The organism is Pseudomonas sp. B6002 (genome assembly GCF_013385985.1).
Taxonomy (GTDB): domain Bacteria; phylum Pseudomonadota; class Gammaproteobacteria; order Pseudomonadales; family Pseudomonadaceae; genus Aquipseudomonas.
On record NZ_JACAOY010000001.1, the window covers coordinates 43,202 to 100,872 of the forward strand.

A 57,671-nucleotide genomic window follows, 5' to 3' on the forward strand; every position below is an offset into this window, starting at 1 on the left:
AGCGGGCGGGGGTGTTGAGTTGTTGTTGCAGGTTCTGCACCTGGCTTTGCAAGGTGGTGATGTTGCGCGTGGTCTGGATGCGGAACACGTCAAACTCCTTGTTGGTCGGCGCGTCGCTGTTGCCCGGCTGGTTGTCCTGGGCACTCTTCAACACCACAAGGTCCTGTTCGAGGCGGGCGATGGCCGCGCTCGGGTTGCCCTGCTTCTTCAGGGCGGCCACGTCGGCGGACAAGTCCTTGATCTCGGTATCACGCTTGCCCGCATCACCTTGCGCGGCTTTCAGCGTCGCTACGGCATCGGTCAGGGCCTGGACCTGCCCTTGCAGCTTGGCGTTGGCGTTCGACAGATCGGTGGTGCTGGCGGTCATCTGCGCCAGGCGCTGGTCCAGCACGGTGGCCTGGCCGGCGACGCCGACCTGCTGCTTGCCCTGTTCCAGCAACTGGCTTTCCAACTGTTTGATCTGCAACTTGAGGGCTTCACTGCCATTGTTCACGCTGGCTTCGCTGGCCACCACCTTGCCGGAAATATCCTGCAGGCGCCCCGCCGCTTCTTCGCTGATGCGCGCGAAACTTTCCTGGGTGGCGACCAGTTGCTGGCCCATCAGAGAGATCTGCTGGAAGCTCCACCAGGCGAGGCCGGCGAAGGCGATCAGCAGAGCGCCGACCAGCGCCCACAGCGGGCCGGTGCTGGCACTCTTGACCTTGACCACCGGCGTCGTGCGCGAACGCACGGAGGTGGCGGGAGTCGGCTCGAAATCATCATCGTCCCCGTGGTCTGCCCGCAGGCTGGGAACATTGTCGAAATCGTCGTTAGCATCGTTACGCATGTATCAACCCTGAATCGGTGAGATGGCTGCCTGGAAAGCCGAGCGACCGGAGTATAAACCGCGCCCGCGCCGCACTGGTCGACCTGAAACCTCGAATTCGGTTCCCGATGTGTTGCCTGATGTGAGCTTACTTGAGCCCAGGATCCTGGGCTTTCCACCAACTGCAGAACTCGTCGAGGGCGGTCCACAGGCTGACCTTGGGCTCGTAGTCCAGATAATGCCTCGCCCGGCTGATGTCGAGGGTGAAATCTTTGTTCATCACCTGCATGCCCAAGCGTGATAACGCCGGCTCCGGACGCCCCGGCCACATCGCGCAGAACGCTTCGTTCAACGCCGCCACACTGTAGGCCAGGCCGTAGGACCGATATCGGGTGACCTGTGGCATGTCCATCTGGCGCATCACGTAGTTCACTACATCCCACACCGGCACCGGCGTGCCATTGCTGATGTTGTAGGCCTTGCCCAAGGCCGAGCCCGTGGCCAGCAAACTGCTGAGCAGCGCCTCGTTCAGGTTGTGCACGCTGGTGAAGTCGACCTTGTTCAAGCCGTCGCCGACGATGGCCAGGCGATTCTTGCGCTGCATCTTCAGCAGGCGCGGGAAAATGCTCATGTCCCCGGCGCCGGTGACAAAGCGCGGGCGCAGGGCAATCACCTCCAGGCCGAACTCCTGGGCGCCAAACACCTTTTGCTCGGCCAGGTACTTGGTGGCAGCGTAAGGATGCTTGAAGCGCTTGGGCACTTGCTCTTCGGTCAGGCCCAGGTGGTCGCGCCCATCAAAGTAGATCGACGGCGACGACAAGTGCACCAGGCGCCCCACCCGTTGTTTCAGGCAGGCTTCGACGACGTTTTCCGTCACCAGCACGTTGCCTTGATGGAAGTCCTGGTATTTGCCCCACAACCCGACGGCACCGGCGCAATGCACCACGGCTTCGACATCGCGGCACAGGTCGCGCACCAGGTCGGCGTCATTCAGGTCACCCTGGATAAACTCGGCGCCGCGCCGTATCAGGTGCTCCACACCTTCGGCACGTCGCCCGTTGACCCGTACGTCCAGGCCCTGCTCCAGGGCGAAACGCGCAAAGCGCCCGCCAATGAAGCCGCTTGCGCCGGTGACCAGAATTTTCATGTATTACCCCGTGCTCTTTCGTTTTTCATCGCTGTTGCCTTGACGCCCGCTGTCACGCCAACGGCACCAGCCATTGGCCACACGCCTGGGCCAGATGGTCGGTCAACAAGCCCAACAATTGCCCGCCACTGCGCCAATGATGCCAGTACAGCGGCACATCGATGGGCTTATCTGGCAATAACTCCAGTAAAACGCCCTTTTCCAGTTGGTCACGTACCTGCAATTCGGGCACCAGGCCCCAGCCGAGACCGGCTTCTGTCAGGCGGATAAACCCTTCCGACGAGGGGCACAAATGGTGTTCAAAACCACCGTCCACCCCCAAGGAAGCCAGGTAGCGGTGTTGCAGGAAATCATCCGGGCCGAACACCAGCGCCGGAGTCCGGGCCAACTGATCCGCGCGCACACCGTTTGGGAAATGCCGCGCAATAAAGGCCGGACTGGCCAGCGCCCGATAGCGCATGGCACCGAGCAACAGGCTACGGGCACCGGCCACCGGGCGCTCGCTGGCGCAGATACAGGCCGCCACTTCACCGGCACGCATGCGCTTGAGGCCCACGGTCTGGTCCTCCACCACCAGGTCCAGCAACAAGTGCTGCTCGGCGCAAAAGCCACTGACCGCTTCGGCCCACCAGGTGGCGAGGCTGTCGGCATTCAGGGCGATGCGCAGGCGCTCGGGCATACCCTCTTCGTCCAGCGCCGGCACCTGGCTTTGCAGGTCACGCTCCAACAGCCGTACCTGTTGCACATGGTTGAGCAGGCGGCGGCCGATATCGGTGGGCGTCGGCGGCGTAGCGCGCACCAGCACAGGTTGACCGATACGGGCTTCCAGCAACTTGATGCGCTGGGAGATCGCCGATTGCGACAGCCCCAACACCTGGGCGCCACGCTCGAAACCGGCCTGTTCCACGATCGCCGCCAGGGCGGAAAGCAATTTATAGTCGAACATCAGTTTCTCTAATGAGCGATCAGCAATATTGGTTTTTCTTATACAGCGTAGTCCGTGAGAATGACCAGCATTGCTTCTCTCTACTTCAAGGAACTTCACATGGCTGGCGAAACCGCCCTGGCAACCCTGCTGCGCAGCATGAGCCCGCAACTCAATGACGGTGACTACGTGTTCTGCACCCTGCCCGACAACCGTATCCCGCCAGGGTGCGAGGCGATCGGCAGCTTTCGAGAACAGGAAGGCCTGACGCTGATTGTCGAGCGCCAACAAGCAGAAGACGCCGGGCTGAGCTTCGACTACGTCGCTGCCTGGATCACCCTGAATGTGCATTCAGCCCTTGAAGCCGTTGGCCTGACGGCCGCGTTTGCCAGCGCCTTGGGTAAGGCCGGCATCAGTTGCAACGTGATCGCCGGTTTCTACCACGACCACCTGTTTGTCGGCCGCGCCGATGCCGAGCGCGCCATGGGCGTGCTGCGGCAACTGGCAGCAGACGCGGAGTAACTCACTATGTGGCAAAGCTACCTGAACGGGCTGTTGGTGGCCCTGGGCCTGATCATGGCCATCGGCACACAGAACGCATTTGTGCTGGCGCAAAGCCTGCGCCGTGAGCACCACTTGCCCGTGGCGGCGCTGTGCGTGGTATGCGATGCGTTGCTGGTGGCTGCGGGCGTGTTCGGCCTGGCCACGGTGCTGGCACAGAACCCACTGTTGCTGGCAGTTGCGCGCTGGGGCGGCGCGGCGTTCCTGCTGTGGTACGGCACCCTGGCATTGCGCCGGGCGTTTTCCAAACAAAGCCTTGAACAAGGCGATAACCTAAAGGTGCGCTCATTGCGTGCCGTGTTGCTCAGCGCCCTGGCCGTGACGTTGCTCAATCCTCACGTGTACCTGGACACCGTGCTGCTGATCGGCTCGCTGGGCGCGCAACAAACCGAACCCGGCGCTTATGTCGCGGGGGCGGCCAGCGCGTCGTTCCTGTGGTTCGCCACCCTGGCGCTCGGCGCTGCGTGGCTGGCGCCCTGGTTGGCACGCCCCGCAACGTGGCGTCTGCTGGACCTGCTGGTGGCGGCGATGATGTTCAGCGTGGCTTATCAATTGATTGCCGCGTAGCGAATATTCCAAAACGCTCTGGAACCTCTATCCCACACAGTTGTTGCGTGGTTTTGCCGCACCCCCGGTGCTATGATCCGGACCCTGCGCCGCAAAGAGTACAAACTCCCCGGCGCTTGTTTGGCCGCCCGTGATCGGCCTTGCGCTCACCGCAACTGACCTGATTAGGAGAATCATCATGGCTTTCGAATTGCCGCCGCTGCCCTACGCACACGATGCCCTGCAGCCGCACATTTCCAAGGAAACCTTGGAATACCACCACGACAAGCACCACAACACCTATGTCGTGAACCTGAACAACCTGGTGCCTGGCACCGAGTTCGAAGGCAAGACCCTGGAAGAGATCGTCAAATCCTCCTCGGGCGGCATCTTCAACAACGCCGCTCAGGTCTGGAACCACACCTTCTACTGGAACTGCCTGGCGCCAAACGCCGGTGGCCAACCTACCGGCGCGCTGGCTGAAGCCATCAACGCTGCGTTCGGTTCGTTCGACAAGTTCAAGGAAGAGTTCACCAAGACGTCCGTCGGTACCTTCGGTTCCGGTTGGGGCTGGCTGGTGAAAAAGGCTGACGGTTCCCTGGCCCTGGCCAGCACCATCGGCGCCGGCAACCCGCTGACCAGCGGCGACACCCCGCTGCTGACCTGCGACGTCTGGGAACACGCCTACTACATCGACTACCGCAACGTGCGTCCAAAGTATGTGGAAGCGTTCTGGAACCTGGTCAACTGGAAGTTCGTGGCTGAGCAGTTCGAAGGCAAAACCTTCACTGCCTAAGCAACCCTTGCAGTAAAAAAAGCCCGGTGATTGCCGGGCTTTTTTGTGGGCGATGGAACCAGAGCCACGACACGAACCACGCAGGGAGGGAGAGGAATTGACCTCTACTACCTGTCGGAGAATTCAATATGTCCATTGCAGCAGCCGCCGCAGCAACAGCCGCTATTCCACTGGTTGGCGATCTCGTGAAAGCGGCACTTCCCGTCGCGGGCGAAGTTGTCAAAGCGGCCTCAGCGCTCCTTCAACCCTTCGCCGATGGGGCGGCAAAAAAGATTTTCGGCGAAGACACTTCAGACGCTAACCAGTCTGGAACCATCAACTTTGCGACCACTGTCGATAAAAAGATCACTTTCGACCTTCCCAAGTCGGCGTAACCGTCCACTTGATTGAGGCGCCGCCCATCAGCGGTCAGGTCTCTTCAGGCAGGCGGGTGTCAATCCGCCTTGCCCTTCCCTCATTGCCTCCCCCGCCAGATCATCTTTAACCCGCCTTTGCCCCAATGTTCCTTTGACTGCCATCACGAGATTGCCAATACTCATGGCATATTGAGGCTACCCGCATGGAACAAGGAATGACCCTTTGAAGCTGGAACTCAAAAACAGCTTGTCGGTGAAGTTGCTACGGGTTGTGCTGCTGTCGGCATTGATCGTGGGCGTGGCACTGAGTGCGGCGCAGATCGTTTTCGATGCCTACAAGACGCGCCAGGCCGTGGCCGGTGATGCCCAGCGTATCCTCGACATGTTTCGCGACCCCTCGACCCAGGCTGTCTACAGCCTGGACCGCGAGATGGGCATGCAAGTGATCGAAGGCCTGTTCCAGGACGATGCCGTGCGCATGGCCTCTATCGGTCATCCCAACGAAACCATGCTCGCCGAAAAAAGCCGCGCACTTCAGCAATCGCCCTCTCGCTGGCTGACCGACCTGATTCTTGGCCAGGAACGCACCTTCACCACCTCACTGGTCGGCAAAGGCCCCTACAGCGAGTATTACGGCGACCTGAGCATCACCCTGGACACCGCCACTTACGGCAAGGGCTTTCTGGTCAGTTCGGTGATCATCTTCATTTCTGGCGTGCTGCGCGCCTTGGCCATGGGCCTGGTGCTGTACCTGGTCTATCACTGGCTGCTGACCAAGCCGTTGTCGCGGATTATCGAACACCTGACCTCGATCAACCCGGACCGGCCCAGCGAACACAAGATCCCGCTGCTCAAAGGCCATGAACGCAACGAGCTGGGGCTGTGGATAAACACCGCCAACCAGTTGCTCGAATCCATCGAACGCAACACTCATTTGCGCCATGAGGCCGAAACCAGCCTGCTGCGCATGGCCCAGTACGACTTTCTCACCGGTTTGCCGAACCGCCAGAAATTGCAGGAGCAACTGGACAAGATCCTGATCGACGCCGGCCGCCGTCAGCGTCGCGTGGCGGTGTTGTGCGTGGGCCTGGATGACTTCAAAAGCGTCAACGAACAGTTCACCTACCAGGCCGGTGACAAACTGCTGCTGGCCCTGGCTGACCGTCTGCGCGCCCACAGTGGCCGCCTGGGTGCCCTCGCCCGCTTGGGCGGTGACCAATTTGCGCTGGTGCAGGCCGATATCGACCAGCCCTACGAAGCCGCCGAACTGGCGCAAAGCATCCTCGATGACCTGGAAGCCGAGTTCGCCCTGGAGCACGAGCAGATTCGCCTGCGCGCCACCATCGGCATCACCTTGTTCCCCGAAGACGGCGACAGCACCGAGAAGCTGCTGCAAAAAGCCGAACAGACCATGACCCTGGCCAAGAGCCGCTCGCGCAACCGCTATCAGTTCTACATCGCCAGCGTCGACAGCGAAATGCGCCGGCGCCGGGAGCTGGAAAAAGACCTGCGCGAGGCCCTGAACCGCGAGCAATTCCACTTGGTGTACCAACCACAGATCAGCTACCGCGACCATCGCGTGGTGGGCGTGGAAGCGCTGATTCGCTGGCAGCACCCGGAGCACGGCCTGGTGCCGCCCGACTTGTTCATTCCGTTGGCGGAACAGAACGGCACCATTATTCCGATCGGCGAGTGGGTGTTGGACCAGGCTTGCCGGCAGTTGCGCGAATGGCATGACCTGGGCTTCACCGACCTGCGCATGGCGGTCAACCTGTCCACGGTGCAACTGCACCACACCGAGCTGCCGCGGGTGGTCAACAACCTGATGCAGATCTACCGCCTGCCACCGCGCAGCCTGGAGCTGGAAGTCACCGAGACCGGCCTGATGGAAGACATCAGCACCGCCGCCCAACACTTGCTGAGTCTGCGTCGCTCCGGGGCGCTGATCGCCATCGATGACTTCGGCACCGGCTATTCGTCGCTGAGTTACCTCAAGAGCCTGCCGCTGGACAAGATCAAGATCGACAAGAGCTTCGTGCAAGATCTGCTCGATGACGACGACGATGCGACCATCGTGCGCGCCATCATCCAACTGGGCAAAAGCCTGGGCATGCAGGTGATCGCCGAAGGGGTGGAAACCGCCGAACAAGAGGCCTACATCATTTCCGAAGGCTGCCACGAAGGTCAGGGCTACCACTACAGCAAACCGCTGCAGGCCCGGGAGCTGGCGGCCTTCCTGAAGCAGTCCGAGCGCAACAACGCGGCGATTCTCTGAAACAGCAAAACGATACTAAATATTTCCCTCGCATAAACCTTTACACAAAATGCAAATCTTTCGCATTATGTCGCAGTTTTTGCGCTCCCCCGCGCGCCCTATCAACAACCGAAGCAGGATGTTCGCCATGATTCGTATGCCCCTGGCCACCGCCAGTCTGCTGGCCATTGCCATTTCTCTCGCCGGTTGCGGCGAAGGTAAAGACAAGGCCGCCGCAAACCAGGCGCCGACCCCGGCTGCCAGCACTACCGCTCCAGCGGCTGCCACCCCAGCAGGCCAGGTCGACGAAACGGCCGCCAAAGCCGTGGTCGCGCATTACGCTGACATGGTATTCGCGGTGTACAGCGACGCCGAGTCCACTGCAAAAACCCTGCAAACCGCCATCGACACCTTCCTGGCCAACCCGAACGACGAAACCCTGAAAGCAGCCCGTACTGCCTGGGTCGCCGCGCGCGTGCCATACCTGCAGAGCGAAGTGTTCCGCTTCGGCAACACCATCATCGACGACTGGGAAGGCCAAGTGAACGCCTGGCCCCTGGACGAAGGCCTGATCGACTACGTCGACAAATCCTACGAGCACGCCCTGGGCAACCCGGGCGCCAACGCCAACATCATCGCCAACACCGAGATCCAGGTCGGCGAAGACAAGGTCGACGTCAAGGACATCACCCCGGAAAAACTCGCCAGCCTCAATGAGCTGGGCGGTTCCGAAGCCAACGTTGCCACCGGCTACCACGCCATCGAATTCCTGCTCTGGGGCCAGGACCTCAACGGCACCGGCCCTGGCGCGGGCAACCGCCCTGCCTCCGACTACCTGACCGGCGACGGCGCCACGGGCGGCAACAACGAGCGTCGCCGCACTTACCTGCGCGCCGTGACCCAACTGCTGGTGAGCGACCTGGAAGAAATGGTCGGCAACTGGAAACCCAACGTCGAAGACAACTACCGCGCCACCCTGGAGGCAGAACCTGCCACCGACGGCCTGCGCAAAATGCTGTTCGGCATGGGCAGCCTGTCCCTGGGCGAACTGGCCGGTGAGCGCATGAAGGTTTCCCTGGAAGCCAACTCGCCAGAAGACGAGCAAGACTGCTTCAGCGACAACACCCACAACTCGCACTTCTACGACGCCAAGGGCATCCGCAACGTCTACCTGGGCGAGTACACCCGTGTCGACGGCACCAAGATGACCGGCGCCAGCCTGTCGTCCCTGGTGGCCAAGGCCGACCCGGCTGCCGACAGCGCGCTCAAGGCCGACCTGGCGTCGACCGAAGCGAAGATCCAGGTCATGGTTGACCACGCCAACAAAGGCGAGCACTACGATCAGTTGATCGCTGCCGGTAACGACCAGGGCAACCAGATCGTGCGCGACGCCATCGCCGCACTGGTCAAGCAGACCGGTTCGATCGAAGCCGCCGCTGGCAAGCTGGGTATCAGCGACCTGAATCCGGACAACGCTGATCACGAGTTCTGATTCGTGCGGTGTTGAGAGAGGCGACCTTCGGGTCGCCTTTTTTATGCGCGCACTCTCAGCCACCCCATACTCCTGTGGGAGCTGGCTTGCCTGCGATAGCGGCGTATCAGTTAATGAAGATGTTGCTGACCCACTGCTATCGCAGGCAAGCCAGCTCCCACAGTTGATCTACGTTGCTCCCAAGCCCCGGTTTACATGCTCTGCACCCCGGGTAGAATGGCGCCTCTGCCCAATCACCCGAGCACATTTCATGGCGTTGCCGACCCTACGCATCATCGGTTTCATCATCGGCATCTTCCTGATCACCCTTGCGATCGCCATGGTCGTCCCGATGGCCACCTTGGTGATCTTCGAACGCACACAAGACCTGCCCTCGTTCCTGTGGGCCAGCATGATCACCTTTATCGCCGGCCTGGCCCTGGTCATTCCCGGCCGCCCCGAGCATGTGCACCTGCGTCCCCGGGACATGTACCTGCTCACCGTCACCAGTTGGGTGGTGGTGTGCGTGTTTGCCGCCCTGCCGTTTTTGCTGACCCAGCACATCAGCTACACCGACTCGTTTTTTGAAAGCATGTCCGGCATCACCGCCACCGGTTCCACGGTGCTGAGCGGGCTGGACAGCATGTCCCCGGGCATCTTGATGTGGCGCTCGCTGCTGCACTGGCTCGGCGGCATCGGTTTTATCGGCATGGCGGTGGCGATCCTGCCGCTGCTGCGCATCGGTGGCATGCGCCTGTTCCAGACCGAGTCCTCGGACCGCTCGGAAAAGGTCATGCCCCGCTCACACATGGTGGCGCGGCTGATCGTGGCGACGTATGTGGGCATCACGATCCTCGGCAGCCTGGCGTTCTGGTGGGCCGGCATGGGCCTGTTCGACGCGATCAACCACGCGATGTCAGCCATTTCCACCGGGGGTTTTTCCACCTCCGATGAATCCCTGGCCCACTGGAAACAACCTGCCGTGCACTGGGTGGCGGTGGTGGTGATGATCCTCGGCAGCCTGCCGTTCACCCTGTATGTGGCCACGCTGCGCGGCAACCGTCGGGCACTGATCAAGGATCAGCAGGTACAAGGCTTGCTCGGCCTGTTGATCGTGACCTGGCTGGTGCTCGGCACCTGGTACTGGTGGACCACCGACCTGCACTGGCTGGACGCGCTGCGGCATGTGGCGGTGAACGTCACGTCCGTGGTCACCACGACCGGCTTTGCGCTGGGGGACTACAGCATCTGGGGCAACTTCTCACTGATGCTGTTCTTCTACCTGGGCTTTGTCGGCGGCTGTTCCGGCTCTACGGCGGGCGGCATCAAGATCTTCCGGTTCCAGGTCGCCTATATCCTGCTCAAGGCCAACTTGAACCAGCTGATTCACCCGCGCGCGGTGATCAAGCAGAAGTACAACGGCCACCGCCTCGATGAAGAAATCGTACGCTCGATCCTGACCTTTTCGTTCTTCTTCGCCATCACCATCTGCGCCATTGCGCTGGCCTTGTCGCTGCTCGGGCTGGACTGGATGACCGCGTTGACCGGCGCCGCCAGCACTGTGTCCGGCGTGGGCCCGGGCCTGGGCGAGACCATCGGCCCGGCCGGCAACTTCGCCAGCCTGCCGGATGCGGCCAAGTGGATCCTGTCGTTCGGCATGCTGCTGGGGCGGCTGGAGATCATTACAGTCTTTGTTCTGTGCATTCCGGCGTTCTGGCGTCACTGACCGTCGAGGCTTCCAGCAAACGCGCCCGGTATTCGCCGGGCGTGGCGTCGAACCAGCGGCGAAACGCGCGGAAGAAATTGCTCGGGTCGGCAAACCCCAGCAGGTAGGCGATTTCCAACAGGGTCATGCTCGGTTGCGCCAGGTACTGCTCCGCCAGTTCGCGACGGGTATCGTCGAGCAACGCCTGGAAACTGGTGCCTTCCTCCTGCAAACGCCGCTGCAACGTGCGCTGGGACAGGTGCAGGGTCTGGGCGACCACCTCACGCTTGGGCTCGCCCTGGGGCAACAGGCGGCACAGTACCTGCCGCGCCTTGTGGGTCACGCGGCTTTCCGAAAAACGCGCCAGGTATTCACCGGCAAACCGATCATGCAACAGCGCCATGGCCTCGTTGGCCGTGGGCAGCGGCGCGTCCATGTCGGCCCGCTCGAAAATCAACGCGTCATAGGGTGCGTTGAATTCCAGGGGGGCGTGGAAGGCTTGTTTATAGGGCGCCAGGTCCACCGGCTGATCGCCTTGCAACAGCACCTTGCGCGGCTGCAGGGTACGTCCGGTCAACCAGCCGCAGAGCGCCAGGGCGCTGGCCAGCGAGGCCTCGGCGCTTTGTCGGGTGGGCGGCAAGTGGTCACCATGCACCGTCAGAATCAGCGCATAGCCTTCGGGCAACAGTCGGAAACTCAGGTCGGCACTTTCAGCGATGATCCGCTGGTAGCGCACCAGGCGCATAAAGCCTTCGGCCAGCGTGTTGCTGGACATCAGCGCATAACCGGCCACATGAAAGGATGCAGGGCGCACCACCTTGCCCATGTTCAAGCCTATCGCCGGGTTGCCCGACAGCTCGACCGCCCGCTGCCAGAGCCGGGTCATGGAGTCTTGTGGAAAACGCGCATCAGGGTCACTGAGGGCGGCATAGTCCAGGCCCAATTGCTTGAACAAGGCACGGCAGTCCAGGCCGTCCATTTCCAACGCCTTGACTATCCCCATCGCCCAGCTTGCAGAAGTTGTTCGTTCGCTCATGGCGTCTTCTTAAAAAAGCAGGCTTAAACGGCAGCCAGGAAGCCAAGGATACTAAAGTGGCATCTATTGTCACTGGCTGTTACCACTGATCACTCTAGACTCAAATAAGCTCCCCGCCGAACATCTGTTGGGCACCACAATAACGAGAGGGCCGGCTACAGTGGAAAATGTCAGACAATTCAATAGCTTCGCTGAGTTCTACCCGTATTACCTGAGCGAACACAGCAACAGCACCTGTCGGCGCCTGCACTTTATCGGCACCACGCTGGTGATTGGCATCCTGGCCTATGCCATCGGCAGAGGTTCATTGGGCCTACTGATCGCCTTGCCGATAGCCGGTTACAGCTTTGCCTGGGTCGGCCATTTCTTCTTCGAAAAAAACCGCCCGGCGACCTTCCAGCACCCGTTCTACAGCCTGTTGGGGGATTTTGTGATGTACCGCGACATGATCCTGGGCAAGGTGCCGTTCTAGCCCCGCGACCGTTTTAAGCGTGAAAGTTCGTACATCCGTCGAGATAAAAATCTTTTTGTCATTTTAGGTGCTGTATCCTGCCAAGGCTTTTTGAGAGCGCGGAATCACCTGCGATTGATAAAACAGACCTTGCGAGGAGCGACGACGATGCACGAGATACCTAATCTCCCCTTCCCAAGCCTGCACCCAACCGAGCAGCCAACACCGCAGCAGGCCAGCAACAAGCAGCCTGAGGCCAAAGAAGCAAAACCAGTCGACAGCAAACGCCAAGACTGACGCCGTAACAGACCGTGTGGAAAGCGCAACTTTGAGCGCTTTCCACACTGCCTGAAGACTTTGGATACCGCGATGACCGACACCCTCCCCGACTCTCCCGACGCCGCCGTACTCGACGCTGCCCTGCAGATGGTCGACGTGTGGAACCGTCTGAGCGCCGACAAACAGGCTTTGCTGCTCAAGCGCTTCGGCACCCAGGAAAACGCCCTGGCCGCCCTGGTGACCACCCAGCTGTTGGCCCCTGCCCAGCCTTGACGTCTTTTTGAGCTGACGTTTTTTGCTTTTGCCGCCCTGCGCAGGCCAAAGCACCGGTATCATTAGCAGCCTATCTTTACCTGCTGCGACAGTGGACCTTTCCCATGCCCGATACCCAACGCCCCATGGCGGTCACGCTGCAAGTCGTTTCCATCGTGTTGTTTACCTTTATCGGCTACCTGAATATCGGCATTCCCCTCGCCGTATTGCCGGGCTATGTGCACAGTGAACTGGGCTATGGCGCGGTAATCGCCGGCCTGGTGATCAGCGTGCAATACCTGGCCACCCTGCTGAGCCGGCCGTATGCGGGCAAAATCATCGACAACCTGGGCAGCAAGCGCGCGGTGCTGATCGGCTTGGCCGGTTGCGGCCTGAGCGGCGTGTTCATGCTGCTCGCGGCGTTCTTTTCCAGCCTGCCCGCCTTTAGCCTGGGCGCTCTGCTGATCGGTCGCCTGGTGCTGGGCAGTGCCGAAAGCCTGGTAGGTTCCGGCGCCATCGGCTGGGGCATTGGCCGCGTCGGTGCGGCGAATACCGCCAAGGTCATCTCCTGGAACGGCATCGCCAGCTACGGCGCGCTGGCCGTCGGCGCACCGCTGGGCGTGGTGCTGGTCAGGAACTTCGGGCTGTGGAGCATGGGCGTCAGCATTATCCTGCTGGCGGTCGTGGGCCTGATGCTGGCCTGGAATAAAGTCGCCGCCCCCATCGTTGCCGGCGTGCGCCTGCCGTTCATGAATGTGCTGGGCCGGGTATTGCCCCACGGCTGCGCCCTGGCCTTGGGTTCGATCGGTTTTGGCACCATCGCCACCTTTATCACCCTGTATTACACCACCCAGCATTGGGATAACGCGGTATGGGCCTTGAGCCTGTTCGGCGCCAGTTTTATCGGTGCACGCCTGCTGTTTGGCAATTTGATCAACCGGATTGGCGGCTTTCGCGTGGCCATCGCCTGCCTGTCGGTGGAGGTCCTTGGCCTGCTGTTGCTGTGGCTGGCGCCGGACGCCAACCTGGCCCTGGCCGGTGCGGCGTTGAGCGGGTTCGGCTTTTCCCTGGTGTTTCCGTCCCTGGGTGTGGAGGCGGTCAACCTGGTGCCAGCGTCCAGCCGGGGTTCGGCCGTGGGGGCTTATTCGTTGTTTATCGACTTGTCCCTGGGCATCACTGGCCCTCTGGCGGGCGCCGTGGCGGCAGGCTTTGGCTTTGCATCGATCTTCCTGTTCGCCGCCCTGGCCGCCTGCGGTGGGTTGCTGCTCAGCGTTTACCTGTACCGCCAGGCCCCCAAAGCCCGCGAGGCCCGCGACGCCTAGAAGTCGACCTTGCCGCGCCCGGCCTTGATCGTGCCGCGCTTGGTCTTGGATTCCAGGCGGCGCTTTTTCGAGCCCAGGGTCGGTTTGGTCGGGCGGCGCTTCTTTTCCACCTTGGTGGCGCTGAGGATCAGTTCCACCAAACGCTCCAATGCATCCGCGCGATTCTGCTCCTGGGTCCGGTATTGCTGGGCCTTGAGCACCAGCACGCCTTCACTGGTAATGCGGCTGTCCCGCAGCGCGAGCAAGCGCTCCTTGTAGAACGCCGGCAGCGACGAGGCTGGAATATCAAAGCGCAGATGCACCGCGCTCGACACCTTGTTGACGTTCTGCCCACCGGCGCCCTGGGCGCGGATGGCGGTCAGCTCGATCTCGGCATCGGGCAAGTGCACATTATTGGAAATGACCAGCATCACTGAAAAACCTTAGGCAACGGACAAGCCCAACTCGGACAACAACATCGACGCCTGGGCTTTGGAAATCACGGCGCCTTTGAACAGTTTGGCATCATTGAGACGAAACCCGCTCAAATCCGCACCACGCAAGTCGGCGCCAGCGAAATTGGCGCCGTTGATGCGCGCATGGGCCAGGCTGCAGTCGATCAGTTCGGCCTTGCGAAAGTCCGCGTCCGACAGGTCGCTGTCAGAGAAATCCAGGTTATTGAGCACCGTGCGCGCAAACGACAAGCCAGATAAAAACGCGCTGTTGAGCAAGCTCTCACTGAACCTCAGGCCCAATGAAGCACAATGGGTAAAGTTGGCGCCGGTCAGCTTGCACTGCTCAAAATGGGCCTGGGGCAACTTGCTGCGTTGCCAGCGGGTGTTGTTCAGGTCGCAACTGTGGAACTGCACTTCCAACAGGTTCGCCGCTTCGAAAATCGCCTGGCCGGCGCGACAGCTTTTCCACTGCGTGCCTTCCAGGCGTGAGCCGAGGAAGGAGGTCTGGACCAGGATGCAGCGTTCGAATACCCAATGGTCCAATGCCATACGCGACAGGTCGGCCCCACTCAGGTCGACACCCACCAGGCGCAAAGGCCCGCCGTGTTTGTCGATCAGGTCTTCCAGCTCGTCGCGCTGCAGGGTGCCGCCGTCGATGTCGGTGTGGTGCATGGGGGTCTCATGAAGAGCAGGAACGAGGTGAGAGTCTAACTCGCAACATCATGAAGTGCAGAAAAAATGCAGCTAGCTTCGTATTTGGCTATATTGGGATCCTCTGAGCATCATCAATTGCGGGTTTTCTGCATGTTAATCGAGTTTTCTGTCAGTAATTTTCGCTCCTTTCGGGAGAAACAGACCTTGTCGATGGTGGCATCGCCTCGCCTGGGGAAAAAGCAAAATACCTTTGATCCTGAGGTACCAGGAGAGGATCTTCCGAAGCTTTTGAAAGTGGCTGCGATTTACGGACCGAATGCATCAGGCAAGTCAAATCTTGTAAAAGCACTGAACGTTATACCTAAATTATTAGACCGAGTACCAGGTGCCGAGTCTTCAATACCTGTAATGCCATTTAGGTTTGATCCTGATTTAGCACAAGAACCTAGCAACTTCGAAGTAAATTTTATTGAAAGCAATTTGCGTTTTCACTACAGCGTAGCAGCCACCTCAGAACGTATTTTCGAAGAAACCCTTGTATGTTACCCAAAAGGAAAGGAGCATCTTCTTTTCTCTAGAGTATTTACTCAAAGAACTGGGGAGTCTTATACCTTCGGAGAGCTACTAGAAGGCGGGCCAATAGTTCATGAAGCTTGGAAAAACCTTACCGCACCTCAAAGCCTTTTTCTCGCTCAAGCAGCACTCAATAGCAGCCAAGAGCTACAGCAATTAAAAACCCCATATAAATGGTTGCTAAAATCAAACATATGCATTGCTCAAAATGGAATGACCACCTGGTCTTTGGCATCTAGATCAGCCCTCATGACGGCACCGGACGTCATAGAACTTTTGGAAAAGTTTCTTCAACGTCTGGACATCCCTATAACTAATATTCGCTTTGAAGAAAACCCAGAACTTGATTCTGACAAAGAGCTAAATATAGCACCAAGGGATTACTTAAAATGGATCAAGAAAGATCCAAACACAAAACTAACACACTCAACCGCACTCGGTAACGCAGAGTTTGACTACAGCGAAGAGTCAGGCGGAACGCAAAACCTAATTGGTTTTTGGCTGCCTTGGATGCACTTAAACATGATATCCGATGGTAAAGTCGTAGTTATCGATGAGCTGGATAGCAGCCTTCATCCAAAAATTGTCGAGAGCTTAATTAAAGAGCATCTTGCAGGGGATAAAAAAACACAACTGATATTTACAACTCATGACACCCATCTAATGAACACCAAGCTCCTCAGAAGAGACCAATTCTGGGTTACTGAGCGCGATGCCAACGGCGCAACACAAATGTTTTCCGTACACGACTTCCAAGGACGAGATAGTGAGGACATCGAAAAGCGTTATTACGAAGGTCGCTATCGCGGCTTGCCGATTCTTAGCAGGAGCTAACCATGGCTCGCACAGCTGAATCATTCAAGAGAAGGGACGCTCGGTTTCAGCAACAGCCGACAGTTTTAGTTATCTGTGAAGATCTACAGTCCAGCAAGGTTTATCTAGAAGACGCAGCCGTGCATTTTCGATCCCATGCAAAAATCGAAATCATGCATTGCGGCGTCACCCATCCAAAAGGGATTGTCGAATATGCGATTGAGCGGCAAAAGAAATTCGACAAAGTCTTCTGTGCCATCGACCGAGACACGCATGAGTCATTTGACGAAGCCATCCGACTCTCCAAAGCACACGACAAAATAACCATCATTGCCTCGTACCCCTGTTTCGAATATTGGCTACTGCTGCATTTCGGCTACACTCGCAAACCTTACTCACGGTCAGGCAAGCACTCGGCGGGCGATCTCGTCGGGGCAGATCTGCGAACCAAACCAGGCATGGCGGACTACGCCAAATCAGGCTTGAAGGGCTACTTCAAAATGTTGATGGGTGAGCGGTTCGAGAGCGCACGCAAGCACGCGCCGAAAAGCTTGCAAGATGCGCTCAAGAGCAACGACAGAAACCCCAGCACCGAAATTCACCTGCTGATGGATGAATTCGAAGCGATCTCAAAGCCCACAAAGTTGTAAGTCCCTGACAAAAAACAAACCCGACTCAAAGTCGGGTTTGTCGTTCAAGGCTGACTAGTTCACTCCACAACCGACGCTAGCGCGCCCTGTTGCTCCTGCGCCTTACGCTTGTTCTTGACCCAGTAGCATACCGCCATGAACGCCACCCACACCGGGATCGCGTACACCGACACCTGGATCCCCGGGATCATCAGCATGATCACCAGGATAAACGCCACGAACGCCAGGCAAATGATGTTGCCGTACGGGTACCACAGCGCCTTGAACAACGGCACCTGGCCGGTGCGGTTCATGTGCTGGCGGAACTTGAAGTGGGAGAAGCTGATCATCGCCCAGTTGATCACCAACGTCGCCACCACCAGGGACATCAGCAGTTCCAGGGCATGTTGCGGGATCAGGTAGTTCATCAGCACCGCCACCAGGGTAACGGCCGCCGAGGCAAGGATCGAACGTACCGGCACGCCGCGCTTGTCGATCTTGGCCAACGCCCGTGGAGCATCGCCCTGCTCGGCCATGCCCAGCAGCATGCGGCTGTTGCAGTAGGTGCCGCTGTTGTACACCGACAACGCCGCAGTCAGTACCACGAAGTTGAGGATGTGCGCGGCAGTGTTGCTGCCCAGCATCGAGAACACCTGCACGAACGGGCTGCCGCTGTAGGCATCGCCGGAGGCGTTGAGGGTTTTCAGCAGGCTGTCCCAAGGGGTCAGCGACAGCAGCACCACCAGTGCGCCAATGTAGAAGATCAGGATGCGGTAGATCACCTGGTTGATCGCCTTCGGGATCACGGTGCGCGGTTTGTCTGCTTCGGCAGCGGTGAAGCCGAGCATTTCCAGGCCACCGAAGGAGAACATGATGATCGCCATGGCCATCACCAAACCACCGACGCCGTGGGGGAAGAAGCCGCCGTGCTCCCACAGGTTGCTCACCGAGGCTTGCGGGCCGCCGCTGCCGCTGACCAGCAGGTAGCTGCCCAGGGCGATCATGCCGACGATAGCGACCACCTTGATGATCGCGAACCAGAATTCGGCTTCACCGAAGACTTTGACGTTGGCCAGGTTGATCAGGTTGATCAGCACGAAGAACGCCGCGGCCGAAACCCAGGTCGGGATCTCGGGCCACCAGTAGTGCACGTACTTGCCGACGGCGGTCAGCTCCGACATCCCCACCAGGATGTACAGGATCCAGCAGTTCCAGCCCGACAGGAAGCCGGCGAAACCGCCCCAGTACTTGTGGGCAAAGTGGCTGAAGGAACCGGCGACCGGCTCTTCGACGATCATTTCGCCGAGCTGGCGCATGATCATGAAGGCGATGAAGCCGCAGATGGCATAGCCCAGGATCATCGACGGGCCGGCGGATTTGAGCACCCCGGCCGAGCCCAGGAACAGGCCGGTGCCGATGGCGCCACCGAGGGCGATCAACTGGATATGCCGATTTTTCAGGCCGCGTTTCAGCTCGCCTGAAGAGGAATGGGGTCCACTCATGAAAAGGGTCTCACGCAAGGTTTGATGATGTTGAATGCACGTTGCTGTCTTGAATCTCGACTCAAGCAGCGCCGCTCAAACCCCAGCGCAGGCACCAGGAATACAGCGTCTTTCTAAGGGTCATGCGTCACCTGTTTGTTTTTATCTGTGACGAAATCGAACCCGTCTGGCTCGTGGCCAGGCGGAGTGATCAGGGTAGGTAAACCCTGGGTCTTGGCCTTTTGCGTGGGTACGCAAGGGGGGGTCACAGTAAAACGCGGCGCATTGTACACCGCTCGACAGCTTCGGGCGGTCCTCGGCAGGGACACGCGACAATCTGTCAGGCATTCCTTACAGCGGCGCCGACCTCAAGAATGTGGCAATTTTTTCGTAAATTAATCGTTACAGCACGGAAAATAAGCGTTACAGCCGGCAACAACCAGAAAAATGTCGGTAGGAAATTTCATACAAATTACCTTCGCCAGTCCGTTGTTTTTTCTAAAAAAATATTTCTGGCGAAAAAACAGAACAAAAAATCCAAATGAGACCGTGTCAATAAATATTTTGCATTCCGAAACACTCTCTCCTAGGTTCTTCCCACTTGCCCAGTGAAGCCCGCTGGCAAGCCGTTCTCAAACAACGTCCTCTAGGAGAAACACCATGCAAGCACTGGAAAACGACCTGGAAACCGAACTGCAACTCGACGATTGGTTTGAAGCGCCGACCCACGAGGCCGCCGTTGAAATGATGCAAGCCGACGCCGTCGTGCCGTTCGGCACCGCGATGTGGCCGTTCTAACACCCGGCAGGCACTGGCAGGTGCTGTGCACGGCATCTGCCTCCTTACCCAAGGCACAGAAGGACACCCGTCATGGACAAGGCCCGCGCCGTCGAACACTTCCTCTACTACCTGGCCCACCACCCGGCCCTCAGCGGCCTGAACCGGCCGACCGTGCTGCTGGGCCATACCGAACGCTATGACGCCATCGCCCAGGCGATCACCCACAGCAGCGCCGCCCGTTTCAACTTCCAGGTGCAGCGCCTGGACCTGGCCGCCAGCGACAACCTGGCCCAGGCCATTGAAGCCTGTGACCTGTACCTGTTTCTCTACGACTCTTCCACCCTGCCCAACCCACGCGCCGAAGGCCCGGACTTTATCCGCGCCCTGCAAGGCGTGATGGCCGAGCACTGGAAAAAATCCCTGCTGTTCAAGGACTATGGCGACTATTTCTACGACACCTTCAGCGTCGAACCCCAGCGCATCGCCGACCTCAACGCCACGCTGATCCGGCGCATGTCCCAGGCCAACGTGCTGAGCTTTACCGACAAGCACGGCTCGCGCCTGGAAGCGCCGATGAGCAGCATCAAGAAGTGGACCAATATCAACGGCGTGGGCAACCACGACCTGGCCCCCGGCGAGATCGCTACCCACAGCGAGGCCATCAACGGCCAGGTGCGGTTTGTCGGCACGTTTCTGAGCACCATCCCCTTTGCGCGCAAATACGGCGTGTTGCAGTCACCGCTGGAACTGTGGATCGAAAACTCGACCATCTGCAGCGTGGCCAGCGACGTGCCGGGGCTGGCGAATGACTTCAACAAGTACCTGAACGCCAACCCGTCAAACCGACGTGTGGAGGAACTGGGGATTGGCACCAATGAAGGCGTGAAGGATTTGTACGCACGCAACGCCGGGTTCGAGGAGCGCCATTGCGGGTTGCACCTGGGCCTGGGCGGCGGGCAGAAAGGCAGCCATCATCTGGACTTGATCTTTGCCAGCGGGGTGTTGGCGTTGGATGACAAGCCCGTCTTCGACGGCACCTTTGCCTTCTAGAACACACCGCTGACCCACGTAGGAGCCGGCTTGCCGGCGATGGCGCCAGCAAGTCTTGCACCCGGCTTCAGGACGCCATCGCCGGCAAGCCGGGCTCCTACAAGGATTGGCGTTGGTCATGAATTCGATCCAAAAAAAACGCCAACCCTAGGGTTGGCGTTTTTGTGCAGCGCTTAAAACATCACTGCGGTTTCTTGCGACCGAAACCAGGACGCTGGCCCGAACCGGCCGGGGCGCCGCGGCGTTTGCCCGACGGCTCGTCCGCCACCAGTTTCGGGCCAGGGCGCTTGTTCGCCGCTGGCTTGGCTGGACGCTTGGTGCTGGCGTTGTCAGCCGGGCGATCGCTTTCACCGCGGTTGCTGCGACCACCGGCCGGCGCTGGGCGCGGTGCACGTGGCGCACGCTCACCTTCCTGGCGGGACGGCGCAGTTGGGCGACGCTCGCCTTCGATCTGCGGCTCACGGGAAATGCGACCGCCAGTGGCCGGTGCATTCAACGCTGGGCGCAGGGTACGGGCCACACGCTCGGTGCGTGGCACAGGGCGCGACGATTTACGCTGCATACGCTCAAGCTTGTCTTTGCTCTTGGCGTTCATCTGCGGCATAGCGACCGGCGTCAGGCCCACTTCGGCACTGAGGATGTCGACTTCGTACTGGCTCATTTCGCGCCAGCGGCCCATCGGCAGGTCAGAGTTCAGAAACACCGGGCCGAAACGCACGCGCTTCAGGCGGCTGACCACCAGGCCCTGGGATTCCCACAGGCGACGTACTTCGCGGTTACGGCCTTCCATCACCACGCAGTGGTACCAGTGGTTGAAGCCTTCGCCACCTGGCGCCTGCTTGATGTCGGTGAACTTGGCCGGGCCGTCTTCGAGGACGACGCCCGCTTTCAAGCGCTCGATCATCTCGTCGTCAACTTCGCCACGTACGCGCACGGCGTATTCGCGGTCCATCTCGTACGACGGGTGCATCAGGCGGTTGGCCAGCTCACCGTCGGTGGTGAACATCAGCAAGCCGGTGGTGTTGATGTCCAGGCGACCGATGTTGATCCAGCGGCCTTCCTTGGGCTTGGGCATCTTGTCGAACACGGTCGGACGGCCTTCCGGGTCGTCACGGGTGCAGATCTCGCCGTCCGGCTTGTTGTACATGATCACGCGGCGCACCGATTCGGCGGCCTCTTCACGCTTGATGACCTTGCCATCAATGGTGATTGCATCGTGCAGGTCGACGCGCTGGCCGAGGGTAGCCTCGACGCCGTTGACCTTGATGCGCTTCTGGGTGATCCAGGCTTCGACGTCGCGGCGCGAGCCCACGCCGATACGCGCCAGCACCTTTTGCAGTTTTTCGCCTGCTGGGCCGATTTCCTGGCTGTCGTTCTGGTCGTTGTCGTTCATCTTAAGCACCTCCCGGTGGGTCGATTCAGGCGTGGCCTGAAGAGTGTTGAAAGCGGGGCTTTGGCCGACGGTGTCGGCAAAGGGTCGCGAATCATACGCGTATGGCGCGCGTTGCGCATCAGAGACTAGTCGATAAAGGCTAAGTCACCTGCTGTGCGCCGACAGATGGCCCTGTAGGAGCCGGCTTGCCGGCGATGGCGGCCTTGAGGCTGGCAGTGTCTATTCGGGCGCTATCGCCGGCGAGCCGGCTCCTACAGGGGCGGTGGTGTTTGGCAGAGGGTGTCAGTCTTCGAACTGGCGGCGCTCGGCTTCGATGGCTTCGGCCAGGGCGCGGGCTTCGTCTTCTTCGTCGCTCAGGGGCGGCTGTTCCAGGGCAGCGACGGCGGCCAGGAGCTTTTCGCGGGCTTCGGCGACGCCGAGGATGTCTTCCTCGGGTTCGGGCTCAGGCTCGGCCTCGGGCTCACTGTGTTCCTGGGTTTGCAGCTCGGCAGCCCCGTCACGCAGCAAATCGTCGAAGTCGGTCTTGATGCCCTGCTCCATGTCGTCCAGTTCCAGCAGCAAGGTGTGGAAACTGGTTTCATCCTTCGGCTCTTCCGGCTCGGCGCTGGCATCGGCCAGTTCCTGCAGGCCCTGGGGCACCGGCGCGTCGTCGAAGTCGAGCACCGGCTCGGCTTCCATCTCGCGCAGTTCGGCGAGCGGCGGCAAATCGTCGAGGTTCTTCAGGTTGAAGTGGTCGAGAAACACCTTGGTGGTGGCGAACATCGCCGGTTTACCAGGCACGTCGCGGTAGCCGACGATGCGGATCCACTCGCGCTCCAGCAGCGTCTTGACGATATGGCTGTTGACCGCCACGCCCCGCACGTCCTCGATCTCGCCCCGGGTGATCGGCTGGCGATAGGCGATCAGTGCCATGGTCTCCAGCATCGCCCGCGAATAACGCTGCGGGCGTTCTTCCCACAAGCGGCCGACCCACGGGGAAAACTTCTCACGGATCTGCAGGCGATAACCCGACGCCACTTCGCGCAGCTCAAAGGCACGGCCCTCGCAGGACTTGCGCAGGATCTCCAGCGCCTTCTTGAACACCGGCGGCTCAGGGCGCTCGGCTTCTTCAAAGAGTTCGAACAGGCGCTCCAACGATTGCGGTTTGCCCGAGGCCAGTAGAAAGGCCTCCAGCAACGGGGCCAATTCGCGGGGTTCAGTCAGATTCATCGATTCAGCTCTTTATTCGGCTCGCGCCCGCACGTGGATAGCCGCAAAAGGCTCATTCTGGACCAGCTCGACCAAGGACTCCTTGACCAGTTCGAGGATCGCCATAAAGGTCACCACCACCCCCAGGCGCCCCTCTTCCGCAGTAAACAGCTCGACAAACGGCACAAACCCGCCGCCCTTGAGGCGTTCCAGCACATCACTCATGCGCTCACGGGTCGACAGCGCCTCGCGGCTCACCTGGTGGCTTTCAAACATGTCGCCACGGCGCAGCACCTCGGCCATGGACATCAGCAATTCTTCCAGGCTCACGTCCGGCAGCAACTTGCGCGCGCGGGCCTCGGGTGCATCGAGCTTGGGCACCACCACGTCACGGCCCACGCGGCTCAAGCCGTCGATGCCTTCGGCGGCGGCCTTGAAGCGTTCGTACTCTTGCAGGCGGCGGATCAGTTCGGCACGCGGGTCGTCCTCTTCGGCTTCCACCGTCTCCGAACGCGGCAGCAACATGCGCGACTTGATCTCGGCGAGCATGGCGGCCATCACCAGGTACTCGGCGGCCAGTTCCAGGCGTACCGACTGCATCAATTCGACATAACCCATGTACTGGCGGGTAATTTCCGCCACCGGGATGTCGAGGATGTTGATGTTCTGCTTGCGGATCAGGTACAGCAGCAAGTCCAGCGGACCTTCGAAGGCTTCAAGGAAGACTTCCAGGGCATCCGGCGGGATGTACAGGTCCAGCGGCATTTCCATGACCGCCTGGCCATAGACCATGGCAAATGGCAGTTCCTGCTGGGCGCCGGCCTGGGGGTCAACCGTTTCCACCACCGACATTCAGGCCTCGACCATGAACGGAGCCGGGTCGCCGCAACCCACGCGGATCACTTCAGGTTCGCCGTCGGCCAGGTTGATCACGGTGGAGGCCTTGTTGCCGCCGTAGCCACCGTCGATGATCAGGTCCACCTGTTTTTCCAGCAGTGAACGCATTTCGTACGGGTCGTAAAGCGGCTCGGTCTCGCCGGGCATGATCAGCGACACACTCATCAACGGCTCACCCAGCTCCGCCAGCAGCGCCAAGGCAATCGGGTGCTCGGGCACGCGCAGGCCGATGGTGCGCTTCTTGGGGTGCAACAACAGGCGCGGCACTTCGCGGGTGGCGTTGAGAATAAAGGTGTAGGGCCCCGGCGTGTGGGCCTTGAGCAGGCGGAAAGTGCCGGTGTCGACCTTGGCGAACAGGCCGAGCTGGGACAGGTCGCTGCAAATCAGCGCGAAGTTGTGCTTGTCGTCCAGCTGACGCAGGCGTCTGACACGCTCGACCGCGCCCTTGTCGCCGATCTGGCAACCAATGGCGTAGGACGAGTCCGTTGGGTAGATCACCACGCCACCGGCACGGATGATCTCCACAGCTTGCTTGATCAGGCGCGCCTGAGGGTTTTCCGGATGAATCTGGAAGAATTGACTCACGTGTTCTACCTGTTCAGACGGTGGCAATAATGGGGTCATGCTTGAATCGCCCCCACAAGAGCGGCAGGTCTTCCGGGACGGGGCGGTACTCGCCGATCTCGGACCAGCCGCCTGGGCCATGAAAATCACTGCCGGCGCTGACCAGCAGACCAAATTCGCGGGCAAGAATCGCCAGGCTGCCCACCTGTTCGGCGGGTTGGTGCCCGTTGACCACTTCGATCGCGTGGCCGCCCGCTCCAATATAGTCGGCAATCAGCTTGCGGCGCTTGCTGCGGGTAAAATCGTAATGCCAGGGATGCGCCAGGCTGACCCAGGCCCCGGAGGCCCGCAGGGTCTCGACGGTATCTTCCAGGGTCGGCCAGTGTTGCTTCACATCGCCCAACTTGCCGGCGCCCAGCCATTTGCGGAAAGCTTCGGCACGGTCTTTAACAAAACCTTCACGCACCATCCAGTCGGCAAAGTGCGGCCGGGCCGGTGCGTTGCCGCTATCCCCCAGCTCCTGCTGGATGGCGCGAGCGCCGTCGAGGGCATTGGGCATGCCTTTGAGGCTGAGTTTTCGGCTTATTTCTTCGGACCGCAGCCAGCGGCCATCGTGCAAATTGGCGATGGCCTGCACCAACGGCGGGGCCTTTTGGTCGAAGCCGTAGCCCAGCACATGAATGGTGGCGCCGCCCCAGGTGCAGGACAACTCCACGCCGTTGACCAGTTGCATGCCCAATGAATGGGCGGCTTCACGGGCTTCGTCCAAGCCTTCGAGGGTGTCGTGGTCGGTCAACGCCAGGACTCGCACGCCTTTTTCAAACGCACGCGCAACCAGTACCGCGGGCGCCAGGGCGCCGTCGGAGGCCGTGCTGTGGCAGTGCAAATCAACATTCACGGGGATGTGTAACCTCAAGTCAGCTGGCGCTTTCGCTACCAAGGATGTTTGTTATTATGCCGCCACATCCAGCTTCTGGCTCTTACTGTGAAACAATTCATCGACTTCATCCCGCTGTTGTTGTTTTTCATCGTTTATAAACTCGACCCCCGGGTCATCGATCTCGCCGGCCATGAGCTGACCGTCGGAGGCATCTACAGCGCCACCGCCGTGCTGATCATCAGCTCTGTCGTGGTCTACGGCGCCCTCTTCATCTCCCAGCGCAAGCTGGAAAAAAGCCAATGGCTGACCCTGGTCGCCTGCCTGGTCTTCGGCAGCCTGACCCTGGCCTTCCACAGCGAAACCTTCCTCAAGTGGAAAGCCCCGGTGGTGAACTGGCTGTTCGCCCTGGCCTTCATCGGCAGCCATTTCATCGGTGACCGCCTGCTGATCAAGCGGATCATGGGCCACGCACTGACCCTGCCGGAGCCGGTCTGGACACGCCTGAACGTGGCCTGGATCGTGTTTTTCCTGTTCTGCGGCGCTGCCAACCTGTTCGTGGCGTTCACCTTCCAGAGCTACTGGGTCGACTTCAAGGTGTTCGGCAGCCTGGGCATGACCGTATTGTTCCTGATCGGCCAGGGTATCTACCTGTCGCGCCACCTACATGACACCGACCCTACCACGCCAAAAACCGAGGACTGACATGCTCTACGCCATCATTGCCACCGACGTTGCCAACTCGCTGGAAAAACGCCTGAGCGTTCGCCCGGCCCACCTGGAGCGCCTGAACGTATTGCAGGCCGAAGGCCGCCTCGTACTGGCGGGCCCACACCCGGCGGTCGACAGCAATGACCCGGGTGCAGCAGGTTTTACCGGCAGCCTAGTGGTTGCCCAATTCGCCTCCCTGGCCGATGCTCAGGCCTGGGCCAAGGCCGATCCGTATGTCGCGGCAGGCGTTTACGCCGACGTCGTGATCAAGCCGTTCAAGCAAGTCCTGCCTTGATAACGGCGGCGCCGAACCTATTCGGTTCGGCAAACGCCTGATGGCTCATCATTCTCGGTAACCTGCCGACAACGTTCTGAATATTCGTGTGGAATCAGGAGTTCCGATGCGCTTAAGTCAGTTGTGTCTGTTGGCAGTGTTAATGATCGGGGCCACGGCCCACGCTGAAGAAACCTCGAACACCGGCAGTTCCACGCCCCTGTCCTTGAGTGCCGGCAGCCAGATCACCGATTTGCAGCAACGTTTGAAAGAAAGCGAGCGGCTGCGCGAAGAACTGAGCAAACAATTGCAAAACGCAGACGCTGCTCGCGAAAGCGCCCAACTGAGTCGCTTGCGCCAGGAGAACCAACGCCTGGTCCAGCAACTCAAAGAAGCACAGGGCGGCGCCTTGACCCGCTGGCTGACCGAGCAACAACAGTGGTTTGTCACCGGTGGGGCCGTCGCACTGATCGCCTTGCTGTGCGGGATCTTCGCCAGCGGTGGGCACCGTCGCCGTCGACAATGGCTAAATTGAGTGAGTCATGAGCGAGCTGTTACTGATAGATGATGACCAGGAGCTCTGCGAGCTGCTGACCAGCTGGTTGAGCCAGGAAGGTTTCCAGGTGCGAGCCTGCCACGACGGCTTGAGTGCGCGCAAAGCCCTGGCCGACAGCGCGCCGGCCGCGGTGGTGCTCGACGTGATGCTGCCCGACGGCAGCGGCCTTGAGCTGCTCAAGCAGTTGCGCAACGACCACCCGGAGTTGCCGGTGCTGATGCTCTCGGCCCGGGGCGAACCCCTGGACCGCATCCTCGGCCTGGAACTGGGTGCCGACGACTACCTGGCCAAGCCCTGCGACCCGCGCGAACTGACCGCCCGCCTGCGCGCCGTGTTGCGCCGCAGCCACCCGGCCGCCGTGTCCACCCAGCTGGAACTGGGCGACCTGTGCTTCAGCCCGGTGCGTGGCGTGGTCACTATCGACGAACAGGAATTTCCCCTCACCGTTTCCGAAAGCCGCCTGCTGGAAGCTTTGCTGCGCCAGCCGGGCGAGCCGCTGGACAAGCAGGAACTGGCGCAGATCGCCCTGGGCCGCAAGCTGACCCTTTACGATCGCAGCCTGGACATGCACGTGAGCAACCTGCGCAAGAAGATCGGCCCGCACCCGGATGGCCGCCCACGCATCGTGGCGTTGCGTAGTCGGGGCTACTACTACAGCCTATAAGCGCTGAACTGATCCTCTGTGGGAGCTGGCTTGCCTGCGATGGGCTCAACTCGGTCCGTCTGTGAGACCGAGTCGTCTGTATCGCAGGCAAGCCAGCTCCCACAAGGAATATACCCAGCGCTCTTAATAGTTTTGTCAGTTCGCACCAAAACCCTCTTTACCCAAGCTTTACCCACACCTGACCGCCGCTGACCTCTATCTCCTTAATCTACTCACATCCGGACTCACCGGAATAGAGACAGGAGAATCACCATGCGCAAGACCCTTATCGCTTTGATGTTCGCCGCTGCCCTGCCCACCGTTGCCATGGCGGCACTGCCTGACGGCCCAGGCCCGATGGGCGGCCCCGAAGGCCACATGATGGGTGGCCCGGGCCACGGCGGTGAACACGGTCCGCGCGGCAAAGGCGGCCCCTTCAGCCAGCTGGACCTGACCAAGGAACAGCGCCAGCAAATCGGCAAGCTGATGGGCGACCAATGGCACGCTCGCAAAGACCTGGTCAAAAAGTACCTGGACAAACTCCCGGCCGCTGACCAGAAAGCCATGCAGGACGAGATCGCAGCCGGCAAGCAGAAAACCCAGGCCGACATCCGCGCCGTGCTCAAGCCTGATCAGCAGAAGAAGTTCGACGAAATCGTCAAGAAGCAAGCCGAGCGCCGTGCCGAGTGGAAGGAATTCCAGGCCTGGAAAGCGCAACAACCGCAAAAAGCGCAATAATGGCTTAGCGTCACGCTCCAGCCCAGTGGTCACCGCCACTGGGCTTTTCCTGTTTGAGGGTTTCCTGTGCGTTCATTGTTCTGGCGTATCCTGGCCAGCTTCTGGCTGGCCATCGCCCTGGTTGCCGGGTTGTCGATTCTGCTTGGGCACATGCTCAACCAGGACGCCTGGATTCTCAGCCGTCATCCCGGCCTCAATACTCTGGCGCAGGAGTGGACGCAGCTCTATGAAACCCAGGGCGAAGATGCCGCCCAGGAATTGCTGCAACAGCGCAAACGCCAATACCACATCGACGTACAAGTGCTGAACGAAAGCGGCGACCCGGTGGTGCGTGGCACCTTCCCGCGCCGTGCCGCCGCCTTCGAAGCCCGGCAAAACGACAGTCAGGACGGCCACCTGCCGTGGCGTCGCCTGACCGCCGAATACACCAGTGAAAAAACCGGCGACACCTACCTGCTGATCTACCGCATTCCCCACCCGGAACTGGATGCCTGGCACCGCAGCAGCCTGGCCTGGCCCTTGAGCGCGCTGGCGATTGCTCTGGTGGTGCTGACCCTGTTCAGCCTGCTGGTGACGCTGTCCATCACCCGCCCGCTCAGCCGCCTGCGCGGCGCCGTGCATGACCTCGGCCAGACCACCTACCAGCAAAACAGCCTGGCACGCCTGGCCAACCGACGCGATGAATTCGGCGTATTGGCCACCGACTTCAACCGCATGGGCGCACGCCTGCAAAGCCTGATCGGTAGCCAGCGCCAATTGCTGCGGGACGTGTCCCACGAACTGCGCTCGCCCCTGGCCCGCCTGCGCATCGCCCTGGCCCTGGCCGAACGCGCCAGCCCCGAAGAACGGGAAAAACTCTGGCCCCGCCTGACCCGTGAATGCGACCGCCTGGAAGCGTTGATCAGCGAAATTCTGGTACTGGCCCGCGTCGATGCCGACAACGCCGGTGCCGAAGAAGTCGATCTCATCCCCTTGCTCAAGGCCCTGCAAAAGGACGCGCAACTGGGCGCCCCCGACCAGGAGGTGCAACTGAGCGCCGAAACCGACCTGAACCTCAAAGGCTGGCCGACCATGATCGAGCGCGCCGTGGACAACCTGCTGCGCAACGCCCAGCGCTTCAACCCGCAAGGCCAGCCCATCGAATTGAGCGCCCAGCACCTGGGCGAACGCATTCTGATCAGCGTGCGTGACCACGGCCCCGGTGTGGAGGATGAACACCTCAGCCAATTGGGCGAGCCGTTTTTTCGCGCCCCCGGCCAGGCCTCCCAAGGCCACGGGCTGGGCCTGGCGATTGCGCGCCGCGCAGCGGAACGCCATGGCGGCAGCCTGATCCTGGCCAACCATCCGCAGGGTGGTTTCATTGCCAGCATCGACCTGCCGTTGGAACCGGGGGTTGCCACACCGCCCTGAGGATCTTCTATAGTGGCCCTTCTCTTACGGAGGGCCTTTGATGACTGACCTGCTGACACCCATCCAAGCCGCACTCGCTCTACCCCCTACACCGCTGACCTTTACCGAAGCGGGCGCCCTGCCCTCGACCTTCGCCGTGACCGACCTGGCCAGCGCCAGTATCGGCGCCGCCGGCCAGGCCGTTGCCCAGTTGATCGAGCAACAGACCGGGCGCTTGCCGGGTGTCACCGTGGACCGCCGCCTGGCGTCCTTCTGGTTTTCTTCCTCCATTCGCCCGGTCGGCTGGCAAGTGCCGCCCCTGTGGGACCCGGTGGCCGGCGACTACGCCTGTGCCGACGGTTGGATTCGTTTGCACACCAACGCGCCCCACCATCGAGCCGCCGCCGAGCGCGTGCTGGGCAACGTCGCCGACCGTGCCGAAATGGCGAGCAAGGTTGCCCCGTGGAACGCTGCCGAACTGGAACAGGCGATTGTCGATGCAGGCGGTTGCGCCGCGCAGATGCGCTCCTGGCAAGCCTGGCAGGCCCACCCGCAAGGGCTGGCAGTAAATGCCGAAGCGCTGGTGCAGCGCCACACCTATGAAACCACCACCGACAAACCCTGGCTCGGCAGCGTGGCGCGCCCCTTGGCCGGCCTCAAGGTGTTGGACCTGACTCGCGTCCTGGCCGGCCCGGTGGCCAGTCGCTTCCTCGCCGGCTTGGGCGCCGATGTGCTGCGCATTGATTCACCTTCCTGGAACGAACCCGGCGTAGTGCCGGAAATGACCTTGGGCAAACGCTGCGCCCGCCTGGACCTCAAGAGCGCCGAAGGCCGGCAGGTCTTTGAAAACTTGCTCAAAGAGACCGACATCCTGTTCCACGGTTACCGCGCCGATGCGCTGGAGCAACTGGGCTACACCGCCAACGCGTTGCAACAGATTGCGCCCGGCCTGATCGACGTGAGCCTCAACGCCTACGGCTGGAGCGGCCCATGGCGCAACCGTCGTGGCTTCGACAGCCTAGTGCAGATGAGCAGCGGGATCGCCGACGCGGGCATGGCCTGGAAACAGGCGGACAAACCGGTGCCTTTGCCGTTGCAGGCGCTGGATCACGCCACCGGCTATCTGATGGCGGCCGCTGCGATTCAGGCGTTGAGCGAGCGGTTGAAGTCGGGCCGTGGCGGTTCGGCACGGTTGTCGTTGGCGCGCACGGCGACGTTGTTGGTGGAGGCTGGGCAGGTGCCGGAGCAGCCGGCGTTGCGGGCCGAGGAGGCGGGTGATCAGGGGTTGGTGGTGGAGCAAACCAGTTGGGGCCCCGCACACCGGTTATTGGCGCCGTTGACCATTAGTGGCACGCCGTTGCAGTGGGATTTGGCAGCGGGGGAATTGGGCTCGCATCGGGCGCAGTGGTGACCTGAAGGCCTTTATCGCAGGCAAGCCAGCTCCCACATTTTGATTTGTGAACACATTCAAATGTGGGAGCTGGCTTGCCTGCGATGGGGCCCTATCTGCCACCCTCAATCCCCCCGACTCAACGACGTCCACAAATGCTGCGCCGCATACGCCCGAAGCGGCCGCCACGCCTCGGCACGCGCCAATAACTGCCGCGCCGACACCGGCCCGCCCTCCAGCGCCGCCAGCGCATTGATCAAACCAATATCCCCCGACGCAAACGCATCGGCCTCGCGCATCTGGCGCATGGCGATGTACTGCGCGGTCCAATCGCCAATCCCGGGCAACGCGACCAAGCGCGCCACGCTTTCCTTGAGGCTGGCCTTGGGTTCAAACAGTTCAGGGTCGTCCAACAGCGCCTGGGCCACACCGGACAAGGTGCGCCCACGGGCCTTGGGCATGCCCAACGTGGCCAAGTCGGCCGCTGCCAGTACCTCAGCCGATGGGAAAATATGGGTGATACCTGCATGGGGTGTTTCCAGTGGCGCACCATATTGCGCCACCAATTTACCCGCCAACCGAATCGCCGCGACCACTGTGATCTGCTGACCCAGCACCGCGCGGATCGCCAACTCCAGGCCATCCCAGGTGCCCGGCACCCGCAAGCCGGGACGTTCGGCAGCCAATTGCGCCATCAGCGGGTCCTTCGCCAATTGCGGGTTGATCAGTTGCGGCTGGGCGTCCAGGTCGAACATCCTGCGCAACCGCCGCTCGATTTCGGGCAAGACCGTCTGTTGCGCAACGTCGACCGTCACCTCCAGCCAATCGCCCGCCCCCTGTGCAACCGCAATCCAGCCCTGCGCGCCGCCGACGCAAATACTGCGCCGGTACACACCGGCCTCGACAGACTCCAGCCCGCTGATCGCCCGCACCGACAAAAATCCCACCATCGCCGCCCAATCGTAGGGCGGTTGATACGCCAATCTCACAACGACAGCACCCCGCTGTACAACCCATACGCCGCCAGCCCCGCGCCAGCGATCACGCAGCTGAAAATGCCTTTTTCCATGGCCGTGAACAAGGGCTGGCCCTGTTCACGCTTGGCCAGTGCAAACAGGATCACGCCCGGCGCGTACAGCAGCGCCGACAGCAGCAAGTATTTCAAGCCGCCGGCATACAACAGCCACACCGCGTAGCCGAGGGCGATCAGACCGACGAGCAAATCCTTCATGCGGCGCCGCTGAGCACCTTCATAGGTTTCACCGCGCCCGCTCAACAGCACCGCATAGGCCGCCGACCACAGGTACGGCACCAGAATCATCGAGGACGCCAGGTAGATCAGCGTGGTGTAGGTGCTTTGGGAAAACAGCGTAATCACCAGGAACAGCTGGATCATCACATTGGTCAGCCACAAGGCATTGACCGGCACCTGGTTGGCATTTTCCTTCTTCAAGAACGCCGGCATGGTCTTGTCATGGGCGGTGGCGTAGAGGATTTCCGCACAGAGCAGCGCCCACGAGAGCAAAGCGCCGAGCAACGAAACCGCCAGGCCAATGCTGATCGCCATCGCGCCCCAAGGGCCGACGATATGCTCCAGCACACCGGCCAACGACGGGTTTTGCAATTGCGCCAGTTCCGGCTGGCTCATGATCCCCAGGGACAACACATTCACCAGCACCAATAGCGCAAGCACACCGAGAAACCCGATCACCGTCGCGCGCCCCACGTCCGAACGCTTTTCGGCGCGGGCCGAATACACGCTGGCGCCCTCAATGCCAATAAACACAAACACGGTGACCAGCATCATGTGGCGCACCTGGTCCACCACGCTGCCCATGCTCGGGTTGCCCAGGCCCCAGATATCGCGGGTGAAGATATCGGCCTTGAACGCCACGGCGGCAATCACGATGAACATCAACAGCGGCACGATCTTCGCGACGGTGGTCACCTGGTTGATGAACGCCGCCTCCTTGATCCCGCGCATCACCAGAAAATGTACAGCCCATAGCAACAACGACGCACACGCGATGGCGATGGGCGTATTGCCCTGGCCGAACACCGGAAAAAAATAGCCGAGGGTACTAAATAGCAACACGAAGTAACCGACGTTGCCCATCCACGCACTGATCCAATACCCCCAGGCGGATGAAAACCCCATGTAGTCGCCAAAACCAGCCTTGGCGTAGGCATACACACCGGAGTCCAACTCGGGTTTGCGATTGGCCAGGGTCTGGAACACGAAAGCCAGGGTCAGCATGCCGACAGCGGTGATCGCCCAGCCGATCAACACGGCACCGACCTCGGCGCGGGCGGCCATGTTCTGCGGCAACGAGAAAATCCCGCCACCAATCATCGAGCCCACCACCAGTGCAATCAGGGCGCCAAGTCGAAGTTTCTGGGCCGGTTGGGACATGAAGACTCCTGAATAAAATAATTGTTTGAGCTGACAACTGTGCACTCAACTAATTAACTCAGCGAGTGTAGCGTTTATTAGAGACCGCGATAAAACAGGCACGCTCATAACGTAATGGCATGTCAGTTTATCGAGTTTAGGCTTATTTAGAATTTAAATACCGCTTGAACTTCTCCACGCGCGAGCTATGCCACACTGTCAATGAGAAAAGTTTGCACATTCAGGAAAACAGACTAGCTTCAAACGTCCATACCCCTGACTAAATGATTAACCACAACGGGCGCAAGGCTCTGGAACGCGCCTTCCCGAGGACTTTTATCGCCTACGAATTCTCACCCTAAGTCATTAATTCACAATGGAATGTGCCAATGAAGTGATCTGAGTCAGCTGTTTGAATAGCGCACGGAATTATTCTGTGGTCTCTCTTCTCCTGCATTGGAGTTATGCAATGTCTGAAACTCCCGGAAAACTAAAGCTTGGTGCACTGGTTGCACTTGTCGTGGGCTCGATGATCGGCGGGGGGATCTTCTCACTGCCACAGAACATGGCCGCCAGCGCCGATGTCGGCGCGGTATTGATCGGCTGGGTCATCACCGCCATCGGCATGCTGACCCTCGCCTTTGTGTTCCAGACCCTCGCCAACCGCAAACCTGACCTCGACGGCGGCGTCTACGCCTACGCCAAGGCCGGCTTCGGCGACTACATGGGTTTCTCGTCCGCCTGGGGTTACTGGATCAGTGCCTGGCTGGGCAATGTCGGTTACTTCGTGTTGCTGTTCAGCACCCTCGGTTACTTCTTCCCTATCTTCGGCGAAGGCAACACGCCAGCGGCCGTGATCGGCGCGTCGGTGCTGTTGTGGGCCGTGCACTTTCTGGTGCTGCGCGGGATCAAGGAAGCGGCGTTCATCAACCTGGTGACCACCGTCGCCAAGGTGGTGCCGCTGGTGCTGTTCGTGTTGATCGCCCTGTTCGCGTTCAAGCTGGACATCTTCACCGCTGACATCTGGGGCGTGAAAAACCCGGACCTGGGCAGCGTGATGAACCAGGTGCGCAACATGATGCTGGTCACCGTGTGGGTGTTCATCGGCATCGAAGGCGCGAGCATCTTCTCGTCCCGTGCGGAAAAACGCTCCGACGTGGGCAAGGCCACCGTGATCGGCTTTATCACCGTGCTGCTGTTCCTGATGCTGGTGAACGTGCTGTCCCTGGGCATCATGACCCAACCGGAACTGGCCAAGCTGCAGAACCCGTCGATGGCCGCCGTGCTGGAGCACGTGGTGGGCCACTGGGGCGCGGTGCTGATCAGCGTTGGCTTGATCATCTCGCTGCTGGGGGCGCTGCTGTCGTGGGTGCTGCTGTGTGCGGAGATCATGTTCGCCGCCGCCAAGGACCACACCATGCCGGAGTTCTTGCGCAAGGAGAACGCCAACCACGTACCGGTCAATGCCCTGTGGCTGACCAACGCCATGGTGCAGCTGTTCCTGGTGATCACGCTGTTTTCGGCCAGCACCTACCTGTCGCTGATCTACCTCGCCACCTCAATGATCCTGGTGCCTTACCTGTGGTCGGCGGCCTACGCGCTGCTGCTGGCGGTGCGCGGCGAGACCTACGAAACCGCCCTGGCCGAGCGCAAGAAAGACCTGTTCATCGGCGCCATCGCCCTGGTGTACGCGATCTGGCTGCTCTACGCCGGCGGCACCAAATACCTGCTGCTCTCTGCCCTGCTCTACGCCCCCGGCGCGATCCTGTTCGCCAAGGCCAAGCGTGAACTGGGCAAACCGATTTTCACCAACGTCGAGAAGCTGATTTTCGCCGCAGTGGTCATTGGCGCCCTGGTGGCGGCCTATGGGCTCTACGACGGCTTCCTGACGCTGTAATTGTTGATAACTGGAGGATCTGTAATGACCACGGAAAAAGTGAAGTACGGCGTACATTCCGAAGCCGGCAAACTGCGCAAAGTCATGGTGTGCTCCCCAGGTTTGGCCCACCAGCGGCTGACCCCCAACAACTGCGATGAACTGCTGTTCGATGACGTGCTGTGGGTGGCCCAGGCCAAGCGCGACCACTTCGACTTCGTGACCAAGATGCGCGAGCGGGATATTGATGTGCTGGAAATGCACAACCTGCTCACCGACATCGTCGCCATCCCCGAAGCGCTGGACTGGATCCTGGAGCGCAAGATCACCGCCAACACCGTTGGCCTGGGCCTGGTCAATGAGGTCGGCTCCTGGCTGCGCAGCCTGGAACCGCGCAAGACCGCCGAGTATTTGATCGGTGGCGTGTCGGCCGATGACCTGCCGAGCACCTTCGGCGGCAAGGCCATCGAGATGTTCCGCGATTTCCTCGGTCACTCGAGCTTCATCCTGCCACCGCTGCCCAACACCCAGTTCACCCGTGACACCACCTGCTGGATCTACGGCGGCGTGACACTCAACCCGATGTACTGGCCGGCGCGACGCCAAGAAACCCTGCTGACCACCGCCATCTACAAATTCCACCCCGAGTTCACCAACGCCGACTTCCAGATCTGGTACGGCGACCCCGACCAGGAACACGGCGCCTCGACCCTCGAAGGCGGCGACGTGATGCCGATTGGCAACGGCGTGGTCCTGATCGGCATGGGCGAGCGTTCGTCTCACCAGGCGATCGGCCAACTGGCGCGCAACCTGTTCAAGAACAAGGCGGTGGAAAAAGTCATCGTGGCCGGCCTGCCGAAATCCCGTGCGGCGATGCACCTGGACACCGTGTTCAGCTTCTGCGACCGCGACCTGGTCACCGTCTTCCCCGAAGTGGTCAGCCAGATCGTCCCGTTCACCCTGCGCCCTGACGAGAGCAAGCCCCACGGCATCGATATCCAACGGGAGAAAACCAACTTCCTCGACACCGTGGCCGCCGCCCTCGGCCTCAAGGCCCTGCGCGTAGTGGAAACCGGTGGCAACAGCTTCGCCGCCGAACGCGAGCAGTGGGACGACGGCAACAACGTGGTGGCCGTGGAGCCAGGCGTGGTCATCGGCTACGACCGCAACACCTACACCAACACCCTGCTGCGCAAGGCCGGGGTGGAAGTCATCACCATCAGCGCCGGTGAACTGGGCCGTGGCCGTGGCGGCGGCCACTGCATGACCTGCCCGATCATCCGCGACCCAATCGACTACTAAGCGACCATCCACCCGGCGGCCTCCACCCGAGGCCGACCGGGCCGATTACCGAACTCAAGGAGAATCATCATGGCGTTCAACATTCACAACCGTAACCTGCTCAGCCTGGAACACCACACCCCACGCGAGCTGCGCTACCTGCTGGACCTGTCCCGCGACCTCAAGCGCGCCAAGTACACCGGCACCGAACAGCAACACCTCAAGGGCAACAACATCGCGCTGATCTTCGAAAAAACCTCCACTCGCACCCGATGCGCCTTCGAAGTGGCGGCCTATGACCAGGGCGCCAATGTCACCTACATCGATCCGAACTCCTCGCAGATCGGTCACAAGGAAAGCATGAAGGACACCGCCCGCGTGCTCGGGCGCATGTACGACGCCATCGAGTACCGTGGCTTCAAGCAGGAGATCGTCGAAGAGCTGGCCAAGTTCGCCGGCGTGCCGGTGTTCAACGGCCTGACCGATGAGTACCACCCAACCCAGATGATCGCCGACGTGCTGACCATGCGCGAACACGCCGACAAGCCGATCCACGAGATCAGCTACGCGTACCTCGGGGACGCGCGCAACAACATGGGCAACTCGCTGTTGCTGGTGGGCGCCAAGCTCGGCATGGACGTGCGCATCTGCGCGCCAAAAGCCCTGTGGCCCCACGATGACCTGGTGGGTCGCTGCAAGAAATACGCAGAAGAAAGTGGCGCACGCATTACCCTCACCGAAGACCCGAAAGCCGCGGTGAAGGGTGTGGACTTCATCCACACCGACGTGTGGGTATCGATGGGCGAGCCGGTGGAAGCCTGGGCCGAGCGTATCGAGCAACTGCTGCCGTACCAGGTGAACGCCGAGCTGATGAAAGCCACCGGCAACCCGCGCACCAAGTTCATGCACTGCCTGCCAGCGTTCCACAACAGCGACACCAAGGTGGGCAAGCAGATTGCCGAGCAATACCCGCACCTGGCCAACGGCATTGAAGTGACGGACGACGTGTTCGAGTCGCCAGCTTGCATCGCCTTCGAGCAGGCGGAAAACCGCATGCACACCATCAAGGCGATTTTGGTGTCGACCCTGGCTGACCTTTAAGGCACGACACCGTCAATGTGGGAGCTGGCTGGTGTGAGATCTGGCTTTTGTGGGAGCTGGCTTGCCTGCGATGCAGGCAACTCGGTCGTTCAGGTAGACCGAGGTGATGCCATCGCGGGCAAGCCCGGCTCCCACAAAAAGCCCGGCTCCCACATTGACCGTGTTCCTTCATCAGAATTTTCAGAAGGACATTCGCTATGCGTATCGTCGTAGCCCTGGGCGGTAACGCCCTGCTCCGCCGTGGTGAACCCATGACGGCGGACAACCAACGCGCCAACATCCGGATCGCCACCGAACAGATCGCCAAGATCCACCCCGGCAACGAACTGGTGATCGCCCACGGCAATGGCCCGCAAGTCGGCCTGTTGTCGTTGCAGGCGGCGGCCTACACCCAGGTCTCGCCGTACCCGCTGGACGTGCTCGGTGCCGAAACCGAAGGCATGATCGGCTACATCATCGAACAGGAACTGGGCAACCTGCTGGACTTCGAAGTGCCCTTCGCCACCCTGCTCACCCAGGTGGAAGTCGACGCCAAGGACCCGGCCTTCAAGAACCCGACCAAGCCCATCGGCCCGGTGTATTCCAAGGCCGAAGCAGAAAAACTCGCCGCTGAAAAAGGCTGGGCGATTGCGCCGGATGGTGACAAGTACCGTCGCGTGGTCGCCAGCCCACGGCCCAAACGCATCTTTGAAATCCGCCCGATCACCTGGTTGCTGGAAAAAGGCAGCATCGTGATCTGCGCCGGTGGCGGCGGTATCCCGACGATGTACGGCGAGGACGGCAAGCTCAAAGGCATTGAAGCGGTGATCGACAAAGACCTCTGCTCCTCGTTGCTGGCCGGGCAGTTGAAGGCCGATTTGCTGGTGATCGCCACCGACGTCAACGCGGCCTTTATCGACTACGGCAAGCCCACTCAAAAAGCCATCGGCCAGGCCCACCCGGACGAAATGGAAAAACTCGGCTTCGCCGCCGGCTCCATGGGGCCCAAGGTGCAAGCCGCCTGCGAGTTCGCCCGCCAGACTGGAAAAACCGCCGTCATCGGTTCACTCTCGGACATCGAAGCGATTGTCCAGGGCAGCGCCGGCACGCGCATCAGCACGGCAAAACCTGGCATCACCTACCTGTGAAGTAGAGGAGAAACGCCTATGGCCACCTTTGAACCGGGTCACTTGCACGTCGAACGTCATGCGCTCAACGCCCAGGACTATAGCTACAACCTGTGCATCGACTATGAAGTCAGCCAGGACCCCAAGGAAGGCAAGGGGATGCTGTTCAAACTGCATGGCTCGGTCCAGGGCAAAGACCTCAAGGAAGAGTTTTTCCTACCCAAGGACCAGGCGTTCGACTTTGCACGGCACGCCATGAACATCGCGCAGAAGTACGGCATGCCGAAGATCGCCGTGCTCAATGGTGCGATGCACAAGCAGTACGACCTGATGTTCGAAGATGTGCGGCATCAGCTGGATGTAAAACCCGGCGACCCGATCAAACCCGAACACCTGGAGTAACCCGATTTCACTGACACCGGCGATCCCCTGTGGGAGCTGGCTTGCCTGCGATGGCGGTGGATCAGTCACTGAAAATAGTGACTGTCAGTCCGCTATCGCAGGCAAGCCAGCTCCCACATTTTTTGATCTGCATCGCCTGTCAGGCATACTGGCCACCTCCCGCTTCCCAGAACCAAACGCCACCCCATGCGTATCCACGTCAGCTTCATCGACCGCGTCGGCATTACCCAGGAAGTCCTGGCCCTGCTCGGTGGGCGCAATCTCAACCTGGATGCGGTGGAGATGGTGCCGCCCAACGTCTACATCGATGCGCCAACCCTGAGCGCCGACGTACTCGAAGAACTGCGTGACGCGCTGTTCAGCGTGCACGGTGTGCAGGCCGTGACCGTGGTGGACATCCTTCCCGGCCAGCGCCGTCACCTGCAACTCGACGCCCTGCTGGCCGCCATGACCGACCCGGTACTGGCCCTGGACAGCGCGGGCAAGATCCTGCTGGCCAACCCGGCCCTGATCGCGCTGTACGGGCGTGAACCGGCCGGCGAAAGTATCAGCGACCTGTTCAACGACCCGGCGCTGCTCGACACCTTGCTCGAACACGGTTTTCGCCTGCCCCTGCGCGAGATCAGCGTCAACGGCCAGACCCTGCTGCTGGACGCCACGCCGATCACCGACGCCGGCGCCCTGCTGACCCTGTATCAACCCAACCGCATCGGCGAACAGCTGTCAGCGTTGCACCACGACCATGCCGAAGGGTTTGACGCGCTGCTGGGCGAGTCCCCGGTGATCCGTACGCTCAAGGCGCGGGCGCAGCGGGTGGCCGCGCTGGATGCGCCGCTGTTGATCCAGGGTGAAACCGGCACCGGCAAGGAGCTGGTGGCCCGCGCCTGCCACGCCATCAGTGCGCGGCACAGTGCGCCGTTCCTGGCGCTGAACTGCGCGGCGCTGCCAGAGAACCTCGCCGAAAGCGAACTGTTCGGTTATGCGCCCGGTGCCTTTACCGGCGCGCAACGGGGCGGCAAGCCGGGGCTGATGGAGCTGGCCAACCAGGGCACGGTGTTCCTTGATGAGATCGGCGAAATGTCGCCGTACCTGCAGGCCAAGCTGCTGCGCTTTCTCAATGACGGCAGCTTCCGCCGTGTGGGGGGCGACCGTGAAGTGAAGGTCAATGTGCGCATCCTCAGCGCCACCCACCGCGACCTGGAAAAGATGGTCAGCGAAGGCACCTTCCGCGAAGACCTGTTCTACCGACTCAACGTGCTCAACGTCGAAGTGCCGCCCCTGCGCGCACGCGGCCAGGACATTCTGTTGCTGGCGCGCTACTTCATGCAGCAGGCCTGCGCGCAGATCCAGCGCCCGGTGTGCCGCCTCGCGCCCGGCACGTACCCGGCACTGCTGGGCAACCGTTGGCCGGGCAACGTGCGTCAGTTGCAGAACGTGATCTTCCGCGCCGCCGCCATTTGCGAAAGCAGCCTGGTGGACATCGGCGACCTGGACATCGCCGGCACCTCGGTGGCACGCCAAAGCGACGGCGAAATCGACAGCCTGGAACAAGCCGTCGAAGACTTCGAGCGCAACCTACTGGAAACCCTCTACACCAGCTACCCCTCCACCCGCCAACTGGCCAGCCGCTTGCAGACCTCCCACACGGCAATTGCCCATCGCCTGCGCAAGTACGGCATTCCCGCCAGCAAACCCTGAATACGCACGATCAAAATGCACGCTCCTACAAAGGGTGCATTCCAAATTTCAGTCATGCATTCCAAATTTCAGGCATGCCTTCCAAATGCCAGGCGTGCCTTCCAGATTTTGGTCTGAGAACGACATCGGCTGTACTGAAAGCGCTACAGCGTAACGATATCGCTACAACCCTGTTTTTTGCGCGCCATGCAAGGCTTTGATCCACATAGGCTTTTTTTCTTGCGCCTGAGTGTAGCGAAATCGCTACAGCCAAACCGCATAACGCTATAACCGATTTCTATAAGCCATTGTTTTGTAACGACTTAATAACCTTGGCCGCGATTTTGCTAAGCAACTCCCCATTATTCCAATCCCGTCCACCAGACGAATCTGGCCCCGAGGAGTTTCCATGAGCGAGTTGCGTTTCACTGAAGATCACGAATGGCTGCGCGCCGAAGCTGACGGCAGCGTCACCGTGGGTATCACCGCTTTCGCGCAGAACGCGCTGGGTGATGTGGTTTTCGTGCAACTGCCGGAGTTGCAGGCCTACGAGAAAGGCGCCGAAGCCTCCACCGTGGAATCGGTCAAGGCCGCCAGCGGCGTGTACATGCCCCTGACCGGTGAAGTGCTGCAAGTGAACGACGCACTCAGCGACAGCCCGGAACTGGTCAACGAAGACCCGATGGGCGAAGGCTGGTTCTTCCGCTTTAAACCGGCCGATGCCGGGGCGGTAGCTAAACTGTTGGATCAGGACGCGTACGACCGCCTGATCAAAGCCAACGCTGAAGCCTGAGGAGCGCGCCATGACTGTTCAACTGACCACCGCCAATGAATTCATCGCCCGCCACATCGGCCCGCGCGCGGAAGACGAGCAACAAATGCTCGCCAGCCTGGGCTTTGACTCCCTGGAAGCCCTGAGCGCCAGCGTGATCCCGGAAAGCATCAAGGGCACCAGCGTGCTCGGCCTGGAAGACGGCCTGAGCGAAGCCGAGGCCCTGGCCAAGATCAAGGCCATCGCCGGCAAGAACCAACTGTTCAAGACCTACATCGGCCAGGGCTACTACAACTGCCACACGCCGTCGCCGATCCTGCGCAACCTGCTGGAAAACCCGGCCTGGTACACCGCCTACACCCCCTACCAGCCAGAAATCTCCCAAGGCCGCCTGGAAGCGCTGCTGAACTTCCAGACCCTGATCAGCGACCTTACCGGCCTGCCGATCGCCAACGCCTCCTTGCTCGACGAAGCCACCGCCGCCGCCGAAGCCATGACCTTCTGCAAGCGCCTGAGCAAGAACAAGGGCAGCAACGCCTTCTTCGCCTCGATCCACAGCCACCCGCAAACCCTCGACGTGCTGCGCACCCGTGCCGAGCCGCTGGGTATCGACGTGGTGGTGGGCGATGAGCGCGAACTGACCGACGTCAGCCCGTTCTTCGGCGCCCTGCTGCAATACCCGGCGAGCAACGGCGACGTATTCGACTACCGCGCACTGACCGAGCGTTTCCACGCCGCCAACGCCCTGGTGGCCGTGGCCGCCGACCTGCTGGCCCTGACCCTGCTGACCCCGCCGGGTGAGTTCGGCGCCGACGTGGCCATCGGCAGCGCACAACGCTTCGGCGTGCCGCTGGGCTTCGGTGGCCCGCACGCGGCGTACTTCTCCACCAAGGATGCATTCAAGCGCGACATGCCGGGCCGTCTGGTCGGCGTGTCTGTTGACCGTTTCGGCAAGCCGGCCCTGCGCCTGGCCATGCAGACCCGCGAGCAACATATCCGCCGCGAGAAAGCCACGTCGAACATCTGCACCGCCCAAGTGCTGCTGGCCAACATCGCCAGCATGTACGCCGTGTACCACGGCCCCAAAGGCCTGACCCAGATCGCCCAGCGTGTACATCAGCTGACTGCGATCCTGGCCAAGGGCCTGACCGCACTGGGCCAGAAGGTCGAGCAGGAACACTTCTTCGACACCCTGACCCTCAACACCGGCGCCAACACCGCCGCCCTGCACGACAAGGCCCGCGCCCAGCGCATCAACCTGCGTGTGGTGGATGGTGAGCGTCTGGGTGTGTCGGTGGACGAAACCACCACCCAGGCCGATATCGAAACCCTGTGGTCGATCTTCGCCGATGGCAAAGCCTTGCCAGCCTTCGCCCAAACTGAAAGCACGCTGCCAGCCGCCCTGCTGCGCCAGTCGCCTGTGCTCAGCCACCCGGTGTTCAACCGTTATCACTCCGAAACCGAGCTGATGCGCTACCTGCGCAAGCTGGCCGACAAGGACCTGGCGCTGGACCGCACCATGATCCCGCTGGGCTCATGCACCATGAAGCTCAACGCTGCCAGCGAAATGATCCCGGTGACCTGGGCCGAGTTCGGCGCCCTGCACCCGTTCGCCCCGGCTGAGCAAAGCGCCGGCTACCTGGAGCTGACCTCCGACCTGGAAGCCATGCTCTGCGCGGCCACCGGTTACGACGCGATCTCCCTGCAACCGAACGCCGGTTCCCAGGGTGAGTACGCAGGCCTGTTGGCCATCCGTGCCTACCACCAGAGCCGTGGCGATGAGCGCCGCGACATCTGCCTGATCCCGTCGTCGGCCCACGGCACCAACCCGGCCACCGCCAACATGGCCGGCATGCGCGTAGTCGTCACTGCCTGCGATGCGCGTGGCAACGTCGACATCGAAGACCTGCGCGCCAAGGCCATCGAGCACCGCGATCACCTGGCGGCGCTGATGATCACCTACCCGTCCACCCACGGCGTGTTCGAGGAAGGCATCCGCGAAATCTGCGGGATCATCCACGACAACGGCGGCCAGGTGTACATTGACGGCGCCAACATGAACGCCATGGTTGGCCTGTGCGCACCGGGCAAGTTCGGCGGCGACGTGTCCCACCTGAACCTGCACAAAACCTTCTGCATCCCTCACGGCGGTGGCGGCCCGGGCGTTGGCCCGATTGGCGTCAAGTCGCACCTCACGCCGTTCCTGCCCGGCCATGCGGCCATGGAACGCAAGGAAGGCGCGGTGTGCGCGGCACCGTTCGGCAGCGCGAGCATTTTGCCGATCACCTGGATGTACATCAGCATGATGGGCGGCGCGGGCCTCAAGCGCGCTTCGCAGCTGGCGATCCTGAATGCCAACTACATTTCCCGTCGCCTTGAAGAGCACTACCCCGTGCTCTACACCGGCAGCAACGGCCTGGTGGCGCATGAGTGCATCCTCGACCTGCGCCCGTTGAAAGACAGCAGCGGCATCAGCGTGGACGACGTGGCCAAGCGCCTGATCGATTTTGGCTTCCATGCGCCGACCATGTCGTTCCCGGTGGCCGGCACCTTGATGATCGAGCCGACCGAAAGTGAATCCAAGGAAGAACTGGACCGCTTCTGCAACGCCATGATCGCGATCCGCGAAGAAATCCGCGCGGTGGAGAACGGCACCCTGGACAAGGACGACAACCCGCTGAAAAACGCGCCGCACACCGCAGCAGAACTGGTGAGCGAGTGGACCCACCCCTACACCCGCGAGCAGGCGGTGTACCCAGTGCCATCGTTGATCGAAGGCAAGTACTGGCCGCCGGTCGGGCGTGTGGACAACGTGTTTGGTGATCGCAACCTGGTATGCGCGTGCCCGTCGATCGAGAGCTACGCGTAACCGACTGACGGAACACAGTCCAATGTGGGAGCTGGCTTTTGTGGGAGCTGGCTTGCCTGCGATGCAGGCACCTCGGTCTATCAAGTAGACAGGGGTGATGCTATCGCAGGCAAGCCAGCTCCCACATAGCCCGCCTCCACAGTTGGACCGAGCACCTTCAGAAAATAATAAGAAACCGGAGAACAACCATGTCCCTCAGCGTGTTCGACCTGTTCAAGATTGGCATCGGCCCCTCCAGCTCCCACACCGTCGGCCCGATGCGCGCCGCCGCTCGATTCGTCGAGGGCCTCAAGCGTGACAACCTGTTGAGCGCCACCGCCTGCGTCAAGGTGGAACTCTACGGCTCGCTGGGCGCCACCGGTAAAGGCCACGGCAGCGACAAGGCCGTGTTGCTGGGCCTGGAAGGCGAACACCCGGACACCGTGAATACCGAAACCGTCGCCGCCCGCCTGGCGCAGATGCGCAAGGACGGCCGCCTGAATTTGCTCGGCGAACACAGCATTGCGTTCAACGAGAAAGAACACCTGGCGATGATTCGCAAACCCCTCGCCTACCATCCCAACGGCATGATTTTTCGCGCCTTCGACGCCGCCAATATCCAGATCCGCAGCCGCGAGTATTACTCGGTGGGTGGCGGTTTTGTGGTGGACGAAGATGCCGCCGGCGCCGACCGCATTGTCGAAGACGCCACGCCCCTGACCTTTCCGTTCAAACACGGCAAAGACTTGCTCAACCATTGCACCACTTACGGGCTGTCTATCAGCCAGGTCATGTTGACCAACGAAAGTGCGTGGCGCCCAGAGGCGGAAACCCGCGCCGGGTTGCTGAAGATCTGGCAGGTGATGCAGGACTGTGTGGACGCAGGTTGTCGCAATGAAGGGATCTTGCCGGGCGGCTTGAAGGTCAAGCGGCGTGCTGCCGCCCTGCACCGTCAGTTGTGCAAGAACCCGGAATCCTCACTGCGCGATCCGTTGTCGGTGCTGGACTGGGTCAACCTCTATGCGCTGGCCGTCAACGAAGAAAACGCCAATGGCGGGCGCGTGGTCACGGCGCCCACCAATGGGGCGGCCGGGATCGTGCCGGCGGTGCTGCATTACTACATGCGCTTTATCCCGGGCGCGAACGAAGACGGCGTGGTGCGCTTTCTGCTCACCGCTGCCGCCATCGGCATTTTGTACAAGGAAAACGCCTCGATCTCCGGCGCCGAAGTCGGCTGCCAGGGTGAAGTGGGCGTGGCCTGTTCCATGGCAGCCGGTGCGCTGTGTGAAGTGTTGGGCGGCACGGTTTCCCAGGTGGAAAACGCCGCCGAGATCGGCATGGAACACAACCTCGGCCTCACCTGCGATCCGATTGGCGGGCTGGTGCAGGTGCCCTGCATCGAGCGCAATGCCATGGGTTCAGTGAAAGCCATCAACGCGGTGCGTATGGCGTTGCGCGGGGACGGGCAGCATTTTGTGTCCCTCGACAAAGTCATCTGCACCATGCGCCAGACCGGCGCCGACATGAAAAGCAAATACAAGGAAACCGCCCGTGGCGGTTTGGCGGTCAACATTATCGAGTGCTGACGCCCCAAGGCGCGCCAGCACGTTTTTCAGGAGCTGAATATGTCCACCGAAACCCTGTTGAAAACCCCGTTGCATGCACTGCACCTCGAACTGGGCGCGCGCATGGTGCCCTTCGCCGGCTACGACATGCCGGTGCAATACCCGTTGGGCGTGATGAAAGAACACCTGCACACCCGTGATCAGGCCGGGCTGTTCGACGTGTCCCACATGGGCCAGATCCGCCTCACCGGCGCGAATGCCGCCAAGGCCCTGGAAACCCTGGTGCCGGTCGACATCATCGACCTGCCGGTAGGCATGCAGCGCTACGCGATGTTCACCAACGAACAGGGCGGCATCCTCGACGACCTGATGGTGGCCAACCTGGGCAACGACGAGTTGTTCCTGGTGGTCAACGCCGCCTGCAAAGACCAGGACCTGGCCCACCTACGCAAGCACATCGGCGACCAGTGCAGCATCGAACCGCTGTTCGAAGAGCGCGCCCTGCTGGCCCTGCAAGGCCCGGCAGCGGTGAAGGTGCTGGCGCGCCTGGCACCTGAAGTCACCAAAATGACCTTCATGCAGTTCGCCACCCTGCGCCTGCTGGGCGTGGACTGCTACGTCAGCCGTTCGGGCTACACCGGTGAAGACGGTTTCGAAATCTCGGTGCCCGCCGCCAACGCCGAGAGCCTGGCCCGCAGCCTGCTGGCCGAGACCGAAGTACAGGCCATCGGCCTGGGCGCCCGCGACTCCCTGCGCCTGGAAGCCGGCCTGTGCCTGTATGGCCACGACATGAACACCGACACCACCCCGATCGAAGCCAGCCTGTTGTGGGCGATCTCCAAGGCCCGCCGTGCCGATGGCGCGCGCGCCGGTGGGTTCCCGGGCGCCGACCGGATCTTCACCCAGCAACAAGCCGGTGTGAGCCGCAAGCGCGTGGGCCTATTGCCTCAAGAGCGCACCCCGGTGCGTGAAGGCGCAGAAATCGTTGACGAACACGGCACCGTCATCGGCAGCGTGTGCAGCGGCGGTTTCGGCCCGACGCTGGGCGGCCCGCTGGCCATGGGTTACCTGGACAGCGCGTTCATCGCACTGGACACCGAAGTGTCTGCGTTGGTACGTGGGAAAAAGGTGCCACTACGTGTAAGTAAAATGCCATTTGTGCCGCAACGTTACTACCGTGGCTGAGTGACTGTTTCTATAAGTAACGCGGTTGCGTTAATGTGCACTAAACTGTAACGCAACCGCCATAAAACAGTGCATTGACGATAGTCAATGCACTAGGGAATAACCTATAACAAGTGATCAACTCTATCGAATAAGTGGGATCCACATTGTTGACCAAAGTGTCACAAAGCCGAGCAAAACCTGGGCTTTGGGCAGGGCTTGTTTTTTCTCCTTTAGTTGGCGTAGAGTTTGTTCACTGTGTTTGCATGGGTCGCTTTGAACCTGGACCTGGGCAGTAGCTGAAGTAGTTGTGCTACAACCCGTTCGACGTCTCTTACTTTCCTGCAACTCAGCCCAGTACTCTTTCATGCGAAAGGGGCTGTCATTAATTTTTAGCGTCAAAGGAAAGAAGAAAATGTCAGATCGTCAGAGCGGCACCGTCAAGTGGTTTAACGACGAGAAAGGGTTTGGTTTTATCACTCCAGAAAGCGGTCCGGATCTGTTCGTGCATTTCCGCGCTATCCAGGGCAACGGCTTCAAGAGCCTGAAAGAAGGCCAGAAGGTCACGTTCAAAGCCGTGCAAGGCCAGAAAGGCATGCAGGCTGACGAAGTACAAGCAGAAGGCTGATCCTTCCTGCGAAAAAAAGCCCCTGATGGTGACATCAGGGGCTTTTTTATGCGCGTTTGTTCGTAGAATGACTTTTTTATTCTGAGAGCCCTGCCATGTCCAAACCCTTGCTGACCCCCCAGGGCGATTTCCCCGCCGTTGGCCTTGGCCGGCGTCTGGCAGCCATGTTCTATGACTTCCTGCTGTGCACCGCCCTGCTGATCGTCACCGCATTCCTCTACAAGCTGGTGTGGATGGCGTTTATCGGCGAGGCCAGGATGCGCACGCTCACCGAGTCCGGCGCACTGGACGGCGACCCGTTGCTGTCGACGATCCTGTTTTTCGTGCTGTTTGGTTTCTTCGCCAAATTCTGGACCCATTCGGGGCAGACCCTGGGCATGCAGGTGTGGGGTGTGCGTGTACAGAACGCCGATGGCTCACGCATCAGCCTGTGGCAGGCGCTGCTGCGCTTTGTGGTGTCGATTGCGTCGTGGCTATGCGTGGGGCTGGGGTTTATCTGGTCGCTGTTTGATAAGCGCAAACGCAGCTGGCATGACATCTACTCGGACACGCAGCTGGTACATATCCCCAAGCAAAAGAAGTAATTCCAGGCTAACGAAGATGCAAATGTGGGAGCTGGCTTGCCTGCGATAACGTCAGTCCAGTCACTGCAATATTGACTGATAGACCGCTATCGCAGGCAAGCCAGCTCCCACACAACGAAGTCAGGCGTTACCGGCCAGCTTCAGTCGCGCAGCCTGGGTGAAGTCGAGCATGCGCTTGAGCGGGCGCACTGCATGCGGGATCACCGATGGCTCCACGAAAATCTCGTTGCTGCCCTCACGCAGGCACTGCAACGTGCGCTCCAGGGTGTTCATCGCCATCCACGGACAGTGTGCGCAACTGCGGCACGCGGCGCCGTTGCCGGCGGTAGGCGCTTCGACGAAGACCGTGTCCGGGCACAGCTGCTGCATCTTGTAGAAAATGCCGCGGTCGGTGGCCACGATGAAGGTTTTGTTCGGCAAGCGCTGTGCCGCAGCAATCAGCTGGCTGGTGGAGCCCACCGCATCGGCCAGTTCGATCACCGAGGTCGGCGACTCCGGGTGCACCAGGATCGCGGCGTCCGGGTAAAGCGCCTTCATGTCTTCCAACTGCTTGGACTTGAACTCCTCGTGCACGATGCACGCACCGTCCCACAGCAGCATATCGGCACCCGTCTGGCGCTGGATATAGGTGCCCAGGTGCTTGTCCGGGCCCCAGATGATGGTTTCGCCGTTGTCCATCAGGCTTTCGACGATTTCCAGCGCGCAGCTGGAGGTCACCACCCAATCGGCGCGGGCTTTGACCGCCGCCGAGGTGTTGGCGTACACCACCACGGTGCGCTCGGGGTGCTGGTCGCAAAACGCCGAAAACTCGTCCACCCGGCAGCCAAGGTCCAGGGAGCACGTGGCTTCCAGGGTGGGCATGAGGATGCGTTTTTCGGGGGTGAGGATCTTTGCGGTCTCGCCCATGAAACGCACACCGGCGACCAGCACGGTCTTGGCCGGGTGGGCAGCGCCAAAGCGTGCCATTTCCAGGGAATCGGAGACACAACCACCGGTTTCTTCGGCCAAGGCCTGAATCACCGGGTCGCAATAGAAGTGGGCGACCAGCACCGCGTCTTGAGCCTTGAGCTCGGCAGCGATGGCAGCGCGCAGGCTCGCCTCTTCTTCGATGCTCAGGGCCTTGGGCTGCTTGGCATCGAGGTGGGCTTGAACCAGAAGGCGTTCGGAAATGTGCGTCATGTTCGCAAGACCTGCAGGCGCAGTTGCGCGAAAGTCGAGTGTACCACCGGCTCTGGAGCCCTTCGGGCGCCGCCGGACGAAGTGAGTGTGTTCATCAAGCACGGGTGAAGCTGCGCAAGGCTACAGAATATCGAGTGGATTCAAAAGCCTAAAAGGTGCGTACCAAGCACCCAGAGCGGAAAACCGCAGAGCATGAACCCGTTGATTGACCGCAAGCCCTGGGCCAGTCGAGGCACGCCTATTCGGCTCTTACCGTGTCGTCCCTTTTCCGTTACACAACACAAACCACTCAGCGTTCTCAAAAAATCCGTAGCTCAGACCATGTGCCTGAGTAACAAAGCCATCAGCACCTACAAAGCCGGATTGTCATTCACGTTAAACAGCGACACCACCATTGAACTGTATGAGATAGCCAAGCGCTATGGGCTGTCTTGAAACATATCCAGCCTGACACTTGAGTGTTATTGAACACTTAACATTTTATCCACTTCAACATTTGCAACGCCCTTATAAAGCCTATATTTGCACGCTCGCACACGTCTTAAAACAAGCCAACGGCGGTTGGATTGCAATAGAGGCCTTCAAATGAACACCGCCAACACACTGTTGTGTTTGGCATTAAATATTCATCACGCGTCTCGTGGGGCACCTGAAAATGGCCAAATCACGGCGACCATCGTCACCATGAGTCTCGCCGGGTGGCAAACGGAATACATCTGCAAGTAGGTGTACCGGGAGCGGCAGTTTTCCTGCACGAACGCCAATGCCCAACGCCAACCGAAGGAGGAGAAGCTCAACGCATGGTCATCCGGGAGAGCCACCGTGAGCGGTGAAACTATCTACCATCTGACCGTAAAGCCCTCCTAATGCACACAGAATTGAACGAATAGCCTCACAGGACAACGACAAAGAACGGTTATCGAAGAAAGCCAGCGGAAGGTGTCGCGCAAGCGGGAATGTAGCCAGGGAGCTATGTTCACTAGTAACAAATCGTACAGAACAAGATGACGGAAACTACGGACGCTTGCTTTTCGAGGCGTTCGTCCAACCGGGCTTGAACGTCAATGCTTCCTATCCGGACCTGACACCTTGAAGAACTCTCAACGTTTGTTCGCCTGGTTATCGGGCACCTTGTTCCTGCTGATTGCGACCGGCGCCTTGGCACAAACCCGGGAGCCGGTAGGATTGCTGGTCAACGCGCCCACCGCCATCCCTCACATCGAATTCGATACCCAGACCCGCGCATGGCTGGCCACCCAACCCGAAGTCAATGTTGCGATCTGGAACGGCGCGCTACCGCCGTTGCACATGGGCTTCGACCAGAGCCAGTTCGAAGGCGTGACGGCGGACTACCTGGGGGCCATTCGAGCAGCCACCGGGCTGAGCTTGAAGATCTGGCGCTACCCCACCCCCAGGGAGGCACGAGCGGCGCTGGCCCGAGGCGAAGTAGACCTGCTGGCCCTGCATGACATCACCCAAGGCCAGGAGGGTGCGCTGACACAATCGCGCCCCTACCTGCTCAATCGCAAAGTCATCGCCCGGCGCATCGGCGAAACCTTGCCGCCGACCGCCGACCTGGACGGCCAGCGCCTGGCCTACGTCGGCGACGACAGCGTCGGCGCGACCCTGCAAGCCCAGTACCCCAAAGCCCGATTGATCCAGTACTCCAACCACCTGATCGGCCTCACCTCGCTGGTGTACAACCAGGCGGACGCCATGTGGATGGATGCGATTACAGCGGAGTTCATGATCCGCCTGCTCTACAACAACGATGTGTATATCTCGGGCGACGCCCTTCCCCGCGTCTCGGCCGATATCAATTTCGCGGTCAGCGATCGCCAACCGCAATTGTTGAAGGCGATCAACACCACCCTCGACGCCATCCCGCCCCTGGACATGATGCGCATCACCACACGCTGGGGCTTGAGCAACACCTTTGTCGTGGATCAACCGCCACTGGATTTGGACGCCGCCGAGACGGCCTGGCTGGCCAGCCATAAGTCCATCCGGATTCTCGTGGCCGGTGCCTATGCGCCCCTGACGTTTTTTGATGACCATGACGAGTTCCAGGGCCTCAGCGCGGACTTGCTGAAAATCGTCAGCCAGCGTACCGGCCTGAAGCTGGAGATCGTGCGCAGCAACAGCATTCCCACCATGCTCAAACAGCTGCAGGACAATCAGGCCGACCTGATCGCGGCCCTCAGCATTGGCGAGGCGCGACTCAAGCCCGAACAATTCACCCGGCCCTACCTCATCAACCCGTTCGTGCTGGTGACCCGACGCTCGGGCACCACGCTGGACAACCTCGACGCACTCAACGGCAAACGCCTGAGCATTCCCACCGGCAACCCGCTGGCCAACTGGTTGACACAACATTACCCACAGATCATCCAGGTACCGGTTCCCAATGCCGTGCGCGGCATCGAAATGCTCTCCAAGGGCGAGGTCGACGCGGCGGTGCATATCCAGATCGGCGCCGATTACTTCATCAAGCAACATTTCCAGGATGCCTTGCAGATCAGCGCCGTGATCGGTGAATACCCCGCCCGCATCGCTATGGCGGTTGGCAGCGACGACCCGCAGCTCAAAAGCATCATCAACAAGGTGCTGCTGGGCATTCCTCCCGAAGAGCTCAAGACCCTGAGTGACCGTTGGCGCAACCACGCCGCTCCGGCCGTTTCCAGCTCGTGGAACGCCTACAAAGATGACCTCTACCCCATCATCGGCGCCGCCGTGGCTTTTGTGCTGGCGTTTCTGGTGTGGAACTACTACCTGCAAATCCAGATCCGCAAACGGCGCAGTGCCGAACGCGCCCTCAGCGACCAATTGGCGTTCAGCAAAACCTTGATCGACGGTTCCCCCATCGCGCTGTATGTGCGGGACAAGGCGGGGCGCCTGGCCCAGTGCAACCTGGCTTACCTGGAGTTTCTGCACACGACCCAGGATGAAGTCATCGGCAAGACCCTGAGTGAAACCGGGGTCATCTCGCCAGCGCTCAGCGCCCAGTACCAGCAGATCTATGCGCAGAGCGAGCAGAGCCAGGAACCGACCTTCGCCGACCTGGACATCGAGATCGACGGCCAGCAGCGCCAGATCTACCACTGGACGCTGCCCTTCCAGAACGCCGCCGGTGAGTTCTCCGGGGTGATCGGTGGTTGGCTGGACATCAGCGAGCGCGAGCAATTGATGGAGCAATTGCTCTTGGCCAAGGAAGCCGCCGATGATGCCAACGAATCCAAGTCGACCTTTTTGGCGAGCATGAGCCATGAAATTCGCACGCCCATCAGTGCGCTCATCGGGCTGATCGAGATGCTGCGGGTGCGCGGTGGCACCCCGGAACAGTTGGACGAAAACCTGCGGGTGGCGCACCTCTCCGCGCAGTCGTTGCTGTCATTGATCGGCGATATCCTGGACCTGTCGAAAATCGAAGCCGGCGCGATGCACCCGTTGCATCGTCCCACCCACTTGATCGAACTGCTGGAGTCGGTGCACACCCTGTTCGAGGTCAACGCACAGAACAAACACCTGAGCTTCGACCTGCGGGTCGACACCCATGACCCGCTGGTGATCATCGATTCGTTGATGCTCAACCAGATCATCGCCAACCTGATCAGCAACGCGATCAAGTTCACCGAGCAAGGCGCGGTGACGCTGTCGCTCAAACAGTTGCCGGATGACGCCACCACAGGGTTTTGCCGCTATCTGATCGAGGTCCGTGACTCGGGCGTGGGCTTGAGCGAGGCCGCGAAAAAAGCCATCTTCGAGCCGTTCGTGCAGGTGGCGTCCGGCAGCAGCGCCGCACGCGGCACCGGCTTGGGCCTGAGCATTTGCACGCGCCTGGCGGCGTTGCTGAACGCACGCCTTAGCGTCACCAGTACCCTTGGACAAGGCTCCTGCTTCCAGCTGGAGTTCGCTGCCGAGCGCACCCAGCTCGCGCCCGCTTCCCAGCCGGCGCAAGCCGCCGGCCCAACGAACCACCGCCTGAATATCCTGGTGGTCGAGGACCACGCCCCCAATCGCTTGCTGCTGTGCCAGCAACTCGAGTTCCTAGGGCACCGCGTGGTGCCTTGTGACGATGGCGAAACCGCCCTGGCCGAATGGAAGCAAGCTGACCCGCCCTTCGACCTGACCATCACCGACTGCAATATGCCGCTGATGGATGGCTATGAGTTGACCCGCCAGATGCGCAACCTGGAGCAGGACCGGGCCATGAGCCCGCACCCCATTTTTGGCCTGACGGCCCACGCCCAGTCGCAAGTCATCCAGGACTGTCTCGACGCGGGCATGACCCAGTGCCTGTTCAAACCGACGGGCATCGAGGCGCTGGCCCAACACATCGGCGCCGTGTCTGCCGAGGCTGGCCGGCGCGCCGGTGCGGCCAGCGCAAGCGGCGGGGAATTGCAGAAGCTCAAACTCCTCGCGCCCGACGCCTATAAGCCTCTGGTCGAGCAATTCATCAGTGCCAGCTACGAAGACCGTGCCAGCTTCAAGGCTCTGCTGAGTACCAACGACACCCGGAAAATCGGCGCGCTGACCCACAAAGTCAAAGGCGGCGCCTTCATGGCCGGCGCCCAGCAATTGGTCGAGGCCTGCACGCAACTGGAAGACCTGCTCGAACAAGACCCGCCCGGGGCTTACCAGCCGCAAGTGGAACGGGTCATGAGCGTCATGCAAACCCTGGAACAACAGCTGTTGGCCGAGATTGCGTAACGCAAGGGCACTGAGGGGCGACGCGACGAGCAACGGCAAGCCCTTCGACCAATATTTACCTTGCACGTTGGAGCGGTAGCGGCACACTTCCTGGCTGGCCTGATCCAGTAAACGCCAGCCCTGGCGTTCACCGCAGGCTTTGGTGCTCGGGCCACAAATCGCCTTGAAACTCGCATAACGGCGCGCAACGTCAATGCATCAGTACAGCCGGATAGTCCTGCAGCAACACCGAACCCTGCATGGCCGCCAGGGCGTCCTTCAAGGTGGATTGCTCCAACGCCTCTTTGGACTTTTTAACTTCCTTGGCCGCGTGCTCTAGCAGCGCCAGGTAGTCGCGTTTGGACGAGCCGTCTTTCGGCTCCACCGTGTCTGACACCAACTGGGCCATCTCGTACTTCTGCGTCCGGGTGTTCTGCTCCGCCGACTGCGACACAGAAGCGTTCGCCAGTTGGCCATCCTTATACGAGAAGCTCGCGGTGCTGCTGGCCTTGTCCTGCACGTGCACATACAGGTAGTTCTGCGATTTGCGGGTATCATCCAACACCGGTGGCTCGCCACCGCCGAGGCTTTTGTGGAAGTTTGCCGACAGCACCGACTGCTGGTTCTGGGTCACGCTGCGGTCCGCGTTGCTGCGGCCATTGACCTGGGTCTTCTGCGACACGGTGTAGGAGAAGCTGTCGACTTCCTTAGGACGCATCGGGTTGGACGCACCGACGGCCTGCTTGATCGACGCCTTGAAGTCCGCCAGCCCTGTCAGCAAACCTTTGTCGGTCGGGTTGTTGCTCAAGGCATTTGGTGCGCCGGCGCTTTGGGGAGCGTTGCTGTTCATGGCACTGAACGCATCCTTGAACATCGCCATCAAGTCAGCGTTGGCACTACCGCGCTCCTGCACCCGGTCGAACTGGGCGAGGTAGGTTTTCAGCGCCTTGGCTTGCTGTTTGGCGTCCCCCTGTATTGCGCTGTTTTTCAGGTCGACGGCCAGGTCGATGTCGCCGGCCGGGCCATTCATGCGCGTGGTGCGGCTTTGGCTGTCGGCGTGGAACGCCAGGCTCACGTCCTCGTCCGCCTGGTTTTTGAGCTTGGCGTTGAGGTCCACCGACTTCAGCACGTGGGTGTCGAACTGGGTCAGTGTGCTCAGGTCGAGTTTCGGCGGTACGGCGGTCAAGCCATCGACCGACGCCTGGAACGCCGCCCCCAATTGGCCGACGGCTTTGAGTTCATCCGCGGTCAAATCGCCGCCCTCAACCGTGGCCTGCACGCCCAAGCCGTGTTTCTGACTGAACAGGCTGAACGTCACCGTCTTGCCGCTGGCGGTCTTGATGCTGAGGCTGACCTGGTTGTCGGCCTTGCTGTGCAGCACCGCCTGGTCGGCCTTGATCCCGCCCGCATCACCGGCACGCTCTGCCGTGGTGTTGAGCACCGATTGTGAAATCCCCGCCCCACCGCCCGCGGTGAACTGATCCACCAACGCGGCACCGAGGCCGCTGTAACGGCTGGCCGTGGAGATTGAACCGAAGCGTTGGCTGATCAACTGGGTGACGGCGTCCTGATTATCGTTTTCCCAGGCCCACACGGTTTCGCGGCCGGGGAGCTGCCCGTTTTTGGAATAGAGATCGATAACGTCGGCCACGGGATTTCCGAGGCTGACCACAGAGGACGGCCTGGCCGGCGAGACGTCGAGGGGGTTGGCCAGTGCTGCCGGCGGTGAGGTCGCGGCGGCGCGAAGAATGAGGGGATTGGTCGCGATGATCGGCGTTAGCGTAGTCATGACAGTCCGTGTCTTAAAAGCTGATTAGCCTTCAATCTAACCAAGACACGCCGCGATTGACAGCATTAAGGTCAAAATTTATGGCAAAGGGCCACGCCAAAAAACCGGCCCTTTGCCGTTATCTTCAGGTCAGAAGCGGTAAGTCACCGAACCACCGAAACCATTGGCGCTGTTTTCGTACTTGGCGTCGTAGGTCAGGGCCAACTGAGGGTTGTTGTCGCGCACCTTGATCGGCTCTTCCTTCAGGTAGGAATAGGCCACGTCGAAGGTCAGGTTATCCACAGGGGTCCAGCCGGCACCGAGGCTGAACACGGTGCGGTCGCCCGTCGGAATCCGCACGGAACGGTCGGTGTTGTTGGTTGGGGTCTGGTCCACCGAGAAACCGGTACGCAGCACCAGTTGCTTGTTGAGCTGATACGACAGGCCGATCGCGTGGGACCAGGTGTCGTGCCAGTGCTGTTCTTCGGTGATGGAGTCCAGGCCGGCCAACGCCGTGGTGATGTCGGACACGCCGGTGTTGTTGACGGTGATCTTCTTCAACTGGCTCCAGCGGGTGTAGGTGCTGCCCACGTAGAGGGTCAGGTCATCGGTCAATTGGTGGGTGACCGAGAAGTCCACGGAGGATGGCGTGGTGACGTCCAGCTTGGCGTCATACTTTTGCGGCCCGCCGTCGAGCAGATCGGAAAGCACGCCCGAGGCGTTGGTGTGACCGCTCAGGTGGTAGACCACTTGCGAGTGGTAAGTGACGCCGATGCGGGTGCTGTCCAGGGCCTGCACCAGGATACCGGCGTTGAAGCCCGTGGCGGTGTCATCGCCTTTGATCTTGGCGGTTTCGGTGCCCAGGCCAAAGGCCGGGACCTTGGAGTCCAGCTCGCCGCTGATTTTGTTGAAGGTGGGGCCGAAACCGACCGAGACCTTGTCGTTGAACGCGTAGCTGACGGTCGGCTGCACGGTGATGACCTGAACCTTGCTCTTGTTGCCAAAGCCGTTGCCCTGGAAGCTGTGTTCATAGTCGGTCACCAGGCCAAACGGTGCGTAAACCCCCAGGCCAAAGGCCCAGTGCTCGTCGATCGGCGTGACCAGGTAGCCCATCGGCACGGCAATGCCGGGGACCATGTCGCCTTTGTTGGTGCCTGGGTTGTCGGCGCCGCCTTGGGAAGAGCTGGCGTCCTTGATGTTCGATTTGGCATCGAGGTAGGTCGCGCCGATGCTCACTTCATTCTGTTTGATGCGGGACATGCCGGCCGGGTTGCCGAACACCGTGCTGGCGTCGTCGGCCGAGGAGGAGCGACCGGCGTAGCCCGTACCCATTGAACTGATGCTTTGTTCATTGAGCGCGAAACCACCGGCGAGCAGCTGTGTGGAGGCAAGCGAAACGGCGAGCGCCAAAGCGCTTCTCAGAGTTTTTTTATTCATTATTAGGACTCGAATGATTGGGCAGCGGCGAGGAAACTACCAACGATCGAGCGAGGCGTTTATGAAGAGTTTTTCATGCTCAGGATTGTCGGACAATCCTATTGCTTTCAAAGACTTTGAGCGATTTACGCTGTCTTTTTATGACTTTTTAACCCGATCGTGACTGCCCGGTTTCGAGCCGTTTACCCTGTCGATTCCGACGTTTTTCAGGGGCAGCCAATGGGTCGCATTGGCTGCCCTCTTCGCCCTACGGGTTCCAGTA

General features: G+C 60.7%; 52 protein-coding genes (1 of these 52 cut by a window edge). 34 read left to right on the forward strand and 18 right to left on the reverse strand.

All coding sequences use genetic code 11. The annotated features are described in order from the left end of the window. From HX792_RS00215 to HX792_RS00225, 3 genes are all read right to left on the reverse strand, one after another. Nucleotides 1-826 (reverse strand): ATPase (locus tag HX792_RS00215; protein ID WP_176994253.1); only part of this gene is annotated, 826 nt, incomplete at its 3' end. 127 nt (nucleotides 827-953) lie between these two features. Next, nucleotides 954-1,952: an NAD(P)-dependent oxidoreductase gene (locus tag HX792_RS00220; RefSeq protein ID WP_176994254.1), complete on the reverse strand. Its 999-nt coding sequence runs from the start codon at nucleotides 1,950-1,952 to the stop codon at nucleotides 954-956. Nucleotides 1,953-2,004: 52 nt separating this feature from the next. Then, nucleotides 2,005-2,898, reverse strand: coding sequence for a LysR family transcriptional regulator ArgP (locus HX792_RS00225; protein ID WP_176994255.1), 894 nt, complete (start codon nucleotides 2,896-2,898; stop codon nucleotides 2,005-2,007). A 99-nt stretch (nucleotides 2,899-2,997) separates the two neighbouring features. Between HX792_RS00225 and HX792_RS00230 the strand changes: the two genes are divergently transcribed. From HX792_RS00230 to HX792_RS00260, 7 genes are all read left to right on the forward strand, one after another. Continuing rightward, nucleotides 2,998-3,399: an ACT domain-containing protein gene (locus HX792_RS00230; RefSeq protein WP_176994256.1), complete on the forward strand. Its 402-nt coding sequence runs from the start codon at nucleotides 2,998-3,000 to the stop codon at nucleotides 3,397-3,399. A gap of 6 nt (nucleotides 3,400-3,405) precedes the next feature. Next, a complete protein-coding gene (locus HX792_RS00235; protein WP_176994257.1) occupies nucleotides 3,406-4,005 on the forward strand; it encodes a LysE/ArgO family amino acid transporter in 600 nt (199 codons plus the stop codon). Nucleotides 4,006-4,183: 178 nt separating this feature from the next. Next, nucleotides 4,184-4,780: a superoxide dismutase gene (locus HX792_RS00240; RefSeq protein WP_003212997.1), complete on the forward strand. Its 597-nt coding sequence runs from the start codon at nucleotides 4,184-4,186 to the stop codon at nucleotides 4,778-4,780. Nucleotides 4,781-4,908: 128 nt separating this feature from the next. After that, entirely contained in the window at nucleotides 4,909-5,154 is a 246-nt protein-coding gene (locus HX792_RS00245) for a hypothetical protein (RefSeq protein ID WP_176994258.1), read from the forward strand. 205 nt (nucleotides 5,155-5,359) lie between these two features. Then, entirely contained in the window at nucleotides 5,360-7,411 is a 2,052-nt protein-coding gene (locus HX792_RS00250) for a bifunctional diguanylate cyclase/phosphodiesterase (RefSeq protein WP_176994259.1), read from the forward strand. A 127-nt stretch (nucleotides 7,412-7,538) separates the two neighbouring features. Next, complete coding sequence (locus HX792_RS00255; protein WP_176994260.1) at nucleotides 7,539-8,882, forward strand: imelysin family protein; 1,344 nt, start codon at nucleotides 7,539-7,541, stop codon at nucleotides 8,880-8,882. 250 nt (nucleotides 8,883-9,132) lie between these two features. Then, a complete protein-coding gene (locus tag HX792_RS00260) occupies nucleotides 9,133-10,587 on the forward strand; it encodes a TrkH family potassium uptake protein (protein WP_176994261.1) in 1,455 nt (484 codons plus the stop codon). Here the strand turns inward: HX792_RS00260 and HX792_RS00265 are convergent. Further along, nucleotides 10,544-11,602: an AraC family transcriptional regulator gene (locus HX792_RS00265; RefSeq protein WP_176994262.1), complete on the reverse strand. Its 1,059-nt coding sequence runs from the start codon at nucleotides 11,600-11,602 to the stop codon at nucleotides 10,544-10,546. The two genes, HX792_RS00260 and HX792_RS00265, sit on opposite strands and share 44 nt — an antisense overlap. A 160-nt stretch (nucleotides 11,603-11,762) precedes the next feature. Here HX792_RS00265 and HX792_RS00270 point away from each other — a divergent pair, with 160 nt between their 5' ends. The 3 genes from HX792_RS00270 (at nucleotide 11,763) to HX792_RS00280 (ending at nucleotide 13,906) form a co-directional block, all read left to right on the forward strand. Beyond that, nucleotides 11,763-12,074 carry a DUF962 domain-containing protein gene (locus tag HX792_RS00270; RefSeq protein WP_176994263.1) on the forward strand — a complete coding sequence of 104 codons (312 nt, stop codon included), beginning with the start codon at nucleotides 11,763-11,765 and terminating at the stop codon, nucleotides 12,072-12,074. Nucleotides 12,075-12,422: 348 nt separating this feature from the next. After that, complete coding sequence (locus tag HX792_RS00275; protein WP_176994264.1) at nucleotides 12,423-12,605, forward strand: hypothetical protein; 183 nt, start codon at nucleotides 12,423-12,425, stop codon at nucleotides 12,603-12,605. 104 nt (nucleotides 12,606-12,709) lie between these two features. After that, complete coding sequence (locus tag HX792_RS00280; protein WP_176994265.1) at nucleotides 12,710-13,906, forward strand: MFS transporter; 1,197 nt, start codon at nucleotides 12,710-12,712, stop codon at nucleotides 13,904-13,906. On the opposite strand, the gene arfB is transcribed toward HX792_RS00280, so the two are convergent. Then, the gene (gene arfB / locus HX792_RS00285; protein ID WP_176994266.1) at nucleotides 13,903-14,316 is read right to left on the reverse strand and encodes an alternative ribosome rescue aminoacyl-tRNA hydrolase ArfB; all 414 of its coding nucleotides are present in this window, start codon (nucleotides 14,314-14,316) and stop codon (nucleotides 13,903-13,905) included. The genes HX792_RS00280 and arfB overlap by 4 nt on opposite strands. Nucleotides 14,317-14,328: 12 nt before the next feature. Then, the gene (locus tag HX792_RS00290) at nucleotides 14,329-15,012 is read right to left on the reverse strand and encodes a pentapeptide repeat-containing protein (RefSeq protein WP_176994267.1); all 684 of its coding nucleotides are present in this window, start codon (nucleotides 15,010-15,012) and stop codon (nucleotides 14,329-14,331) included. Nucleotides 15,013-15,144: 132 nt separating this feature from the next. Between HX792_RS00290 and HX792_RS00295 the strand changes: the two genes are divergently transcribed. Both HX792_RS00295 and HX792_RS00300 read left to right on the forward strand, forming a co-directional pair. Beyond that, entirely contained in the window at nucleotides 15,145-16,401 is a 1,257-nt protein-coding gene (locus tag HX792_RS00295) for an ATP/GTP-binding protein (RefSeq protein WP_176994268.1), read from the forward strand. 2 nt (nucleotides 16,402-16,403) lie between these two features. Continuing rightward, a complete protein-coding gene (locus HX792_RS00300) occupies nucleotides 16,404-17,030 on the forward strand; it encodes an RloB family protein (protein ID WP_176994269.1) in 627 nt (208 codons plus the stop codon). 59 nt (nucleotides 17,031-17,089) lie between these two features. On the opposite strand, the gene HX792_RS00305 is transcribed toward HX792_RS00300, so the two are convergent. Beyond that, on the reverse strand, nucleotides 17,090-18,511 hold the full coding sequence (locus HX792_RS00305; RefSeq protein ID WP_176994270.1) for an amino acid permease: 1,422 nt from the start codon (nucleotides 18,509-18,511) through the stop codon (nucleotides 17,090-17,092). A gap of 639 nt (nucleotides 18,512-19,150) precedes the next feature. On the opposite strand from HX792_RS00305, the gene HX792_RS00310 reads away from it, so the two are divergent. Both HX792_RS00310 and HX792_RS00315 read left to right on the forward strand, forming a co-directional pair. Next, nucleotides 19,151-19,288 (forward strand): hypothetical protein, encoded by a 138-nt coding sequence (locus HX792_RS00310; RefSeq protein WP_003175756.1) that lies wholly within the window; start codon nucleotides 19,151-19,153, stop codon nucleotides 19,286-19,288. Nucleotides 19,289-19,360: 72 nt separating this feature from the next. Further along, complete coding sequence (locus HX792_RS00315) at nucleotides 19,361-20,320, forward strand: leucyl aminopeptidase (protein ID WP_176994271.1); 960 nt, start codon at nucleotides 19,361-19,363, stop codon at nucleotides 20,318-20,320. A gap of 181 nt (nucleotides 20,321-20,501) precedes the next feature. Here HX792_RS00315 and rluB read toward each other — a convergent pair whose 3' ends face one another. From rluB to HX792_RS00340, 5 genes are all read right to left on the reverse strand, one after another. Next, a complete protein-coding gene (gene rluB, locus HX792_RS00320; protein ID WP_176994272.1) occupies nucleotides 20,502-21,713 on the reverse strand; it encodes a 23S rRNA pseudouridine(2605) synthase RluB in 1,212 nt (403 codons plus the stop codon). Nucleotides 21,714-21,995: 282 nt separating this feature from the next. After that, nucleotides 21,996-22,922, reverse strand: coding sequence for an SMC-Scp complex subunit ScpB (scpB, locus tag HX792_RS00325; RefSeq protein ID WP_176994273.1), 927 nt, complete (start codon nucleotides 22,920-22,922; stop codon nucleotides 21,996-21,998). Nucleotides 22,923-22,934: 12 nt separating this feature from the next. Then, a complete protein-coding gene (locus HX792_RS00330; RefSeq protein ID WP_164365898.1) occupies nucleotides 22,935-23,633 on the reverse strand; it encodes a ScpA family protein in 699 nt (232 codons plus the stop codon). Between the two features lie 120 nt (nucleotides 23,634-23,753). Continuing rightward, a complete protein-coding gene (locus HX792_RS00335; RefSeq protein ID WP_176994410.1) occupies nucleotides 23,754-24,383 on the reverse strand; it encodes an L-threonylcarbamoyladenylate synthase in 630 nt (209 codons plus the stop codon). 13 nt (nucleotides 24,384-24,396) lie between these two features. Next, on the reverse strand, nucleotides 24,397-25,260 hold the full coding sequence (locus tag HX792_RS00340; protein ID WP_176994274.1) for a PHP domain-containing protein: 864 nt from the start codon (nucleotides 25,258-25,260) through the stop codon (nucleotides 24,397-24,399). Between the two features lie 87 nt (nucleotides 25,261-25,347). Here HX792_RS00340 and HX792_RS00345 point away from each other — a divergent pair, with 87 nt between their 5' ends. The 7 genes from HX792_RS00345 (at nucleotide 25,348) to HX792_RS00375 (ending at nucleotide 30,961) form a co-directional block, all read left to right on the forward strand. Further along, nucleotides 25,348-25,944 (forward strand): septation protein A, encoded by a 597-nt coding sequence (locus HX792_RS00345; RefSeq protein ID WP_176994275.1) that lies wholly within the window; start codon nucleotides 25,348-25,350, stop codon nucleotides 25,942-25,944. Between the two features lies 1 nt (nucleotide 25,945). Next, nucleotides 25,946-26,245, forward strand: a complete 300-nt coding sequence (locus HX792_RS00350; RefSeq protein ID WP_176994276.1) for a YciI family protein — start codon at nucleotides 25,946-25,948, stop codon at nucleotides 26,243-26,245. A gap of 106 nt (nucleotides 26,246-26,351) precedes the next feature. Continuing rightward, on the forward strand, nucleotides 26,352-26,759 hold the full coding sequence (locus tag HX792_RS00355; RefSeq protein WP_176994277.1) for a translation initiation factor 2: 408 nt from the start codon (nucleotides 26,352-26,354) through the stop codon (nucleotides 26,757-26,759). Between the two features lie 7 nt (nucleotides 26,760-26,766). Next, nucleotides 26,767-27,444 (forward strand): response regulator transcription factor, encoded by a 678-nt coding sequence (locus HX792_RS00360; protein ID WP_176994278.1) that lies wholly within the window; start codon nucleotides 26,767-26,769, stop codon nucleotides 27,442-27,444. Nucleotides 27,445-27,696: 252 nt separating this feature from the next. Beyond that, the gene (locus HX792_RS00365) at nucleotides 27,697-28,161 is read left to right on the forward strand and encodes an LTXXQ domain protein (RefSeq protein ID WP_176994279.1); all 465 of its coding nucleotides are present in this window, start codon (nucleotides 27,697-27,699) and stop codon (nucleotides 28,159-28,161) included. A gap of 66 nt (nucleotides 28,162-28,227) precedes the next feature. Beyond that, nucleotides 28,228-29,571, forward strand: a complete 1,344-nt coding sequence (locus tag HX792_RS00370; RefSeq protein WP_176994280.1) for a HAMP domain-containing sensor histidine kinase — start codon at nucleotides 28,228-28,230, stop codon at nucleotides 29,569-29,571. A 40-nt stretch (nucleotides 29,572-29,611) separates the two neighbouring features. After that, the gene (locus HX792_RS00375) at nucleotides 29,612-30,961 is read left to right on the forward strand and encodes a CoA transferase (protein WP_176994281.1); all 1,350 of its coding nucleotides are present in this window, start codon (nucleotides 29,612-29,614) and stop codon (nucleotides 30,959-30,961) included. Nucleotides 30,962-31,065: 104 nt separating this feature from the next. On the opposite strand, the gene HX792_RS00380 is transcribed toward HX792_RS00375, so the two are convergent. Both HX792_RS00380 and arcD (HX792_RS00385) read right to left on the reverse strand, forming a co-directional pair. Next, complete coding sequence (locus HX792_RS00380; RefSeq protein WP_176994282.1) at nucleotides 31,066-31,929, reverse strand: DNA-3-methyladenine glycosylase; 864 nt, start codon at nucleotides 31,927-31,929, stop codon at nucleotides 31,066-31,068. Further along, entirely contained in the window at nucleotides 31,926-33,353 is a 1,428-nt protein-coding gene (gene arcD / locus HX792_RS00385) for an arginine-ornithine antiporter (protein WP_176994283.1), read from the reverse strand. The genes HX792_RS00380 and arcD (HX792_RS00385) overlap by 4 nt, the downstream gene beginning before the upstream one ends. 448 nt (nucleotides 33,354-33,801) lie before the next feature. Here arcD (HX792_RS00385) and arcD (HX792_RS00390) point away from each other — a divergent pair, with 448 nt between their 5' ends. From arcD (HX792_RS00390) to HX792_RS00445, 12 genes are all read left to right on the forward strand, one after another. Further along, entirely contained in the window at nucleotides 33,802-35,229 is a 1,428-nt protein-coding gene (gene arcD, locus HX792_RS00390) for an arginine-ornithine antiporter (protein ID WP_176994284.1), read from the forward strand. Between the two features lie 24 nt (nucleotides 35,230-35,253). Beyond that, on the forward strand, nucleotides 35,254-36,510 hold the full coding sequence (arcA, locus tag HX792_RS00395; protein WP_176994285.1) for an arginine deiminase: 1,257 nt from the start codon (nucleotides 35,254-35,256) through the stop codon (nucleotides 36,508-36,510). A gap of 69 nt (nucleotides 36,511-36,579) precedes the next feature. After that, entirely contained in the window at nucleotides 36,580-37,590 is a 1,011-nt protein-coding gene (locus HX792_RS00400; RefSeq protein ID WP_176994286.1) for an ornithine carbamoyltransferase, read from the forward strand. 197 nt (nucleotides 37,591-37,787) lie between these two features. Further along, nucleotides 37,788-38,717 carry a carbamate kinase gene (arcC, locus tag HX792_RS00405; protein WP_176994287.1) on the forward strand — a complete coding sequence of 310 codons (930 nt, stop codon included), beginning with the start codon at nucleotides 37,788-37,790 and terminating at the stop codon, nucleotides 38,715-38,717. Nucleotides 38,718-38,735: 18 nt separating this feature from the next. Then, nucleotides 38,736-39,098: a DUF5064 family protein gene (locus HX792_RS00410; protein ID WP_176994288.1), complete on the forward strand. Its 363-nt coding sequence runs from the start codon at nucleotides 38,736-38,738 to the stop codon at nucleotides 39,096-39,098. A 186-nt stretch (nucleotides 39,099-39,284) separates the two neighbouring features. Further along, nucleotides 39,285-40,796, forward strand: a complete 1,512-nt coding sequence (locus tag HX792_RS00415; RefSeq protein ID WP_176994289.1) for a sigma-54-dependent transcriptional regulator — start codon at nucleotides 39,285-39,287, stop codon at nucleotides 40,794-40,796. Nucleotides 40,797-41,184: 388 nt separating this feature from the next. Further along, nucleotides 41,185-41,568, forward strand: coding sequence for a glycine cleavage system protein GcvH (gcvH, locus tag HX792_RS00420; protein WP_176994290.1), 384 nt, complete (start codon nucleotides 41,185-41,187; stop codon nucleotides 41,566-41,568). Between the two features lie 10 nt (nucleotides 41,569-41,578). Next, nucleotides 41,579-44,416, forward strand: coding sequence for an aminomethyl-transferring glycine dehydrogenase (gcvP, locus tag HX792_RS00425; RefSeq protein WP_176994291.1), 2,838 nt, complete (start codon nucleotides 41,579-41,581; stop codon nucleotides 44,414-44,416). Between the two features lie 188 nt (nucleotides 44,417-44,604). Beyond that, complete coding sequence (locus HX792_RS00430) at nucleotides 44,605-45,981, forward strand: L-serine ammonia-lyase (protein WP_176994292.1); 1,377 nt, start codon at nucleotides 44,605-44,607, stop codon at nucleotides 45,979-45,981. Between the two features lie 39 nt (nucleotides 45,982-46,020). Beyond that, complete coding sequence (gcvT, locus tag HX792_RS00435; protein WP_176994293.1) at nucleotides 46,021-47,145, forward strand: glycine cleavage system aminomethyltransferase GcvT; 1,125 nt, start codon at nucleotides 46,021-46,023, stop codon at nucleotides 47,143-47,145. A 394-nt stretch (nucleotides 47,146-47,539) separates the two neighbouring features. After that, on the forward strand, nucleotides 47,540-47,752 hold the full coding sequence (locus HX792_RS00440; RefSeq protein WP_034109143.1) for a cold-shock protein: 213 nt from the start codon (nucleotides 47,540-47,542) through the stop codon (nucleotides 47,750-47,752). 95 nt (nucleotides 47,753-47,847) lie between these two features. After that, on the forward strand, nucleotides 47,848-48,336 hold the full coding sequence (locus HX792_RS00445) for an RDD family protein (protein WP_176994294.1): 489 nt from the start codon (nucleotides 47,848-47,850) through the stop codon (nucleotides 48,334-48,336). A gap of 120 nt (nucleotides 48,337-48,456) precedes the next feature. Here HX792_RS00445 and nadA read toward each other — a convergent pair whose 3' ends face one another. Further along, on the reverse strand, nucleotides 48,457-49,515 hold the full coding sequence (gene nadA, locus HX792_RS00450; protein WP_176994295.1) for a quinolinate synthase NadA: 1,059 nt from the start codon (nucleotides 49,513-49,515) through the stop codon (nucleotides 48,457-48,459). A 1,089-nt stretch (nucleotides 49,516-50,604) separates the two neighbouring features. Here nadA and HX792_RS00455 point away from each other — a divergent pair. Next, nucleotides 50,605-54,225: a transporter substrate-binding domain-containing protein gene (locus tag HX792_RS00455; RefSeq protein ID WP_176994296.1), complete on the forward strand. Its 3,621-nt coding sequence runs from the start codon at nucleotides 50,605-50,607 to the stop codon at nucleotides 54,223-54,225. 190 nt (nucleotides 54,226-54,415) lie between these two features. On the opposite strand, the gene HX792_RS00460 is transcribed toward HX792_RS00455, so the two are convergent. The 3 genes from HX792_RS00460 to HX792_RS00470 all read right to left on the reverse strand — a co-directional run. Next, nucleotides 54,416-55,855 (reverse strand): lactate dehydrogenase, encoded by a 1,440-nt coding sequence (locus HX792_RS00460; RefSeq protein ID WP_176994411.1) that lies wholly within the window; start codon nucleotides 55,853-55,855, stop codon nucleotides 54,416-54,418. A gap of 267 nt (nucleotides 55,856-56,122) precedes the next feature. Continuing rightward, complete coding sequence (locus tag HX792_RS00465; protein ID WP_176994297.1) at nucleotides 56,123-57,409, reverse strand: OmpP1/FadL family transporter; 1,287 nt, start codon at nucleotides 57,407-57,409, stop codon at nucleotides 56,123-56,125. Nucleotides 57,410-57,656: 247 nt separating this feature from the next. Continuing rightward, nucleotides 57,657-57,671: the final stretch of a hexameric tyrosine-coordinated heme protein gene (locus tag HX792_RS00470; RefSeq protein WP_016973255.1), read on the reverse strand. Its footprint extends 216 nt past the window's final position; 15 of the gene's 231 nt are visible here — the last part of the coding sequence; its start codon lies off the right edge, out of view; its stop codon occupies nucleotides 57,657-57,659.

Coding starts and splice junctions, on each gene's coding strand:
- HX792_RS00220 (WP_176994254.1), bottom strand. CDS start 1,952: ATGAAAATTCTGGTCACCGGCGCAAGCGGCTTCATTGGCGGGCGCTTT.
- HX792_RS00225 (WP_176994255.1), bottom strand. CDS start 2,898: ATGTTCGACTATAAATTGCTTTCCGCCCTGGCGGCGATCGTGGAACAG.
- HX792_RS00230 (WP_176994256.1), top strand. CDS start 2,998: ATGGCTGGCGAAACCGCCCTGGCAACCCTGCTGCGCAGCATGAGCCCG.
- HX792_RS00235 (WP_176994257.1), top strand. CDS start 3,406: ATGTGGCAAAGCTACCTGAACGGGCTGTTGGTGGCCCTGGGCCTGATC.
- HX792_RS00240 (WP_003212997.1), top strand. CDS start 4,184: ATGGCTTTCGAATTGCCGCCGCTGCCCTACGCACACGATGCCCTGCAG.
- HX792_RS00245 (WP_176994258.1), top strand. CDS start 4,909: ATGTCCATTGCAGCAGCCGCCGCAGCAACAGCCGCTATTCCACTGGTT.
- HX792_RS00255 (WP_176994260.1), top strand. CDS start 7,539: ATGATTCGTATGCCCCTGGCCACCGCCAGTCTGCTGGCCATTGCCATT.
- HX792_RS00260 (WP_176994261.1), top strand. CDS start 9,133: ATGGCGTTGCCGACCCTACGCATCATCGGTTTCATCATCGGCATCTTC.
- HX792_RS00265 (WP_176994262.1), bottom strand. CDS start 11,602: ATGAGCGAACGAACAACTTCTGCAAGCTGGGCGATGGGGATAGTCAAG.
- HX792_RS00275 (WP_176994264.1), top strand. CDS start 12,423: ATGACCGACACCCTCCCCGACTCTCCCGACGCCGCCGTACTCGACGCT.
- HX792_RS00280 (WP_176994265.1), top strand. CDS start 12,710: ATGCCCGATACCCAACGCCCCATGGCGGTCACGCTGCAAGTCGTTTCC.
- arfB (WP_176994266.1), bottom strand. CDS start 14,316: ATGCTGGTCATTTCCAATAATGTGCACTTGCCCGATGCCGAGATCGAG.
- HX792_RS00290 (WP_176994267.1), bottom strand. CDS start 15,012: ATGCACCACACCGACATCGACGGCGGCACCCTGCAGCGCGACGAGCTG.
- HX792_RS00295 (WP_176994268.1), top strand. CDS start 15,145: ATGTTAATCGAGTTTTCTGTCAGTAATTTTCGCTCCTTTCGGGAGAAA.
- HX792_RS00300 (WP_176994269.1), top strand. CDS start 16,404: ATGGCTCGCACAGCTGAATCATTCAAGAGAAGGGACGCTCGGTTTCAG.
- HX792_RS00305 (WP_176994270.1), bottom strand. CDS start 18,511: ATGAGTGGACCCCATTCCTCTTCAGGCGAGCTGAAACGCGGCCTGAAA.
- HX792_RS00310 (WP_003175756.1), top strand. CDS start 19,151: ATGCAAGCACTGGAAAACGACCTGGAAACCGAACTGCAACTCGACGAT.
- HX792_RS00315 (WP_176994271.1), top strand. CDS start 19,361: ATGGACAAGGCCCGCGCCGTCGAACACTTCCTCTACTACCTGGCCCAC.
- rluB (WP_176994272.1), bottom strand. CDS start 21,713: ATGAACGACAACGACCAGAACGACAGCCAGGAAATCGGCCCAGCAGGC.
- scpB (WP_176994273.1), bottom strand. CDS start 22,922: ATGAATCTGACTGAACCCCGCGAATTGGCCCCGTTGCTGGAGGCCTTT.
- HX792_RS00350 (WP_176994276.1), top strand. CDS start 25,946: ATGCTCTACGCCATCATTGCCACCGACGTTGCCAACTCGCTGGAAAAA.
- HX792_RS00355 (WP_176994277.1), top strand. CDS start 26,352: ATGCGCTTAAGTCAGTTGTGTCTGTTGGCAGTGTTAATGATCGGGGCC.
- HX792_RS00360 (WP_176994278.1), top strand. CDS start 26,767: ATGAGCGAGCTGTTACTGATAGATGATGACCAGGAGCTCTGCGAGCTG.
- HX792_RS00365 (WP_176994279.1), top strand. CDS start 27,697: ATGCGCAAGACCCTTATCGCTTTGATGTTCGCCGCTGCCCTGCCCACC.
- HX792_RS00375 (WP_176994281.1), top strand. CDS start 29,612: ATGACTGACCTGCTGACACCCATCCAAGCCGCACTCGCTCTACCCCCT.
- arcD (WP_176994283.1), bottom strand. CDS start 33,353: ATGTCCCAACCGGCCCAGAAACTTCGACTTGGCGCCCTGATTGCACTG.
- arcD (WP_176994284.1), top strand. CDS start 33,802: ATGTCTGAAACTCCCGGAAAACTAAAGCTTGGTGCACTGGTTGCACTT.
- arcA (WP_176994285.1), top strand. CDS start 35,254: ATGACCACGGAAAAAGTGAAGTACGGCGTACATTCCGAAGCCGGCAAA.
- HX792_RS00400 (WP_176994286.1), top strand. CDS start 36,580: ATGGCGTTCAACATTCACAACCGTAACCTGCTCAGCCTGGAACACCAC.
- arcC (WP_176994287.1), top strand. CDS start 37,788: ATGCGTATCGTCGTAGCCCTGGGCGGTAACGCCCTGCTCCGCCGTGGT.
- HX792_RS00410 (WP_176994288.1), top strand. CDS start 38,736: ATGGCCACCTTTGAACCGGGTCACTTGCACGTCGAACGTCATGCGCTC.
- HX792_RS00415 (WP_176994289.1), top strand. CDS start 39,285: ATGCGTATCCACGTCAGCTTCATCGACCGCGTCGGCATTACCCAGGAA.
- gcvH (WP_176994290.1), top strand. CDS start 41,185: ATGAGCGAGTTGCGTTTCACTGAAGATCACGAATGGCTGCGCGCCGAA.
- gcvP (WP_176994291.1), top strand. CDS start 41,579: ATGACTGTTCAACTGACCACCGCCAATGAATTCATCGCCCGCCACATC.
- HX792_RS00430 (WP_176994292.1), top strand. CDS start 44,605: ATGTCCCTCAGCGTGTTCGACCTGTTCAAGATTGGCATCGGCCCCTCC.
- gcvT (WP_176994293.1), top strand. CDS start 46,021: ATGTCCACCGAAACCCTGTTGAAAACCCCGTTGCATGCACTGCACCTC.
- HX792_RS00440 (WP_034109143.1), top strand. CDS start 47,540: ATGTCAGATCGTCAGAGCGGCACCGTCAAGTGGTTTAACGACGAGAAA.
- HX792_RS00445 (WP_176994294.1), top strand. CDS start 47,848: ATGTCCAAACCCTTGCTGACCCCCCAGGGCGATTTCCCCGCCGTTGGC.
- nadA (WP_176994295.1), bottom strand. CDS start 49,515: ATGACGCACATTTCCGAACGCCTTCTGGTTCAAGCCCACCTCGATGCC.
- HX792_RS00465 (WP_176994297.1), bottom strand. CDS start 57,409: ATGAATAAAAAAACTCTGAGAAGCGCTTTGGCGCTCGCCGTTTCGCTT.